A 57,671-nucleotide genomic window follows, 5' to 3' on the forward strand; every position below is an offset into this window, starting at 1 on the left:
CCGCTCCGCCAACTTAAAGAGAAAGCCTCATCGAAAGATGAGGCTTTTTTCGTTTGATTCTTTTCTGCAAATTTACTGGGAATCATCCCTGCGACCTGTAGAACCCAGGTCCTTGAGGTTGACTATAGAGAATGCATAAGCGCTATTGTTATATTCGCTTTGGCTGTAGGATTCGCTTGAGTCTGTGACTTGAGTACTTACCCGAAAATTTTTTGTCGTTATAATAGTCATATTCTATTACAGGTGATGATTGTGGATTGTCGTATCGGTTGCGGGGCCTGTTGCATTGCACCCTCCATCAGTAGTGCCATACCCGGGATGCCGGGAGGTAAACCCGCAGGGGTTCGCTGTGTGCAACTGGATGACAACAATCTATGTCGCCTCTTTGGTTCCTCTGAACGTCCCGATGTGTGCAGCGAATTCTCGGCATCGGTCGATGTATGTGGTAACAGCAACGAAGAGGCGCTCTGGCTGATAGGCTCTTTAGAGGTGGAAACCTCTTCCTGAAGGTGAAAGATGCAGTTAACGCGTTATACAGATTTTGGAATAAGAACTCTTATGTACCTGGCGATTCAACCGGAGCGTGAGACTTTGTTTCGAATCGCAGAGATCACAGAGGTTTTTGATCTTTCACCTAATCATGTCTCCAAGATAGTACATCACCTGGGTAAGCTGGGTTATCTGCAAACTATACGTGGAAAGAGTGGTGGTTTTCGTTTGGGGATGGCTCCAGAGAAGATCAATGTCGGCGAACTGGTGAGGGCACTGGAAAACTCACTGGCGCCTATTGATTGCAGCAAGCCTTATTGTCGATTGACTCCTGCTTGTCAGCTGAAAGGGGTTCTGGCTCAAGCTGTGAATGCCTATCTGGCTGTGCTCGACCGTTATACGCTGGCCGATATTGTCAGTAACCAACAGGAGTTGCGAGCCTTGCTGCCGGATCTGGATATCCCTGTACTGCAACTCTAGTCAGAGTTTTTCACCGCTTGTATTCTGCTTCTGAGCCCATGAGATTGGCAGTAAGTTGGAAGCCGGCACCAGAGTGACCCCTATCTTTGCCAGCTCTGGCAGTCTCTTCTTGAGGAACTGCATACTCTCTGGGTAAGGGTGAGCTATCATCAAGGCTTCACCCTCGCTTTGGGCCTTGGCTATTGCCAAGTCCAATTGTCTTTCGAAAGCCTGCTCGGTTAGCTGATTATCCAAGAACACCTGACGTCTCAGCAGCGGAACGCCGAGGGCATCGGCCTTATCTCCTGCCTTGGTGTAGCGTGTGGTAACACTGTCGATAAAGAAGTGCTCTTCCTGATGCAATACTTCCATTAACCAGCCCATAGGTTGCTCAAGTTGAGTCAACAGGCTCCCCATATGGTTGTTGCTTCCCTTGGCAAAGGGCACGCTCTGCAAAGCTCTCTTGAGGGTTGCTTTAAACTCGGTTTCTGACATCTGGTTGTTGAGCCCACCAGGCCCCATGGCCTTGCCGTTAAGCGCCTGCATGGGGAGGTGCACCATGATTTCGTGGCCTTTGCTGTGAGCCTGGCGAGCCAGTTGTTGCCCGAGAGGGGTATGTGGCAATACAGACAAGGTCACAGCTGAAGGCAAGGACAGGGCGGCCTCATCTGTATGGCGGTAACCTATATCATCGATAACGATTGCCAGTCTGGCTCCCCACGCGGGAGAGCAACTTACGACCAGCAGTAGTAAGTAGAAACAATAGCGCACGTTTTATATTAATTTTATTTATTTGATTGTATCCATGCCACCGCCGAGTTGATGGCTCTATCGCTGGCAGTATCTGCATGGGGAGATATGAGGTCGATTATAGGCACAGTTTTGTTATCGGAAACAGTATTGGGTGCGATTTTTATATCGGGTTCCACCCCTTTGGCATTGATATCCTGGCCCTTGGGTGTGGTATAGCGGGCTATCGTCAGCTTGATGGCATTACCATCGACAAGTGTTGGGATCAGGCTTTGTACTGTACCTTTACCGAAGCTGGTTTCACCTATCACCTTGGCACGGTTGTTCTCCTGCAGCGCCGCCGCCAGCACTTCGGATGCTGAAGCTGAACCGCGATTGATCAGCACTAATATGGGCACGCCGGCCAGCATGGTTTGCGGAGATGCATAGTAATCTGAGTTGGCATCGAAGAAGCGCCCTTCGGTGGCGACTATACGGCCCTTATCCAGAAACAGATCGGCAATTCGAATCGCTTGATCCAGCAAGCCTCCGGGATTGTTGCGCAAATCCAGAATCAAACCATTTAGTGGCTGCAGTTGCCACTCGCTCAACAGATGGACTATGTCGCGGGTCGAATCTTCCTGAAAACTTGCCAGGCGAATATAGCCAATGTCGTTGGTCAGCATTTTCCCAAGCACAGAGTGGACGCTGATAGTGGCCGGTTTAAGGCTGACTTCAAAGCTGACATCCGAGTGAGCATGATGGAGCTGCAGCGATAACTCACGGTTGCTGCTGCTGAAGTGTTTTATTTGGCTAAGCACTTCTTCCAGAGACTGCTTGGCAATACTCTCACCATTGACGGCAGTAACAATATCGCCGGCCATGATCCCGGCTTGTTCGGCCGGAGAGCCGGGGAAGGGCGCGATAATTCTGAGTTTTTCCCCTTCGGTGGACACTTCAAAGCCGTAGCCGAAGTATTCCCCTCGGTTGCTGTCCCTGAGGCTGTTCATCTGCTCGGGTTTCAGAAAACTGGAATAAGGGTCGAGACGTTGAAATATGCCTTCAATGGCGGCGTCGACAAGTTCCCTGCGGCTGATGTCCCTGACGTAGTAGGTTTCCACTGTATCCATCACATCCAGCAGCAATGAAAGCTCGTGAGTGTGGTTGGGTTTGGGAAAGTTTTCGTGGCTAGCCAGGCTGAGAGAGATTCCCATGACTATACCAAGACCGATATACAGCAGGTTGCGAATAGAGTTGCCCATGTTGCCCCCTTTGAAGTGCAGGGGGCTGATGATTAACGCCGACAGTAATTTGCCGGATCGACAGCTTGCCCCTTATGCCTTATTTCAAAGTATAGGCCAGGCTCGGTTTGTCCTCCGGAACGTCCTACCAGTGCTACAGCTTCGCCGGCCTTGACCGTATCTCCTGCATCTTTCAGCAATGCCTGGGCGTGGCCATAAAGGCTCATAAAGCCTTTGCCATGGTCGACAACCAACACCATACCAAAACCGCGCAGCCAGTCGGCATAGATCACCTTGCCGGCGGCTACGGCGCTGATAGACTGGCCCTCCGGGGCCGATAACATGACACCTTTCCAGCGCACATTGCCGGAGCGCTGACTGCCAAAGCTGTTTTTGATCCTGCCCTTGGTGGGCCAATTGAGTGAGCCGCGGGACTTGGCCAATCCATCCATGCTTGGGCTATCACGCATGGCAGCCAGGGCTTGCTCTACAACCCGTTTCAGCGAGGCTTCTTCTATCTGCAGTTGCTCCAGTTCTGAGGCCTTACTGCTGATGGTGCGTTGCAGTTCTTTCAATGTCTGTTGTCGCTGATCCTGTTCTTGATTGAGGCGCTTGGATTGAGCCTTTTGATCCAGTACCAGCTTGTTGAGTCGATTGCGTTCCTGCTGCTCGCTCTGCTGTACCGCCGACAATTCCTGGCGGGTTTGTTTCAGTTGTTCTATGGCCTGCATTCTGGCCTTGTTGAGAAAGTCATAGTAGGCCAGCATCCGTTCTATGGTGGCCGGGTCTTGCTGGTTGAGCAGCATCTTACTGTAATCATGATTCCCGGCGAGATAAGCACTGGTTAGCTGTTTGGCCAGGGTTTGCTGTTGGCTTTCTTTGAGCTTGTCCAGCTGTGCGGCTCTTAGCTTCAGCTCGGACAGACGCTTTTCGGCATCGCTGAGAGCATTTTCAGTTTGGTTGACCTTACGGGCGGCATCTGCGATAGCCTGCTCGTCTTTTTTCAGCAGTTGCAGCAGTTTTTCCCGCTGTTTGCCTGTGTCTCTCAGAGCGTTTTGCTGGGCGGTGATCTGGGATTGCAGTGCCTTTAACTCGGACTGACGCCGCTCCAGATCGGATGCCTGCAGCTGAGAGGAAAACACGAGAAAGCCAGCAAGTATGCTGGCTTTGGCTAAAATACGCTTCTGCACCGGGTCAGTGTTACTCTTTTGTATGGATTAACGGACGCCCTGTCATTTCGTCAGGAATGCTCTGTCCCATCAGTGTCAGCATGGTTGGTGCGATATCACTCAGGCGGCCACCTTCATCGATTGTGGCCTTGCGACCGACATAGATAAAGGGCACCAGCTCACTGGTGTGGGCGGTATGAGCCTGGCCTGTGGTTTCGTCCACCATCTGCTCGGCGTTGCCGTGGTCGGCAGTGATAATGCACTCACCATCTACCTTGGCCAGTGCGTCCACTACTCGGCCTATGCAGGCATCTACAGCTTCGCAAGCCTTGACCGCAGCATCAAACTTGCCGGTATGACCTACCATGTCACCGTTGGGGTAGTTACAGATAATGACATCATATTTAGTTGATTCAATAGCTTCAACCAACTTATCTGTCAGCTCTGTCGAACTCATCTCAGGTTGCAAGTCATAGGTAGCGACTTTGGGTGAATTGATCAGAATACGGTCTTCACCCTCGAATGGTTGTTCTTTACCGCCATTGAAGAAGAAGGTTACGTGGGCGTATTTCTCGGTTTCTGAAATACGCAGCTGGGTCAGGCCGCGATTCTGCAGTACTTCGCCCAGAGTGTTGACTAGGTCTTCCGATGGGAAGGCTACCGGGGCTTTGATATCGGCGGCATACTCGGTGAGCATGACAAAGTTAACCTTGGGCGTCACTGCGCGTTCAAAACCATCGAAATCCGGATTGACGAAGGCGCGGGTGATCTGTCTGGCGCGGTCGGCACGGAAGTTCATGAAAATCAGTGCATCGCCATCGTGCAGTGTTGTGGCCTTACCTTGATCCAGAATCGCAGTTGCGGCAACAAACTCATCGTTTTCATCGCGGTCATAGGCAGCTTCCAGCGCGGCTACGGCAGAGTCGGCACTGTATTTCCCCTGACCTTGAGTGATCAGATCGTAGGCTTGGGAGACTCGGTCCCAACGGTTGTCCCTGTCCATGGCATAGTAGCGGCCAACGATGGAGGCTATGCGACCTCGGCCCAATTCGGCAAACAGTTTGTCGAAGCGTTCCAAGCTGGCTTTGGCGCTGCGTGGTGGGGTGTCACGCCCATCGAGGAAGGCGTGCAGGTAAACCTGCTTGGCACCGCGCTTGACGGCCATGCGGCACATGGCTTCAAGATGATCTTCATGGCTGTGAACACCGCCGGGTGACAACAGTCCCATGATGTGTACTGCGCCGTCTGCCTTGATGGCAGCGTCGACCGCCTCGATAAGTGCTTGGGTTTGCTCAAATTCGCCATCTTCAATGGCCTTGCTGATGCGGGTCAGTTCCTGATAAACGATACGGCCGGAACCAATATTGATATGGCCCACTTCAGAGTTGCCCATCTGCCCGTCAGGCAAACCTACATCTTTACCTGAGCCGGAAATCAAACTGTGGGCGTATTCGGCGTTGAGTCTGTCGAGAACCGGCGTGTTGGCGTGATGGACGGCATTCATATGCGTGCCCTCACGATAACCCCAGCCGTCCAGAATAAGCAGTGCCAAAGGACGTTTGCTTGTCTTCATGTTGATACCTGTAAAGTTGAAAGAATCGGTCAAATCTGAAATTGGTTAAATATTACTACGTCTGTCCTGAGGGCAAAAGCCATTTGCCCCGATTGTGATAATAGGGCGGACCGCGCCTTAACGCCGACTCAAGGGGCAAAACTGCTGTGAAACAGCTGCAATCTGCCTGGCCTCTGGGTATACTCTGCGCTTGTCCTAAATGGCCCAATAGATAACAGGCAGTTAAAAATGCAGGAATATGTAGAGTTTCTTAAAGCCCACCCCATGCTGAGCCTGGCCTGGGTAGGTTTGTTTATAGCCGTGGTGGTAACCCTGTTCAAATCCGGCTTCTCCAAGGTTAAAACCGTTGATCATCAGCAGGCGATTTTCCTGATGAATAAAGAAGATGCCAAGGTGATAGATGTGCGTGCCAATGCCGACTTCCGTAAGGCGCATATTATCAATGCCCAGAATGTACCTATGGCCGACATCAAAAATAATCAAATCGCTAACCTTGAAAAGTACAAAACCACACCCATTATACTGGTATGCAACGCTGGCATGACCTCATCTCAAGCGGCTCAGATTTTGGTTAAGCAAGGCTTTGAAAAAGTCTTTAACCTCAAAGGTGGTATGGGTGATTGGCAGGCAGCAAATATGCCTGTGTCCAAAAGCAAAAGATAATGAGTGTCGGCGGTTGTCATTGCATCCTGCGTCCTTCTATTAGTAGAGTGGGCCATGCTGAAGTGGCAACCGGCATCCTGAGTTCTGTTCCGGCGCTGAACAGATGAATAACAGGGATGATGACTGGGAGTCGCAACCGACCCGAGTAACATACGCCCCAAACACCGGCTCATTGCAAGCCGAGACTAAATGGATAGGTAGGAATTATGGCTGAAGTAGCAAACAACGAACAACAAGCCCCACAGTTCAACATTCAACGTGTGTATATCAAGGACGTTTCTTTCGAAACCCCTAACAGCCCAGCGGTATTCCAGAAAGAGTGGAATCCTGAAGTTAAGCTGGATCTGGATACCCGCAGCGCCAAGTTGGCCGATGATGTATTTGAAGTGGTACTGTCACTGACTGTGACTGCCAAAAACGGTGAAGAAACTGCGTTCCTGTGTGAAGTACAACAAGCCGGTATCTTCTCTATCTCAGGTCTGAGTGATCCTCAACTGGCTCATTCTCTGGGTGCTTACTGCCCTAACATCCTGTTCCCTTATGCCCGTGAAACTGTGGCAAGCCTAGTATCCCGTGGTACTTTCCCACAGCTGAACCTGGCTCCTGTGAACTTCGACGCCCTGTTCGCTCAGTATGTGCAGCAGCGTCAAGCCGCCGCAGAGCAAGCTCCGGCCGAAGAAGCGAACGCGTAATCAGCCGATGAAAGACACTGCCGAAATAACGGTATTGGGGGCGGGCTCTTATGGCACCGCCCTTGCCATTTCTTTGGCCAGCAATGGACACAGCACCCTGTTGTGGGGGCATGAGCCCGAGCATGTGGCCAAACTCGCTGCCGAGCGCAGCAACCAAGCCTTTCTTCCCGGGATAGCCTTTCCCGACTCCCTGGTGATGGAAGCCGATCTGGCCAAAGCATTGGCGGCGTCGCGGAATATTCTGGTGGTGGTACCAAGTCACGTTTTTGCTGATGTGCTGGCTCAGGCCAAGCCTCTGCTGCGTGATGATGCCCGCATCATTTGGGCCACCAAGGGGCTGGAGCCGGAAAGTGGTCGCCTGTTGCAGGATGTTGCCCGCGATGTGCTGGGGGAGAAGTATCCGCTGGCGGTATTGTCCGGACCGACTTTTGCCAAAGAGCTGGCGGCAGGTTTACCAACCGCCATCTCAGTGGCCGGTACCGATGCCCAGTTTACCCAGGATCTGGTGGAGCTGTTGCACAGCCCCAAACGTCTGAGAGTCTATGCCAATGACGACTTTATCGGCCTGCAACTCGGTGGCGCGGTCAAGAATGTCATCGCCATAGGTGCCGGCATGTCCGACGGTATAGGCTTTGGTGCCAATGCCCGTACAGCCCTGATCACCCGAGGTCTGGTGGAGTTGAGCCGTCTGGGGGAAGCCTTGGGCGCCCATGCTTCTACCTTTATGGGAATGGCGGGTCTTGGGGACCTGGTGCTGACCTGTACCGATAACCAATCGCGCAACCGTCGCTTTGGTTTGGCATTGGGTAAGGGTTGTGATGTCGATACTGCCCAGGCTGAAATCGGTCAGGTGGTTGAAGGGTACCGTAACACCAAAGAGGTCTACACCTTGGCCAAGCGCTTGGGGGTAGAGATGCCGATCACCGAGCAGATCTATCAGGTGTTGTATCAGGGCAAATCGCCTATTGATGCGGCCAAAGAACTGCTGGCCAGAGAGAAGAAGTCGGAAACCTCGGCAGACTGAGCCATCTCCAATCCCGGAAAAGGATGCTAGAATAGCGTCCTTTTTTATTGCCCCCTGTTGGGCCCGAGAGTGAGCGTTATGTCAGTTAAACAGCATCAGGTGATCATTATCGGCGCTGGCGCCGCAGGGTTAATGTGTGCCCTCACTGCCGGATATCGGGGCCGGGATGTCCTCTTGCTGGATAACGCCAAACAACTGGGGCGCAAAATTCTGATCAGTGGCGGCGGTCGCTGCAACTTCACCAATCAGAACATTGAACCGGGCGCCTATCTCTGCAGTAACCCACACTTCGTCAAGTCGGCGCTGGCTCGTTTCAGCCAGTGGGACTTTATCGCCATGGTCGAGCGGCACGGCATCGATTATCACGAGAAGACTCTCGGACAGCTGTTTTGTGATGACTCGGCTAAAGACATTGTTGATATGCTGACCACAGAGTGCGATTGGGCCGGAGTCAAAATTCAGCTGCGGACCGAAATTCTGTCTGTGGCAGCCACAGATGGCGGTTACAGCCTGCAAACCAGTGAAGGGGAATACCGTTGTGAATCACTGGTGATAGCCACTGGTGGCTTGTCCATGCCCAAGCTCGGGGCTACGCCGTTTGGATTCCGCATCGCCGAGCAGTTTGCCATCAAGGTGCTGCCGACCACTGCCGGGCTGGTTCCCTTTACCTTACAGCCAGAAGACAAGGCCAGGTTTGAAGGCCTGTCCGGTATCAGCTTGCCGGTTATCGCCAAAGCCGAGTGCGGCAGGCAGTTTAGAGAAGCCATGTTATTCACCCACAGAGGTTTGTCCGGGCCGGCTGTGCTGCAGATCTCCTCCTACTGGCAGCCAGGCCAGAGTGTGCTTTTTGATTTACTACCGGACCTGGATTTTGTCGATTGGTGCAAAACAATTACTGCTGAATCACCAAAATTGTCGCTTAAAAATGGATTATCTCGGTTGTTACCTAAGCGCTTGGTTGAGAGGCTGCTGGAGCTGGGTGAATTACCCAACAAGAACCTTAACCAACTGTCCAAGACAGATGTGGCGGCGCTGGACAGTTATTTCCACTGCTGGCAGATCCAACCCGGCGGCACCGAGGGTTATCGCACCGCCGAGGTGACTCTGGGCGGTGTGGATACCGATGAGTTATCCTCCAAGACCATGGCGGCCAAGCGTCATCCCGGACTCTATTTTATCGGTGAAGTGGTGGATGTCAGTGGCTGGCTCGGCGGTTATAACTTCCAGTGGGCCTGGAGTTCCGGCTACGCCGCCGGTGAAGTGGTGTAACTCTGAGCTCAATCCAATAAAAACGGCTGCATTGGCAGCCGTTTTTGCGAGCATCTGTTTGCTTATTCAGCCTTAGCCTTGCTTAAATGACGACGGTAGATCAGCAGATAGAGCGCCGGAAGAACAAAGAGCGACAGCACGGGGGCGGTAACCATACCACCGACCATGGGCGCGGCAATTTTCTGCATCACATCGTTGCCCGAACCTGCGCCCCACATAATCGGGAGCAGACCGAAGAAGATGGTCGCCACTGTCATCGCCTTGGGGCGGATCCGCATTACCGCACCTTCAATCAGGGCGTCCTTGAGGTCCTCCACTCTGTGGTATTCGCCTCTGTCCTGCTTGTGCTTGATGGCATTGTTGAGATACACCAGCATGACCACACCAAACTCGGCGGCGACCCCGGCAAGGGCTATCATGCCCACCGCGACAGCGACCGACATGTTGTAGTCCAGCAGATACAGCAACCAGGTACTGCCCACCAAGGCAAACGGCAGCGACAGCATAATGATGCTGGCCTGCATGGATGAGCCGAAGGTCATCATCAGCAGTATGAAGATCACCGCCAGTGCCATGGGGATCACTTGCTGCAGTTTGGCATCGACCCGCTGCATATACTCATACTGGCCGGCAAAGCTGTAGCTGTACCTGGCCGGCAGCTTGAGCTCCTGCTCCAATACCGGCTTGACGGCTTCGATATACTCACCGATGGACGTGCCGCCGATATCGACAAATACCCAGGAGATCAAACGACCATTCTCACTCTTGAGCATAGGCGCGCCATCCGTGATTTCGATGTCGGCCAGATTGCGCAGCGGCAGATAGTGGCCACTCTTGGTGATCACCGGCAGCTCTCTGAGCTTTTCGATATTGTCTCGCAAGTCTCTTGGATAGCGCAGGTTGATGGGATAGCGCTCGGCACCTTGAACTGACTCACCGATATTCATGCCACCTATGGCGTAACGTACTACGTCCTGAATATCGCTCAGGGTCATGCCATATCTGGAGGTCACCTCGAGTTTCGGCGTGATGTCTATGTAGCGGCCGCCACCTACCCGCTCGGCATAGGCCGACTTGGTATGAGGCTGCGCCGATAGAATCGCTTCTATCTGGGCCCCTATCTCCTGCAGTTGATTAACATCGGCGCCGGTGATCTTAATCCCCACAGGCGTCTTGATACCGGTAGACAGCATGTCGATACGGGTCTTGATCGGCTGTACCCAGGCGTTGGTGAGACCGGGCACTTTTACCGTACTTTGCAGCTGGGCAATAATGCCGTCGAGATCCATGCCTTCGCGCCACTGCTCTTTGGGTTTGAGCATTATGGTGGTTTCCAGCATGGTCAATGGCGCAGGATCCGTGGCGGTTTCGGCGCGGCCAACCTTGCCAAACACCCGCGCCACTTCCGGAACGGTTTTGATCAGCCGGTCGGTTTGCTGCAGCACTTCGGCGGCCTTGCTGGCACTGATGCCAGGCAAGGCTGTTGGCATGTACAGGAGATCCCCTTCCTCGAGCTCGGGCATAAACTCGCTGCCCATATGACTCACCGGATACCAGGCACTGGCCAGCGCCACCAGAGCCGCCAGCAGGGTCAACTTGGGGAAGCGCAGCACGGCATTGAGCATAGGCTTGTAGATGGCTATCAACACCCGGCTCAGTGGGTTGCTGCTTTCCGAGGGGATCTTGCCACGGATAAAGAAGCCCATCAGGATAGGCACCAAGGTGATCGACAACACAGCTGCGGCGGCCATGGCAAAGGTTTTGGTATAGGCCAGAGGGCTGAACAGCCTGCCTTCCTGGGCTTCGAGGGCAAATACAGGCACAAAGCTCAGAGTAATGATTAGCAAGGAGAAGAAGAGTGCCGGGCCCACCTCAATGGAGGCTTCGGCGACAATTTTCCAATGCTCTTTGGCGTCGGGTTGGCGCTGGTGGTCCTGTTTGAAATGCTCGAGGTGCTTGTGCATATTCTCGATCATCACAATGGCGCCATCTACCACGGCCCCGATGGCGATGGCGATACCGCCAAGACTCATGATATTGGCGTTAACCCCCATCTTGTTCATCACAATAAAGGCGATCAGTATCGACAGTGGCAGGGTGATGACGGCCACCAGGGTCGAGCGGGCGTGCAGCAGAAACAGCAAGCAAACAATGCTCACAACCACCATCTCTTCCAGCACCTTGTGCAGCAAGTTGTCGACCGAATTTTCAATCAGTTGCGATCTGTCGTAGGTGGGAACTATCTCCACGCCTTCGGGAAGACCCGCCTTGAGTTCTTCCAGCTTGGTTTTCACCGCCTCGATAGTCGCCAGGGCGTTTTCCCCATAGCGCATGACTATGATGCCACCGACGACTTCGCCCTCACCATCGAGCTCGGCTATGCCACGGCGGGATGCCGGGCCCTTACGTACGGTGGCAACGTCTTTCAGCAGCAGTGGTGTGCCCGAGGGGCTGGTGATCCCCAGTGGGATTTCACGAAAGTCCGCCAGTGTTTGACGATAGCCCTTGGCGCGTACCATATACTCGGCTTCGGCCATCTCCACCACAGAGCCGCCGGCCTCGTTGTTGGCCTTGGTAATAGCCTGCTTGACCGAGGCGATGTCCAGCTTGTAAATCGCCAGCTTGTCCGGCTCCAGCACTATCTGATAGGTCTGTTCCATGCCACCGACTGTGGCGACTTCCGATACCCCGGCAACACTCTGCAATTCCAGCTTCAAATACCAGTCCTGCAAACTCTTGAGTTGCGAAAGGTCCAGATTACCGCTGCGGTCTACCAGGGCATATTCATAGATCCAACCGACCCCGGAGGCATCGGGCCCCAGTGAGGGTTGCACCCCTTCGGGTAGACGGCTGCTTATCTGGCTCAGGTATTCCAATACCCGGGAGCGGGCCCAATAGATGTCTGTACCATCTTCAAAGATCACATAGACATAGGAGTCACCGAACATGGAATAGCCGCGCACCGTCTTGGCCCCGGGCACGGCCAGCATGGCGGTGGACAAGGGATAGGTCACCTGTTCCTCTACCAGCTTAGGCGCCTGTCCCGGATAGGCGGTTTTGATGATGACCTGCACATCGGACAGATCCGGCAGGGCGTCGAGCGGCGTGGTACGCAGCGCCTGAATCCCCCAAACCGTCACCATCAGGGTGACAATCAGCACCATCACCCTTTGTTTGATGGAGGCTTCAATGATTTTTTTCAGCATGTTGCCTCCTAGTGCTGGTGGCCTGAGCTCAGGCGCATCAGGCTGCCCTTGAGACTGGCCTCTGAATCCAGCAGGAATTGTCCGGAAATCACCACGTTTTCGCCTTCATGCAGGCCTTCGAGGATCTCTGCCTTACCCTGACTCAGCATGCCGACAGTGACCTTTCTGGCGCTGAAACTGGCATCATCCTGTTTGACTATGACCCGGTTCTCCTTGCCTGTTTGGATCAAAGCTTCCTGGGGGATCACCAAAGTATCGCGTTTGGGGCCACCATAGAGGGAAACCTTGGCCAAGGTCTTGGGCCTTAGCTCCATCGCTTGATCATTGTTGAGTACCACTCTGACCCTCAGGCTACGGGTGATGGGATCCAGCTCGGGATAGATATAGTCAATCTTGCCTTCTATGCCCTTGAGTCCCATGGCGGGGATATTGACCTCGGCGGCCTGACCCACTTCCAGCCAGCTTTGCTCGTTTTCAAACACGTCGGCGATGACCCAGACCTTGGAGAGGTCGACCAGTGACATGACCTCGGTCTGAGGTTGTATATACATGCCGTCACGCACCGCGAGCTGTTTGACTATGCCGCTTTCGCGGGCGTAGAAAGGAACCCGGTATTGGGTCTTGCCAGTCTTGGCCAGCTGTTTGATCTGCTCTTGGTTCATGCCCAGCAGTTCAAGACGTAGCCCGGCCTTACGCAATAGCTCTTGGTAGTTGGCACTGTTGCCTGAGCGTTTCAGGGTATCTTGGGCCAACAGATAGTCGTCCTGGGCATTGACCAGATCCGGTGAATAGATCTCGTACAGCAGCTGGCCTTTCTCGACCCTGTCACCGACAGACTCTACTTTAAGCTTTTCAATCCAGCCATTGACCCTGGCATGGATATGACTGATCTGGCTCTCGTCATAGTCTATCTGGCCGACTGTTTTGACGAACTTCCACAACGTGTCCCTTTCTACCTTGGCCACTTTGAGGGCCAAGGCTTGTTGCATCTGGCCTGAGACATCTATTTCAACGGTTTCCGAGTGACTGCCCATCTCGACTTTTTCCAGATTCATGCCGCAGATGGGGCAGGTGCCCGGCACATCGCTGATGATATGAGAATGCATGGGGCAGACATATTTGATGTTCTTGCCCTGATCCAGAGGTGCAGGTTTAATCTCCAACGCGGGCTTTGTCTGCTGCATGGCGTGCTGGCTATGGTCATCAGCTTTGGTTTTTGTAACCTGGGTTTCTATAGTCTGGGCGTGACCGGCATGGGAACCGGGCTCCTCTTCTTCCTCTTCAACCAGGAACATGTTGCATTTGGGGCAGCGTCCCGGCTCGTGACTGGTCACTTCCGGATGCATGGGGCAAACATAGGTTTTTTGCAGGGCCTGTGTTGGTTCTGCCAAGGCTTCAGTAGTCTCATCTTTGACCAAAAACATGTTGCACTTGGGGCAACGTCCCGGCTTATGGCTGGTGACTTCCGGATGCATGGGGCAGTAATACTCCTGAGTTGCCGTCCCATGTTGATGATCTTTGTGTTGTTCCTGTCCTTGGGTCTGATTGCCCAAGGCCATTGCCTGCATACTCCATTGCGGGCCGACAGCCAACACCAGACTAAGCGCGCAGGCCAGTCGTTGGCGTTTACGGTTTGAATCGCTCATATGCCTCATCTCCAGCTACAGCTTGATTAGTGGTGGTGGTGTTTCTGGCCTGCTACAGGCTCAAGATTCATACCACATTTGGGGCAGGAGTCACCTTTCTTGCCTGTCACTTCAGGATGCATGGGACAGTGGTAGCCGGCTTGTTGCTGTTTTTCCAGGAACATACCGCACTTGGGGCAGGAATCCCCTTTGTTACCCGTCACTTCAGGGTGCATGGGGCAAGCATATTCCGCAGTTACGGCGGCTTGTTGCTGGCCGTGATGATGTTCACGTTCGTTTGCGAAGCTGGCACGGGCCAGGGTGACAGACAGTAAGGCAATAATCAGGACACTGATAAAGGTTTTCATTGATTCACTCCGTTTGGGATACGGCTTTGACCAGGCGCCGGCTGGCATTCCTAGGGCTTATCCCATAAAAAATTGTATTTATTGGCAGATTTTGGGCACAAGTGTGCCGTGGGCATCAAACTATGGGTGGTTTGATAGTCTGGCCAACAGAAACAGAGTGGAAATGAGGCATAGGCGTGGCCACGGCGGCTTCGGGCTGAGACATCACCGGCCAGGAACCGACGGCGATGAGGGTACCCGCTACGGATATCACCAGACAATGGTTACAGTCACTCTTGCAGAATCCTTTGCCTTCACAGCAATGACTCACAGTGTCGGGAAGCACTGTATCAACTTGCGGGTCATCGCAGCAGTGACTGCTCTGTGTCTGTTGAGGGTGACAATCCATGGTGGCAGCCATTGGGTGCGCCGTGGAGTGCATTTCCCCGGAATGCGCTTCAGCTGTGGGTACCATCCAGTGTCCATTGGTTAGCATACCCTGCCCGAGCAATGCGAGCATGGTAAACAGAACCAGGATGTGGCGGCGAACCGATAGCATCTTGAGCTTGAACTCCAGAGAGAATGAACCCCATTAGTCTACCATGCTTTAAAATGCTTGCCTTGATGTGATTCACATCTGAAGAAGTGCGAAAATATCTTCAGCTATTCTCGGGCAATCATTGGTTTGCAGGCTGACCTTCTGCCTCACTCCACTCTGAAAACTCAGCGGCGCAGCTGTGCCAACCAGTCGGCCATCAGGCCCCCATGGGTCATTACCTCGGCAGGAACAGCCTGGCCGGCTTCATCCACTACTTGCAACTGTGGGCTGCGAATAAAGGCGTTGGCTTCGACCTCGGTATCCAGAGTCGGTAACTGCAGTTGTAGGCTTTGTTGTCCAGCCACTGTCAGTGTCAGGTAAAGAGGGCCGGATTTGACCCAAGCGCCCGAGTCATCGGCATTGACGGCAAAAATATCCCGGTACTGGATCTCAACGACATGTTCACCGGCAGCCAGTTTGTGGCTGTCAAAGTTGGATACTGCCTGGCCATCGATAGCCTTGATCGCCAGATTATCCGGCAAGTTTAATTCAGCAGCAAAACTGCCAGGAGCCATAAACAGGCCGGTAATCACTAACAGGGCGGCGCTAAAACGAGATGCAGAAATTTTGTATGCAGACATAGTGGGAACTCCCAAAAATATTCAGATGTAAAAACATTAACTAAAGCTGTGCGGCCTGATGGCCAGAGTTACATCTGTACTGAGTTGGGAGGGGGTGTTTGCTGTGAGAGTATGGCGGTTTGCAGGCTCCAGCTTGGCAGGGTAATCTGCTGGCTTCCAGTCATCACCAAAGGGTGGCTGGTAGTAAGCAGGCTTACACCTGGTGTGCAGTGGCTGGCACAGTTGCCCATGGTGCCGCAATCCATACCCAGATCGCAGTCGGGGCAATGTTGCTGGCCTTGGCAGCAGTCCATATCCATGGTCATGGTAGCGGATGCAGATGGGTTCATGGTCGCCATCGGCTGATGCTCAGACACGGCTATAGACGCAGCAGCAGGCATCATGGCCTGTCCCAGCGTCATTATCAGTGTCAGTATCAGCAGCAAGCTTCTCATCATTATCCTTTGGGTCTGGCAAAGCACGCGATAGGTGCTTGCCTCAATAGACAGACATATTGGTTAAATAGTTTCCTCTTGTCCAAAATAAATTGTGCATTACCTCTTAGGTGTCGCTTGGATCACATTTATTGTTTCGAGAATTGGCTGTATGTTAATTATTCGATTGACTATGCTTGATTAAGCCTGTGCCATGCATTAGGTTTAGGAAAAGTGCATATATGGCGCCGACTTAAAATCCAGTCGTCAATAGGCCTTGAGAGTTAGAGCTAAGTCTCATTTTGCACTTTTCAGGTCAGATTAATGAAAGAAAACTGGTTTATAATCAAATTTCAGAACAACGAATAGCTCAATATAGATATAAGAATTTTATTTTGGAGAAGAGTGATGAACTGGCGTGCAATCTTTAAACCCAGCGCAAAGTATTCCATCCTGTCGCTGCTGGTTGTCGGCATAGTGATAGGTGTTGTGGGTTACTTCGCTACCCAGCAGACGCTGCATGCAACCAGTACAGATGCGTTCTGTATGACCTGCCACAGCAACCACTCACTGAAAGATGAAGTGCTGGCTTCTGCCCACGGCGGCGGTCGTGCCGGTGTAACTGTTCAGTGTCAAGACTGTCACCTGCCTCACGGCCCGGTTGACTATCTGGTGAAAAAGATCATCGTTTCCAAGGATCTTTACGGTTTCCTGACTATCGATGGCTTCAATACTCAGGAATGGTTGGATGCCAACCGTAAAGAGCAGGCTGACAAAGCACTGCACTACTTCCGTGATAATGACTCAGCCAACTGTCAGCATTGTCATACTCGCATCTATGAAAACCAGCCTGAAACCATGAAGAAAATGGCTGTTAGAATGCACAGCATGAACTTCAAGAAAGATCCTGAAAGCAGAAAGACCTGTGTGGACTGCCACAAGGGTGTAGCGCATCCTTATCCCAAGGGCTAATTTTCTTTGAGCTGGAAAAACCGCTGCTTGCAGCGGTTTTTTTATGCCCTGATTTCAATAAAGGTTGCAGCTTGTATAAGTGTCAGCTGCCAATTACTGTGTCAGCCACTCTCTACACAAGAGAGTGCTATTAGCACCTTCCTTAGGCTCTGTTGCCCAATCGAGCTGATGCCGCTGCTGACTGGGCTCGCGGATAAAGTCGCTTGAAATTATGTCTCGTGTAATAAAAAGGGCCGCCGATTGGCGACCCTCAATTTGTCATTAACAGGCTGGATTAGAAAGGCAAGCTGAAGCCTATGCTGACAGTACGGCCCATGCCCTTGAAGTAACGATTGTCGTTAGCCATAGTCTGTGAGTAGTAACTGTAGTAGTCCTTATTCAGCAGATTCTGTAGCCCCAATGTCAAAGTGCCTTGGTAAAGCGGCATAGAGAAGGAGGCATCAACTGTGACATAGCCGTCAAACTCGGCGTACTCTTCACCATTGGCCTTCTTGAAGCTACGGTCCATATAGTAGTTGGCCTGAATGCGCCCACTCATCTCGGCATTGAACCTGTGTTCCCAGAACAGGTTGAGACGATTGGGTGCTATGTTGGCGCCGTCGAGATCTGTGTCTGTGCTGCCATCTTTATTGGAGTCATAATCCCCTTGCTGCAGCGCCAGGTTCAGCCCCAGATCGTCGTCATTACCCAGGTAAGCCGTGACATTGGCTTCCAGCCCCTGGATCACGCTCTTTTCCCGTTTCACATTGTAGAAGCCGTCTTCATTCAGGGCCAAGCGGGCACCCAGTTTGGCCTCGGAGTGATACAGTGCCAGCTTGGCTGCCAACAACTCGCCTTGATAGTCCAAGCCCAGTTCATAGTTGTCTGTGACCACTGGCTCCAGCGTCAAGGAACCTTCCACGCTGGGGTTCTGGTCCGGGAAGCTGTTGCCGTCACGCAGAATTCGCCCTATGTCGGCCATACCAAAACCTTGGCTGTAACTGGTATAGAGGCGCAGCGCTGAGGTGAAGTTATAGCTGGCACCTATATTGAACAGGGTTTCATTGAAATCTGGTTCGCCACCGGCAACCTGTTTGTGGCCAGAGGCCCACAGGGTTTGGAAATCATCGACCTTGAGTTTGGCATATTCATAACGAACGCCGCCGGAAAGGGTCAGGGCATCCACAGGTGAGAAGCTCAACTGGGCATAGGGGGCGATATTGTCGTAACGGGTCTCGGGTACCCAGGAGCGTCCGGTCTGCACCAGATCCTGCTCTGTAGTATCGCTGAAAAGGTCTACACCATAGGCCAGATCCACGCCGCTGTCGGCCAGATTCTTGGCGATCATCGACGCCTTGAGGCCCCACTTGTTGGACTTGTTGCGTGACTGGTCATAGAAGTACTGCTCGCCATTGGCGCCGGTATCACAAGTCGTCAGATTCGCTGCACCTTCGAAGGCCGGATCATAGAAGCTGCCGAAACAGCCACCGCCATAGACACCCTTGAAGTTCTGGTTGAACAGTTGCAGCTCCAACTGCTGTCCGGCGATGTTGCGATGCTTATAGGTGAGGCTGCTGGTGGTGACCTTGTTGTTGGCTGCCTGCCAGGGTTGTTGTTGTTTTACCGCCGATGTTGGAGTATCTGTGGCGACATTGCCTTTGACCGGCATCCAATCACCATTGTTGTCCATATCGTAGTGGTTGACCATCAGCTCCAGTCGCGACTCGCTGAACTCATAGCCCAACTTGAGAAAGAAGTCCTTGCTCTGGCTGTCCATCGACTCGCCCTGGGTGGTGTCGACACCTATGACATCGTCGTTGGCATCATAGTAAACACCATTGCTGTGGTATCCCACTGAACCCAGCATATCCAGGTTGCCGCTTTGGCCGGAGAAGGCATAGTTGGCACCAAAACTCAGGCTATCGGACTCGAAGCTGGTGGGGGAGGACAGATCAAAACTTACCCGGCTTTCGTTGTCGCCGCTGGGTTTCTTGGTGATGTAGTTGATTATGCCCCCCTGAGCGCCAAGGCCGTGCATGGCATTGGCGCCATGGATGATTTCAATTCGTTCTATCATCATGGGATCTATGGTTTGACCCGAGCGACCACCACTGCGCAGAGGGTTTGACTGAGGCACGCCATCTATCATTATGAGGGGAGCTCGGCCGCGCAGGGTTTCACCGGTATTGGTCATTTTCTGGCGGCTGGGGGAGAAACTGGGGGCCAGGTTGCCCAAAATGGTCGATAAGTCCCGGGTGGTGGCCAACTGTTGTTTGAGTTGTTCCTGGTCTATGACTGTCACAGTATTGGGGATGGCACTGAGTGGTTTCTCCATCCGACTGGAAGTGATGACCATGGTTTCCATTTGGGGCTCTTTGGCGTAAGCCACCTGGGCTGCCAGTCCGGAAAGTACTGACAGAGCGACGAGGGAGCGAGTGAATTTCATCATTATTCCTATGTTTGCCACCTTGGAAGACGGCTTATTGGTTTGTGGTTTCCGGCGCTCCCTGCCAACTTTGTAAATACAAATAATTGTCATTTATATAACGATTGTGAAGTATAGGTAGGCAGGTTTTCCCTGTCCATAGCTGTGATGAATTTTTGTAAAGAGTGTCAAGGTGCTAAACCTGAGCGAGTCAAACGCTTAATCGGGAATGCGATTAGCCGACTAATGGCTGGAATCTCACTCTCCGGCTATGAAACTTTCAGGCAGCCTGTGGTATGGTTGGCGCAACTGAATTTTGTCAATCCAACAGATCCTTACTATGCATAATATTGCTCAGATTATTGCCCAGGAGCTGAACGTTCGTGAGCAGCAGGTTGCTGCAACTATCAGCTTGCTGGATGAAGGCGCTACAGTGCCTTTTGTGGCCCGTTACCGTAAAGAGGTGACGGGGGGGCTGGATGATACCCAGCTGCGTAACCTGCACACTCGTCTCGGTTATCTGCGGGAGCTCAACGATCGGCGTCAGGTGATCCTCTCCTCGATAGAGGCCCAGGGAAAACTGACCGCCGAGCTGAAGCACGCCATCAACGAAGCCGACAGCAAGACCCGGCTCGAAGATCTGTATCTGCCCTATAAACCAAAGCGCCGGACCAAGGGCCAAATTGCCATTGAAGCCGGTATCGAGCCCTTGGCCGATGCCCTCTATGCTGCTGTCGGCAGCGCCTCCATGGATCCTGAACAGGCTGCCGAGGCCTATCTTAATCCGGAAGCCGGTTTTGCCGACGCCAAGGCGGTGTTGGATGGTGCCCGTTATATCTTGATGGAACGGATCGCCGAAGATGCCGAATTGCTGGCCAAGGTGCGTAACCACCTGCAACAGTCGGCTGTCATTGAAAGCCGCTTGATTGCAGGCAAGGAGAAGGAAGGCGCCAAGTTCCGCGACTATTTTGAGCACACTGAAAAACTCAGCTCAGTGCCTTCTCACCGGGCGTTGGCTATGCTGCGCGGCCGTAATGAAGGCGTGTTGAGTCTATCTATGAATGCCGACCCTGAGGCAGAAGCCAAAGCCGGTAGCTATTGTGAGGTGCTCATCGCCGAGCACTTGCGTCTCAAGCTGAGTGACAGCGCTTTGGATAACTGGCTGAAGACGGTTATCACAGCCACTTGGCGGATCAAAATCGCCCTGCAGATGGAAACCGAGTTTATCGCCAGAATGCGTGAAGCGGCGGAAACCGAGGCGATTAAAGTTTTCGCCCGTAACCTGGGCGACTTGCTGATGGCACCTCCTGCCGGAGCCAAGGCCACCATGGGACTGGATCCCGGGCTGCGCACCGGGGTTAAGGTGGCTGTGGTCAACGACACAGGCAAGCTGGTGGGCCATACCACTATCTTCCCTCATGCGCCGCAAAACCAGTGGGACAAGTCGATACGCACCCTGGCCAATCTGGTCAATATGCACAAGGTGGAGCTGATCGCCATAGGTAACGGCACGGCTTCCCGTGAAACCGACAAGCTGGCAGCTGAAGTGATTGCCATGGTCAAAGACAGCAATCCCGGCATCACCAAGGTGATGGTCAGCGAAGCCGGAGCCTCTGTTTATTCGGCCTCTGAGCTGGCGGCCAATGAGTTTCCTGATCTCGATGTTTCACTGCGTGGCGCCGTATCCATCGCCAGACGTTTGCAGGATCCGCTGGCGGAGCTGGTTAAGATTGAACCTAAGTCTATCGGTGTGGGCCAATATCAACACGATGTCAGCCAGAGCCAGCTGTCGGCTTCTTTGGAAGCCGTCGTTGAAGACTGTGTAAACGGCGTCGGTGTTGACGTGAACATGGCTTCCATGCCACTGCTGAGTCAGGTGGCCGGTCTTAACCGCACCTTGGCCAAAAATCTGGTGGAATACCGCGATGAGCATGGCCGCTTTAACGACCGTAAAGAGCTGCTCAAAGTACCACGCCTGGGACCCAAGGCCTTCGAACAGGCCGCCGGCTTCCTGCGGATCCGTGAAGGCAGCAACCCGCTGGATGCATCAGCCGTTCACCCCGAGGCCTATTCACTGGTGGAAAATATTGCCAAGCTCAAGGGCCAACCGGTTGCCGAGCTGATAGGTAACAGTGAACTGTTGAGCAGTATCAATCCGGCCGAGTTCACCACGGATGAATTCGGCCTGCCGACAGTGACAGATATCCTCAAGGAGTTGGATAAGCCGGGTCGGGATCCAAGGGGTGAGTTCAAGACAGCCAAATTCAAAGATGGAGTTGAGGCGCTCAAGGACCTCAAGCCTGAGATGATCCTCGAAGGTGTGGTGACCAATGTCACCAACTTTGGCGCCTTTGTCGATATCGGCGTGCATCAGGATGGCCTGGTGCATATCTCTTCTCTGACCGACAAGTTTGTCAGCGATCCTCATACCGTGGTCAAGGCCGGTGATGTGGTCAAGGTGAAGGTCATGGAGGTGGATGTTGAGCGTAAGCGTATTGGGTTGTCGATGCGCCTGGACGAAAAGATTGAGCCCGGTAAGCCACAACAAAGAACCGGCAAGCCGCAGACCAAGGGCAATAAGCCTGGTCAGGGCAAACAACGTCCGGCCGCTAAGCCGCAGCCAGTGAATGCTGCCATGGGCAATGCCTTTGCCGATGCCTTTGCCAAGCTGAAGAAAAACTGATCGACAAGTTGTTGAATATCTATTAACGGTCCGACAGTAGATGAATCCCTCGATAATTATCGGGGGATTTTTTTACACTCCATTTTCTGCAACCAACACTCGAGCCAATGCTGCTCTTTTCTACGAATCTTGAGCTCTGCCGCTTTTCCCGGTCTTTTGCGAACTGTTTCACCCTCTGGCGTTATCGGCAATTACAAACAAATGTTAATGAAACTTTATCGTAGCCTTTCTGTCATAATGACGCGGCAAATCGGCTCGGGCAAAGAGTTGGCGTGCGGTTAAACCTCAATTTTTATATCAACCACCGAGATACAAGAGTGGCAAGGATTTTAGGGCATGAAGTTTTCCCATCTTAAGTTTACGGGGCCGTTTCGCGGTGTGCTGACTTTCAGTTTATTGGCTCTGTTATGCCTGATGTTGAGCCGAATTGGGCTGGGGCTTTGGCAATATGAACGGGTAACCGCCGTTGGTGGTTGGAGCCATATGTTGTTGCAGGGGCTGCGGGTCGATGTGGCCATGCTTTGTTGGCTCTGGGGCGTTGTGGCACTGGGTACTGCCTTGTTTGGCGGCGATCATTGGCTTGGGCGTTGCTGGTCTTGGATACAACGTCTATGGCTGACTCTCGGGCTTTGGTATTTGCTGTTTTTGGAGCTGTCCACACCCTCCTTTATTGAAGAGTACGGTGTCAGGCCTAACCGTCTTTACGTCGAATATCTTATCTACCCCAAAGAAGTGCTCTCCATGCTCTGGAGCGGCCGCAAACTGGAGCTGATCCTCTCTGTGGTCTTGTCCGGAGTCATCCTCTGGGGCGGCTGGAAACTCTCAGGTTACCTCGGTCGCAATTGTCGTTTCCCCAAGTGGTATTGGCGCCCTGTGCTCGGTGTGCTGATCATTGTCTTGTCACTGGCGGGGGCCAGATCCAGTCTCGGTCACAGGCCGTTGAACCCAGCCATGGTGGCCTTCGCCGATGATCCGCTCGTCAACTCGTTGGTGGTCAATTCCGGTTACTCTCTGGCCTTTGCCATCAGCCAAATGAATAACGAGGCCGACGCATCGCGGATCTATGGCGATATGGACAGAAAGGAGATCTATCAGATAATCCGCCAGGAGAGTGGCCGTGCGCCTGCTGACTTCATATCAAACAAATATCCCAGCCTGAGCCAAAATCAGGCCAGCTATCGCGGTAAACCCAAGAATATAGTCATCATATTGCAGGAGAGTCTGGGAGCTCGTTTCGTTGGCAGCCTGGGAGGCTTACCACTGACACCCAATCTGGATGCCCTGGCCGATGAGGGCTGGTATTTCGAGAGCCTGTATGCCACGGGTACACGTTCGGTCCGCGGTATAGAGGCGGTGACCACAGGCTTTACCCCCACGCCGGCGCGCTCTGTGGTGAAACTCGGCAAGAGCCAGAGCGGCTTCTTCAGCCTGGCGGAATTACTGCAGGCTAAAGGGTATTCCACCTCTTTTATCTACGGTGGTGAAAGCCACTTTGACAATATGCGCAGCTTCTTCCTCGGTAATGGTTTCAGCACTATCGTCGACCAGAAAGATTATCGTAAACCTGCCTTTGTCGGCTCCTGGGGCGCTTCGGATGAAGATTTAATGCGCAAGGCCGATTCAGAGTTCAAGCGGCTCCATGCCGAGGGCAAGCCTTTCTTTAGCCTGGTGTTCAGCTCCAGCAATCATGATCCCTTTGAATTCCCTGATGGCCGTATCGAGCTGTATGAACAACCGAAACAGACCCGCAACAATGCTGCCAAATATGCCGATTACGCCATAGGTGAATTTTTCCGCCTGGCCAAAGAGGCTGACTATTGGCGTGATACCCTGTTCCTGGTGGTGGCCGATCATGACAGCCGGGTTTCCGGGGCCTCCTTGGTGCCTGTGCCCAGATTCAGGATCCCGGGCTTGTTGCTGGGTGATGGAATAACGGCCAAACGGGACTTGCGGGTAGTGAGTCAGATAGATCTGCCGCCAACTCTGTTGTCTTTAGCCGGCATAGATGCCACTTACCCCATGTTGGGGCGGGACCTGTCAAAGGTGCCCGATAGCTGGCCGGGCAGGGCCTTGATGCAGTACGACAAGAACTTTGCCTATATGCAGGGCAATAAGGTCACCATATTACAGCCGGAGAAGGCGCCTGCGACCTTTGATTATGATCCAGTTAAGGAACAACTGCATACAGCACCGCTCGCAGAACCTATGGCTCGCAAGGCTCTTGGGCTAGCGCTTTGGGGTAGCATGGCGTATCAGGAAGGTTTATATAAGCTGCCGCCAAAGACGGATCAAACCAATGCTGAAATGCCGGCATCGGGCAGGGGCTCAGTACGCTGATGGTAGAAGGTGTCGATTCTCTGTCCCAGCTCACGATAAAACTGCGGTGCTTCATTCGGCATGGGATGGCGCTCGGTACTTGATTCGATGGCGGGCTTGGGAAAAGCCGCGGCTTCTAGCTGACGGTTACGGATATCGCGGCGATCCAGGGCCGGCTTGCTGACCAGATTCAGCTGCAGTGGCTTACTGCCTTGGCGCTGCTGTTGTTCCTGTTGCTGCTGTTGTTGACCGGATTGCTGTTGGCGCTCCTGGACTCTATCGGCCAGTCTGGCCTGTTGCTGTGCCGAGTCTGCAGTGCGTTCATGCTGCGGGTTGAAGGCCCTTTCTTCATGGCCTTTACTGGGTTGCTGCGGCGGAATGACTGGCGGTCGTTGCTGACTCTCTACCCGAGCGGCATCGGTCGCGGGATTACTGGTCGCGATCGGTACCTGTGGATAGTGTGAGACGAGCTGCATAGGGTCATTCCTTACATTGCTGTCCAAATAATAGTCAATCAGGGCAAGGAATTAAAGTCTTTCTCTGTTAGCCAGCTATTTAGCCCCTGAATAAACTCCTGAGGATGGGAAATAAAGGGGGCGTGTGATGCCTTGGCCAGCAGTAAATCTGTGGTTGATGCGTTACCCGGCAATAGGTTAGCGACTCTTCTGGGCACCAGCCCATCCAGCCTGCCCCAAACCCTGAGCCAGGGAAGGGCGAGCCGTTCCAGTCCGGGGCGCAGATCCACTTTGGCCAACATCTCCAAACCCTGCGCAAGAGCCTGTTCATTGGCTAGCGGCCGCGCCAGAACCAGCTCGCGAATGGTGCGAATATCGTCGCGGGCGCTATCACTGCCCATGGCCTGGATTGCCAGAAACCTTTCTATGGTTCGCTGCAGATCCTGTTGCAGTTGCTCGGCAAACTGAGTCAGCACATTAGGTGCTATTCCAGGCCATTGGTTATCGCTCCTGGCCATAAAGCAAGGAGAGGAGGCGACAGTGATAAGCCCGGCAACTCGTTCTGGAAAGCGCTGAGCTACTCGGGTGGCAACCAGGCCACCAAGCGACCAACCCAACCATACTGCCTGCTCTGGCAGAGCTGCCACCAGAGCGTCCACCCAGTCGTCAAGTTCCCCGTCAATGGCCTGGCTAAAACCAAATCCCGGCAGGTCGACACTGTGGACTCTATACTGAGACAAGCCAGGCAGCAGGGGATGAAAAACGGCACTGTTGACGCCCCAACCGTGGAGCAAGATCAGATCCCGTCCCTGTCCCTGGCTTTCGATATGCAGACTCACTGAAACACCTCATGGAAGACTTGTTATGTGGAGCCCTCTATTGGCAGGATGCCGGGCCCTATTGGCCGCCAGTTTACCCAACCGTTGCCTACTGTGTCACCAGCAGATCCCGTCAGCCAGTCAGGGTTTGTGTGCCTGCTGTCTTGCGGCCACCTGCTACCGACAACCTATTTGCCTCGGCTGTGGCCGGGAGTTGACCGTCATTGCACGCTTTTGTGGTTCCTGCATGAAACACAGTCCTATCCCTGTTGTGGCCCCGGCCAGCTATCACTCGGCATTGGGGCCGCTTGTCGGCCGAGTCAAATACCAGCAGGATTTCGCCCCTCTACCCGCACTGGTTAGGGCCTTGTCTTGCAGGGTAAAGGCATTGACGGCAGCCGGACTTATCTGTTGGCCACAGGCCTTGGTGCCTGTTCCTTTGCATCCGGCGAGGCTGCAACAGCGGGGCTTCAATCAGGCGTGGGTGATTGCATCTATGCTGAGCCAAGAGTTGGCGCTGCCGCTGGAGGATTCTTTGTTGCTGCGGATAGCGGATACTGCGCCACAGGCCGGCCTCAGTGGTAAGGCCCGCAGGCGTAATCTGGCCAAGGCGTTTGCCGTGAGCGGGGCACCAAAGTGGCAACGATTGGTGTTGGTGGATGACGTGGTGACGACAGGCACCACTATCCGGGAAGCCGCCAAGGCTTTGGCTCCCTGGTCGCCGGATGTTCAGGTTTGGTGTTTGGCCAGAGCCGAAGCGCCTGGGTTGAACCATAGCTCCTGAGCGGTTACAGGCGGTAAGTATGGTGCCAACTAAAGATCAAGAGCCGGCCTGGAATTGTGGAAGATAAAATCGAGATCCCGACAACAAAAAACTCAGCTCTATCGCTTTCGGGACTACAAAGCGCATGACAGTCGGAGTATGATAGCCCTAATTCTTACTAATTTACTCAGGTTTACCCTGACGGAGCAGGTTGTCATGATTACCATTTCCGAAGCAGCTCAGGCGCACTTTGTTAAACTCCTGGATGGTCAGCCGGAAGGCACTCATATTCGGGTCTTTGTTATCAGCCCTGGGACTCCTCAGGCTGAATGTGGCGTTTCATATTGCCCACCGGATGCGGTTGAAGCCGACGATATCGAGCTGGAATTTAATGGCTTTAAGGCCATGGTCGATGAAAAGAGCGCTCCTTTCCTGGAAGAAGCCAGCATTGATCTGGTGGCCGATCAGTTAGGTTCACAACTGACTCTGAAAGCGCCCAATGCCAAGATGCGTAAAGTGTCTGACGATGCTCCGCTGACCGAACGCTTGGAGTATATGATCCAGGCCGAGATCAACCCCCAGCTGGCTAGCCACGGCGGTCACATCATGCTGGTGGAGATCACAGATGACGGCGTGGCGGTACTGCAGTTCGGCGGTGGTTGTAACGGTTGCTCCATGGTCGATGTGACCCTGAAAGACGGCATCGAGACTCAGTTGCTGGAGCGTTTCCCCGGCGAATTGACCGGTGTTCGTGATGTAACAGATCACCAGCATGGCGACCATTCTTACCAGTAATACTGGTACAGGTTCCAAAGAAAAGGACAGTTCAACACTGTCCTTTTTTATTGCCATCAGGCAGGAATAAATTGCCGCCGACGCCAGAGGAAGTGCAGCCCCAGGCTCAGGCTACGCGCCAGCATAAAGGCGCTCATGGCGGCCCATAGAGCATGGTTACCCAAGGGTTGCAACATGAACCAGACCGGGAAAAATACTGCCAAACTGGCGAAAATCATGCTGTTACGCATCACTTTACCCTTGGTGGCACCAATATAGACACCGTCAAATAGATAGGAAGCAAATGCCAGCAGCGGCAGGGCGATAAGCCATGGCAGGTAGATCAATGCGACCTGACGCACCTCGGGAATATTGGTCAGCATGCCGATGAGCTGCTCACCGAAAATCCAGAAACAGCCGCTGAACCCCAGCGCTATGATGGCCGACCAACTAAAGGCCAGGGAAACCGCCTGTTTGAGCGCGTCCAGGTGTTTTTGACCCGTGGTGCGGCCCACTTCGGCCTCGGCATAGTAGGCGATGCCATCCAGGGCGTAGGAGATCAGCAGCAACATATTCAATAACACGGCATTGGCCGCGACAGTTTCATCGCCGAGCCCGGCACCCTTGAAGGTCATAAAGGCGAAGGTGGCCTGCAAACACAAGCTGCGGATAAAGATATCCAGGTTCAGGCTCAAGAGGCGACCAAAGTCGCGGGGATGTAACTGCCCGAGCAGCTCAGCAATAGGCGGCACATTGAACAGTTTTAACTGGCGCAACACCATGGTGCAGGCTACTGCGCAAGCGGTCATATCGGCGATGACGGATGCCAGGGCCGCGCCTTCTACGCCCCAACCCAAACCTATAACAAACAGCAGATCCAGAGCTATATTGGCACAGTTGGCGATGATCAACTGCCACATGGCGGCCTTGGGTTGCTGACGGCCCAGCAACCAGCCAAGTAGAGCCAGGTTCAGCAATGCAAACGGGGCCGACCAGATACGAATGGAAAAGTAGCTCGCGGCGTAGTGACTGACCTGCTCACTGGCATCGGATAAACTGGCAGCCAGGCTGAGTATCGGCCCTTGCAACAACAGAGCCATCAAGCCGAGGAAAAGTGCCAGCGCGCCGGCCTGCATCAACAGCTGCAGTTGCCGAGGCTTGTCATCGGCGCCATAGGCTTGGGCAACCATGCCCGTGGTGGCCATACGCAGAAACCCTAGCAACCAGAACAGCAGTGTTATAATGGTCGAACCAACGGCGACGCCCCCGAGATAATAGGCGTCACTCAAGTGCCCTATGACAGCCGTATCCACCAGACCCAGTAGCGGCACAGTTATGTTGGACAGTATCATTGGAAGCGCCAACGCAAACAGCTGGCGGTTTTTTTGCCTGTCGAACAGGCCAATGCTGGTGGTCATAATTTCTCAGAGGTTAATGATGTTGAAAAAGCTGTGCTTTTTGCTCTGCAGTTGTCTTGGGCTAATAAGTTCACCCGTCCTGGCGGCAGTCATTCTACAGTATCACCATGTTTCTGACAGCTCGCCGGCCAGTACCAGTGTGACTCCGGCCCAGTTTCGGGAGCAGATGCAGTATCTGGCGGATCATGATTTCAATGTGGTGCCGCTGACCCAAGTAATAGAGGCGATTCGTCAGTCCAAAACGCTGGCACCGAGAACGGTTGCCATCACCTTCGATGACGGTTACCTCAGCATTGCCGAGGCCGCTCACCCAATACTGAAAGAGTTTGGCTTTCCCTACACACTGTTTGTGGCGATAGAGCCGATAGAAAAGGGTTACCGTGAGATGATGAGCTGGGAGCAGCTCAGAACACTGGTGGCAGAAGGCGCCGAGATTGCCAACCACAGTTGGGGGCATGAGCATCTGATCCGCCGCAATGCCACCGAAACCGAGGAGCAGTGGCTGGCGCGAATCGAAGCCAACCTGCTTGAGACCGAGGCCCGAATTGCCAAAGAAACCGGCGACAACCTGAAGATACTCGCCTATCCCTACGGCGAATATAACAGCCAGTTGGAGGCCTTGTTGCAGCGTCTTGGGTTTGTTGGCTTGGGGCAGCAGTCCGGTGCGGCAGGCCCTCACTCTGCTTTGACCTCTTTGCCGCGTTTCCCCGTGGCTGGCGCCTATGCCGATATGAATGCTCTCAAGGTGAAACTGCATAGCCTGAATATGCCGGTGCAGGCCATCTCCCCCAGTAACCCTGAGTTACCTATGGGTCAGTGGCGGCCCGAACTTGAGGTGACTCTGGACATGAGCGATATCAATCAGTCGCAGCTCATGTGTTATGTACAGGGGCAGGGCGCCAAGAAACCTCAATGGTTGTCGGCGAATCGTTTCCGTATTCAGGCTGAACTGGACTTGCCTCCGGGGCGATCCAGATACAACTGTACCGCCCCCAGCAAACGTCACGGCAGCTATTATTGGTTTTCCCAGGCATGGGTTAGGCCAAAGGATGACGGCAGCTGGGTCAAGGAGTAGTCAGTAATTTCAACAGCCTGGCCGGGATATTCGCCAGTGGCAACTGCTCGTTGCAGGCATTGAGTGCCACTGCCGAGCCAGGCATTCCCCAAACCACGGAACTGGACTCATCCTGGGCTATGGTGTGGGCTCCCGCTTGATGCATTTTCAGCAGGCCGGCCGCACCGTCTTTACCCATGCCCGTGAGTATCACCCCTATCGCCGACTTAGCGGCAATCTCGGCAATGCTGTTGAACAGCACATCCACCGAGGGCTTATGGCGGTTGACGGTTTCTGTGTCCAGCAGTCTGGTGTAGATATGGGCCCCACGGCGCTCGAGTACCAAGTGGGCATGGCCCGGTGCCAGATAGGCAACGCCCTGACTCAATCTTTCCCCACCCTGAGCCTCTATCACTTCCATTCTGGCGTGTTGGTTGAGGCGGCGGGCAAATGAAGCGCTGAAGGCCGCGGGAATATGCTGGGCTATGACTATGGGGGGGGTATTGGCCGGCAGCGGTGCCACTACCCGTTGAATGGCCTCAGTACCGCCGGTGGAAGCGCCTATGGCTATGATGCGGTTCTTGAGTTTGGCATCACCATTCAGTGGCGCAGTGCTGCCTTGTTGAGGGGGGACATGGCTGGCGGCAGCCAGATGCACCTTATCGATCAGCTCTTGCTGATAGTCCAGAAGCCTGTTGGTCAAGTCCTGTTTAGGCTTGGCGATAAAGTCGACCGCCCCGAGGGACAAGGCTTCCAGGGTCACGTCGGCGCCGCGCTCGGTCAAGGACGACACCATCACTACAGGCATGGGTCTTAGGCGCATCAAGTTGCGCAGAAAGGCCAGGCCATCCATCTTGGGCATTTCCACATCCAGGGTCAGTACATCCGGCTGCAGCGCTTTAATCATCTCTCTGGCTTCGTAGGGGTCCTCGGCGCAGCCGACGACATCAATGTCTTGGGCTTGGCTGAGCATATGACTCAGCAACTGGCGTACCAGTGCCGAGTCGTCAACAATCAGAACTTTTACCATGATCAGTATGGCTCCTTGCTTCCTGAGACATGGGACAGTCGCGGCAGAGTCGAATCCTGATGCCGCAGGCGATAAGTGGTTTGAGCGACGGTTTCAAACTCACGGGAGATATTGGTCAGGCTTTCTGAGTGACCGATAAATAACACACCATCATCGGCCAGGAGTTTTCTGAAACCGGCCACTATCTTCTGCTTGGTGCTCTGGTCGAAATAGATCAGCACATTACGGCAGAAGATGGCATCGAATGGGCCCTGCATCGGCCAGGGCTCCAGTAAGTTGAGCTGCTTGAAGAAGAGTAACTTTTTGATATGGTTGCTAATACTAAACTCTTCCGCTGCGCCTTGCAGATAGTGGTGCCATCGTTCAGGGATGGCCTCCATTCCGGCCAGGGGATAAACTCCGGCTTCGGCTCTGGCCAACACATTGGTATCGAGATCGGTTGCCAATATTTTCAGGTCCCAACCCGAGGCGGCTGGAAAGTGCTCTGCCAAGGTCATGGCTATGCTGTAGGGCTCTTCACCGCTGGAACAGGCTGCCGACCAAACTCTCAGCCTGCGTTGCTTGCGCTGCTGCCAATAGGGCACCAGCTCGGTTTCCAGAAAGTTGAAGTGGTGCCGCTCACGGAAAAAGGAGGTCAGATTGGTGGTCAACGCGTTGATAAATGGCGCCAGTTCCAGAGGGTCGCTTTGCAGCTTGAGGCAGTATTCCCCGAAGTTGGCCAGCCGCAACAATCGCAGCCGGCGGCTGAGCCTGGAATACACCATATGGCGCTTGCGCTCGGGTAACACTATCCCTGTGTGTTGGTAGGCCAGCTCGCGGATGATGCCGAAATCCGCGGCTGTCATCGGGAATGCCTTCTCTTCATTGAAGCTCAATCAGTATCTCCTAGAACTCGCTCCACTCTTCTGAACTGACACGGATCTTGGGGGACTTATCCCCGGCGATCAGGGTCAGGGGCTTGCCGGCGCCCTTTTCCAGATTGGCGGTATTGAAGAAGCCCAATTGACGCTTCATGCTTCTGGCCTGTTCGGCCATGGCATCTCCTGCTGCCGAGACCTGTTCCACCAGGGCGGCATTTTGCTGAGTCATTTCATCCATCTGTGATACAGCCTTATTGACCTCCTGGATCCCAACCGACTGCTGCTCTGCGGCTATGCTGATCTGGTTGATCATGCCGGCTACCTTGGACACGGCTTGCACTATCTCCTGCAGGGTTTCACCGGATTGATTGACCAACTGAGTGCCATCTGTGACCTTGTTGACGCTGTCGCGGATCAGCTCCTTGATCTCTTTGGCGGCACCGGCGCTGCGCTGTGCCAGGTTACGTACCTCTCCGGCCACTACGGCAAAACCACGGCCCTGTTCTCCGGCTCTGGCAGCCTCGACCGCAGCATTCAGCGCCAGCAGGTTGGTCTGAAAGGCGATTTCATCTATCACGCTGATGATGTCGGCAATGCGTTTGCTCGAGGTGTTGATCTCCTCCATGGCGCTGACTGCCTGTTTGACTACCTTGCCACCTTCGCCTGCCTTCTCGCTGGCCTCCTGAGCTAAGTTGTTGGCCAGAGTGGCATTTTCGGCGCTTTGCTTCACAGTGGCTGTCATCTCTTCCATGCTGGAGGCGGTTTGCTCCAGGGAGGCGGCCTGCTCTTCGGTACGCTGGCTAAGATCGGCGTTGCCCTGAGCTATCTCTTCGGCTCCTGAGGTGACGGTATTGGCCGAGTCATTGATGCCCCCAATCACTTCGGTCAACTTACTGATGGTGGCATTGGCATCTTGCTGCAGCTTGGCAAACTGACCCTGATATTCGCCGTCAAGTTTTCGATCCAGTTGCCCCTTGGCCAGGCCATCGAAGATATCGGCGATTTTGGAGATGACATTGTCGGCGATGCCTACCAAGCGGTTGAGGCCGTTGGATAGATTAAGGAAGAAGCCTTCCTTGTTGTGAATATCCAGGCGGCGGCTCAGGTCGCCGTCGTTGGCCGCCGTGATAATGGCGTCAATCTCCTGCTCTATGGCCACTTCATTGGTACGGTCGGCCCACTCAACCACAGTGCCAATTCGTCCCTGTTCCGGGTCCAGTATCGGGTTGGCTATGATTCTGAAGGTACGGCCGCCAACTTGCAGCTGGCTGTCGTAGGTCTCGGTCAATCCGGCGAGAATACTGCGCTGGTGGCTGGGGACCTTGTGGAAACCATCGATATTTTGTCCCAGCAGTTTGCTGGCATTGAACTTGGGCAGGTCGCGGAGAATATCTTTCTCGGCTGCCTGAAACATCTGCTGTACAGCTTGGTTGAGGTAGATGATATTGCCGTCGTTATCCGCCACCATGGTATTTGAACTGACATTATCCAATGCCTGACGAATGCGGGCATTTTCGGCCGCCAGTTGTTTTTCCTGCTGCTCTCTGGCCAGGCTGGCGGTGATATCCTGCCACTCCACTACTGTGCCGGTACGCTTGCCCTGCTCAAATACCGGGGTGGCAATCAGGTTGAATGTCAGCCCGGCTACCTTGATGCGGGTGTTATAGCTGTCGGTGAGCTGGTCCAGCAATTGTCGCTGATGCTCAGGATGGCGATGGAAGATATCGATATTGCTGCCAATCAGCTTGCTCATGTTGAAGGCCTGCAACTCCTGTTGCAGCTTTTGCTCATTGCCGGCCAGCATTTCATTCAATGAGTCGTTCAAGTAGATGATGTTGTAGTCGGTATCGGCGACCATCACATTGGCCTGGCAGACATTGAGAGCCTGCTTGATGCGGGTGTTCTCTGTAGCGCTTTGCAGCTCCAATTGTTGTTTGCTAAGGGCTTCGGTGAGATCCTGCCATTCGACCACAGTGGCAATACGCTGCTTGTTTTCGTCGAATACCGGCGAAGCTATCAGGCTGAAGGTGCGGCGACCTACCTTGATCTGAGTCGAGTAAACCTGCTCCAAGCCGGCGATCAATTTCCTTTGATGCTCAGGGTTGCGGTGGAAAACATCCATATTGGCGCCCTGCAGCTTGTCGGCCTGGAATTTGGGCAATACCTCTTGAATGTCGGCCTCGGCGTCCTGCATGGTTTGTTGCAGCGAGTGGTTGAAGTAGAGAATGTCACCGGCCGGATTGGCCACCATCACATTGGCCTGGCAGATATCCAGCGCCTTGAGAATGGCTTGCTGCTGTTGCTGGCTCTGACGCCAACGGTTGAGCTCGTCCAGCAGTGGCTTCCAGCCCGGCAGATCAAGCTCGGCAAACTGCTGCGTGCCGTCTTTCAGCAACCTCTGCAGTTGGTTGATGGCGCTATCCAGGGTGCCTTTGTGCTTGAGTGAGTGCAATAGCCCAAGCAGTATGCAAACCAGGGTGACGCCCTGCAGAATAATAATGATATTGGGATCCTGGCCTAGCAGCATGAGCGCCATTACGGCGATGCCCGTGATTAAGCCAAGCAGATTCCAGGGATTACTGTTGATTATGTTGGCATTAGCGGCATCCATTCTTCTTTCCTTGATGTCTTAAAGGTTGGCAGCCTGAGGCTGTTCCAAGTCCAGTTGCTGCAGCAAACTGGAAAGTTGTGATGCATCCGGCAGCACTTCATTACCGAGTAACATATTGATATTCAATAGTATGACCATCTTATCGGCCACACAGGTGAGCCCATGGATGAAACGCATGTCCGTGTCCTGGCCAAAATCGGGCGCACTGCGGATCTCGCTCTGGGTGATACTGAAAACATCGGAAACGGCATCCACCACTATGCCCATCACCTTGTGCTGTTTATCCAGGCGCACTTTCAGCACTATCACTACTGTGGTTGGGCCATATGCCAGGGTCTTGATACCGAACCTTTGACGCAGATCTATGATGGGGACTATGGTGCCGCGCAGATTGATCACCCCTTTGACATGGGGCGGCGCATTGGGAATAACCGTGGTTGCTTCCCAGCCACGGATCTCCTGCACCGAGAGAATATCGACGCCATATTCCTCATCAGCCATCATAAAGGTGAGGTATTGCTGTGATTGATCTTCCGCAGCTGCCGATGTTGCAGGGTTGGATTCTGTCATTGCGCTTCCCTTCTAGGCTGCATGTTCCTGAGTTTGATTGAGGCCAGACATGGTCACGAGTCCGGGAATATCCACTATCAGCGCCACCCGGCCGTCACCGAGAATGGTGGCACCGGACACCCCGGGCACTTTGGCGTAGTTGTCTTCCAGACTCTTGATCACCACTTGTTGCTGCGCCAGCAACTCATCGACCAGCAGGCCGACTTTTTGGTTGTTGTTGTCCACCACCATCACCAGCCCCTCTTTGACCTCTTTGGCCTGAGCCTGGTGATTGAACTCCTGATAAACGCGGATGACCGGCAGGTACTCGTCTCGCAGGCGGATCACTTCGTGCTCTTCAGACAGCTTGTTGACCTTGCTGCTTTCCACTTGCAGCGACTCATAGATGGAGACCAACGGCACCACATAAGTATGCTCGCCAACCCTCACCAACTGGCCGTCGAGAATGGCCAGGGTCAAAGGCAAGCGAATGGTAAAACGGCTACCCTTGCCGGGCACCGAGGCCAGCTCTACACTGCCGCTGAGTGCTTGAATGTTGCGTCTGACCACATCCATACCCACGCCCCGGCCAGAGAGGTCGGAGACGCTGTCGGCGGTAGAAAAGCCGGGTTTAAAGATGAGTTGCTGAATCGCCTCTGTGCTGAGTTCCTCTTCAGCGCCGACCAAGCCTTTATCTCTGGCCTTGGCGAGAATTCTGCCGGTATCCAATCCGGCGCCGTCGTCGGTTATTTCTATGACGATATTGCCGCCTTGATGGAAGGCGTTGAGGGTGATCCTGCCGGTTTCCGGTTTACCCTTGGCACTGCGCACGGCAGGGGATTCAATGCCGTGATCCAAGGAGTTACGTACCAGATGCACCATGGGGTCGACAATTTTCTCCATCACTGTCTTGTCCAGCTCTGTCTCCTCGCCTTTGAGGATCAGCTCGACCTTCTTGCCCAGCTGCTGACCTATATCGCGTACCAAGCGGGGAAAACGGTTGAAGGCGAAGCTGATAGGCAGCATGCGGATCTGCATCACGCTTTCCTGCAGATCCCGGGTGTGATTGGCCAATTGCTCCAACCCCTGTTGCAGTGACAGCAGAGCGTTATCGTCGATGCGTTCCTGTTGGCCTATCTGCCCCAGCATAGCCTGGGTGATCACCAGCTCACCCACCATATTGATCAGCATGTCTATCTTGTCGGTGCTGACCCGGATAGAACTGGTTTCCGCCGTTTTGGCAACAGCCTTGCCGGACTCCACTTTGGCTGTGGTGGCTGCGACCTGTGTTTCTTGGGAGGCTGGGGCAGAAGTCGAGATAGGGGCTTGTTCCTGCGGTGAGACACCTTCGACAAGCTGTGCCTTGGCGGGTAACTGCTGATAATGGATTTCACAGTCGTCCTCGACCCACTCAAACACCTCTTTTATCCGCTCAAGTGGCGCCTCTGTGTCGAGTTGCAGCTGCCAATACAGACGGCAGGATTCGGGGTCCAGGTCTTCAAACTCAGGCAGTTCCTGCGCTGGCAGGCTGACCTTTAGCTCACCCAGCTCGGCGAGTTCGTTGAACATCAAAATGGGGTCGTTGCCGCATCTGAGAATGTCGGCGCCGGCATGGAAATCTATCTGCCAGCTGAGCCCAATATCTTTGGTTTCAGACTCTTTGGTTTCAGAATCTTTGGTTTCTGATACTTTGGCTGCTGACTTTTCATTGCTTTGGCTGGCGTTATCCGGCGCATCTTCGACCCCGGCAACTGCGGACAGCTCCTGATTGAAGCGGTTTTCCAGCTCTTGTTGCTGGGGTGATTCAAAGCTTTGACCTGCCATCAAGGCCTGCAGCATGTTGCGCAGCAGATCCACCGACAAGAGCAACATATCCTGATGATTGGCGGTCATTTCCCGGCGGCCATCACGGATTTCATCCAACAGGGTTTCCAGCAAGTGGGTGAATCCGGCGACCTGGTTGAAACCAAAAGTGGCGCTGCCTCCCTTAATCGAATGGGCGGCACGAAAAATGGTATTTATGGTTTCCGGATCCGGTTGCTGCACGTTCAGTTTCAGCAGCTCAGATTCCATGACCTCCAGGCCTTCGAGGCTTTCTTCAAAGAACACCTGGGTGAATTGGCTCAGATCTATGTCCATATATCCGCTCCTTGCCGGAGGCTAACCCAATACTTTGCGAACCGTGGCCAACAGCTGATCCGGGTTGAAGGGTTTGACTATCCAACCGGTGGCTCCGGCGGCTCGTCCCTGTTGCTTCTTGTCTGTGGTCGACTCTGTGGTCAGCATCAACATGGGCACAAACTTGTAGTTGGGCAGCTCGCGCAAGTTACGTATCAGCTCGATACCATCCATAATTGGCATGTTGACGTCCGATATCACCAGGTCAAACTCTCTGCCTTGGGCTACTTTCAACGCTTCCTCGCCATTGTTGGCTTCGGTCACGTCGAAACCTGCTGTCTTGAGAGTAAAGCTCACCATTTGCCGCATGGAGGCTGAATCATCAACTGCGAGGATTGTCTTCATTGAGCGTTTCCTTTTCAAAATCCGAATCGAGTGTCGGGATCCTGATACCCAGGCGCGTCAGTTGAGCGATAAAGGCGGGTTGAGCCTGTTGCCATGACAGTTTCAACCCTCGCTTGTCGCAACTCAGAGCAAACAGGTACAGCAACTGGGCGCCGGCAGTATCCACCTTGTGCAACTCACCGGCATCCAGGATCAATTCATCGACCCGATGCAAGAGCTCCAATAGTTTTTGGTAGAGTGGCTGAATATTGCGAATGCTTATTTCTGAACCCAGTGCCAGTGTGTCGATGGACATAGTGCTTCCCTGTTTTCCCAACACACAAAAGATAGTCGGCAAATTTCACTTCTGCCTCTTTTCAAAAGAAAAAATGGTATATGAATGACTAGGCTCTTTAGGGGGTTAGTGAGGCCCTTGATACTGAGTAACCAGAGTGCGAAAGTCGGCCAGCAGTTCATCGTTGCGGATTTGCGGCAGTTGTCCGGGTGTCTGTGAACTGGGCTTGATGGTGGCGTAGCGGCGGCCGTCGGGCGAGATCAGGATTAAAGAGGCGCTGTGATCCACTTGGTAGTCAGGGCCATCGCCGACCAGTGAATACACCAGGCCCAGATCGCGGCTGAAGGGCAGTAATGCCGGGTGCTCGGCCCGCAAACCTATGAACTCGGGATTAAAGAAGGCCAGGTAATCCTTGAGTTTGCTTTGGCTGTCTCGCTCAGGGTCGACACTGAGCAGTATCACCTGTATTGGTGCCACTTGTGCCAGTTTCGGGTAGACGGCACTGAGTTTGCCAAGGGTGGTGGGACATACGTCCGGGCAGGAGGTGTAACCGGCGAAAATCAGACTCCATTTCTGTTTTAGCTTGTCATTATCGAATTGATGACCGTTTTGGTCCTGCAACTCAAAAGGTTGCAGAGGCCTTGGGGTTTCATATTGAAAGCTGGTTTGTAGTGCCTGCGGCGGCTGAGACGAAGGTCGGTGAAACAGCTGCACACTGGCCAAACCGCCAAGACCTATGAGCAAAATACCCGCCACCAAGATGCGTTTCTTCATGATTCAACTCCAGAGGTAATGATCCACAAGCAGGGCAATAAACAGCAGCATTAGCTGATAGATGGAGAAACGGAACACGGCCATCGCCAGCCCGGGGCGGTCGGCAAACTTGAGTTGCCAGGCCTTGTAGATAAACAGGCAACTGAGAATGGTGGAAGCCAGCAGATAGACGGGGCCACTCAAGCCAACCAAAACCGGCAATAAGCAGGCGATGGCCAGCAGTAGGGTGTAGAGCAGAATACAGGTCTTGGTAAATTCCACCCCGTGAGTCACAGGCAGCATGGGGATATCCACCTTGGCATACTCTTTTTGACGGTGAATGGCCAAGGCCCAGAAATGAGGTGGAGTCCAGGTGAAAATAATGATCACCAACAGCCAGGCGTGGCCGTGAAAGTCATTGGTTACCGCCGTCCAACCCAGCAGTGGCGGCATGGCACCGGCAAGGCCACCTATCACGATATTTTGGGGGGTTGCCCGCTTTAAATAGGCGGTATAGATAAGGGCGTAGCCAATCAGGCTGGCACAGGTCAACCAGGCGGTGAGTGGATTCACCAGCCAATAGAGTAGGGTAAAGCCCGCCAATCCAAGCAAGACGGCAAAGCTCAAGGCTCGGCTCACGCTCACTCGTCCCTTGGGTAAGGGGCGGTTATAAGTGCGGGCCATCAGGCCATCAATGCGTCGATCGATAAGGTGATTCAAGGCGGCCGCCGAGCCCGCCATCATGGCAATTCCCATTAGCCCGGCAAGCAAGGGCTGTAGGGGGACGGCACCGGGCAACGCCAGGCACATGCCCACCAGGACGGTGAGCAGCATCAGCGCCACCACCTTGGGCTTGGTCATTTCCAGGTAATCGCGCCAGGAGATCTCTGTGCGGGTCGCATCCTGGGCTATGGAGAGTAGTTTGGCCATAAACAGTCCCTCTTCAGGCTTTACGCCAAAGCGCATAGTTGATGAATACCAAAGTCAGCAGCAGCAGGGCTGCGCCGCCGTTATGGGCAACCGCCACCGGCAGCGGCAGATGCAGCAATACGTTGGCCAGGCCCAATGACAGCTGTAATCCCAGCACTAAGGTGAGTCCCAGAGCCGAGCGTTTCAGCATGCTCGAGTCGGCTCTGCGCCAGAGCATGAATGCCAGGGTAAGTACCACTATCGCGGTCAGCAGGGCACCTATTCGGTGGGCAATATGTATGGTCATCCGGGTGTGATAATCCAATACGCCGAACTCAAAGCTGGGATGCTGACCCTGAAAAGGAGAGAAGGCATCTGCCAGACGTAGGTTGCTGCTCCAGTCACCTTCGCAGATAGGCAACTCTGTGCAGGCCAGGGCGGCGTAGTTGGAGGAGGTCCAGCCGCCAAGCATAATTTGCAGTACCACAATGGCCAGCGCCACCATGGCCAAAGGCGCCAAGGTGCGGGCTTTGGGATCGCCATCCGGGATTTGCAGCGGCCGGAGCCTGAGATACAGCAGCAGCAACAGCGAAAACAGGGTGAATCCCCCGAGCAGGTGAGACATGACCACGACGGGCATCAGTTTCATGGTCACAGTCCACATTCCCAGCAGCGCTTGAAATACGATCAGGGCAGCGATCAGTCCCGGCAGCTTCTTCGGGGTTGTGTTGCCACGCCAACTCTGGATCAAAATAAGTAATACCAGAATCCCCAGCGAGCCGGCCACATATCTGTGGATCATCTCCAGCCAGGCTTTCTTGGGTTCTATTTCTTGTCCCGGAAAGTGGCGTTCGACATGAGCCAATTCATGGGCCTGAGAAGGCACCTTGATATGGCCATAGCAACCGGGCCAGTCGGGGCAGCCAAGGCCGGCATCCGACAGCCGGGTGTAGGCGCCCAACAGGATTACCGTCAGAGTGCAGATGAGGGTCATCTTCAGTAGCAAGTTCAGTTTCATCAGCCCACCCTCGAGAGTTTCAACAGCTTGCGCAGGTCGCTGACCAAGGCCTTGCCCTGTAGGAGTTGGCTCTGGTGATCCACTACCCCCGGATAGGCCAACACCCAAGCGCCCAGAGGGTCGACTATCACCAACATCTGCTGCTGTAATGGATTCTCGGCGGTCAGAGGTTTATCCAGAGTGACTCGATGAAAGTCGTTGTTTAGCGGAGCTTCCGTGTCGCTTTCCCGGTTAACGAAAATCAGGGTGTCGACCCTGTCCATCTCGGCGCCCAGCGCCGTATGGCTCTGCTGCAATATGTAGAGTCGTTCCTGGCATAGTTCATCGCAGTTGGACGGTATCAGGTATAGGACTTGCCAACGGCCGGGAAGCGGGTTGTCGAGTCCAAGTTGCTGATAACCCAGATTAGTCGGCAGCAACTGGCCCTTATTGGTGGCCCCACCTTGATATAGCTCGAAGCTCAGTACCAGTTTTGCCAGTATCACAGGCAGGGCAAAGGCCAGCAGTAGTATCAAGAGTGGTCTTTGGGTTCGGGAGTTCATCCTGGCTCCTCTTGCTGTAATTGGGCGTTCTGAATTCAGCTCGCCCTATGGTTAGTGTCGATTCAGTTTCCAGCGCCACCAGACAAGCAGTAACAACAGGGCGGCAGCCATGGAAAACCACTGCAGGGCATAACCCAAGTGTTTTTCAGCCGGCATGGGCAATGGCTGCCAGGGTCTTGGCAAGTCCACACCTTCCAGCTGAACCGGCTGCAACACGGCCGGAATCAGTTTGTGCCCAAGCAAGTGTTCGAGCTGCGGCCAGTTGAGATTCTGTATTCGCTTGGGCCAACCGGCTTCGGCCAAGAGCTCCTGGCTCAGTGGGTTACTGCCCTTTTGCCACAATCGGCCTTCGAGGGTGAGGTGTGGCGGTAATGGCAATATCTCTGGCAGTTCACTGCGTTTTTCTGGAGCTGGGATAAACCCCAGCTCCAGCAATAACCAGGGTTGCTCCGGCTCAACTTGCAGAGGTTGCAGCAACAGGTAGCCCACTCGTCCTTGGTACACCTGGTTGTCCAGCAGCAATTGCTTACCGCTCAATACATTGGCACTCAGCTGCAGTTTCTGCCCTGTGAGCCGGCTGCCAGGGTCTTGCCTCAGCAGAGCTGAAAAACTGCTTGGCCCCGCATCTGCTTTGGCAGCAATCTCCTGAGCCAATAGTTGCTTTTCTTCAGCGCGCTGCAGTTGCCAGAATCCCAGCTTGACCATGAGTAGAAACAGCCCCAAAGTAAATAACAGTGCAAGGTAACGCCCCCAAGGGATGGGAGAGTGAATGTCAGTCAGTTTTTTCTTTAAAGTCATATTGGTACTGCTACTGCTGTTCATCATTTTCAACCTTGGTCGAGCCCTGTGGATCATGGTGCGCGGCGATTCATCTGTTCCCATGAGCCGTTTTCTTGGCCGCCGGGTGCTTTTTTCGGCGCTGGTGGTTATTTTGTTGCTGCTGGCATTGGCGCTGGGGATTATTTCCCCCAATCCCCGGCCTTACTAAAGCACGTACACAAAAACAAACAGGCATAGCCACACCACGTCGACAAAGTGCCAATACCAGCTGCCGGCCTGAAAGGCAAAGTGACGCTCAGCGCTGAAGTGCCCCTTTAAAACCCTGAAAAACAGCACCAACAGGAATAGCGTGCCCAGAGTCACATGCATACCGTGGAAACCTGTCAACAGGAAGAAGGTGTTGCCATAGACACCGGACTGCAGCGTCAGCCCCAGCTCAGTGTAGGCATGGACATATTCCTCTCCCTGCAAGATTAGAAAGGCCAGTCCCAGCAAGATGGTGAGTCCAAGCCAGAGGGTTAAGGCGGTGCGTTTGCCTTTCTCTAACCCCAGGTGGGCAAAGTGCAGGGTAATAGAGGAGGTGAGCAGAATAATGGTATTGAAAAGAGGTAAACCATTCCAACCCATGGCTTGGGTTTCAGTGCCGTTCGGGGTTTTCAGTAAGGGCCAGCCTGCGCTGAATCCAGGCCAGAGCACTTCGTTGGTCATGGCATTGTTGGATGCGCCACCCAACCAAGGCACGGCCACCATACGGGCATAGAAGAGGGCGCCGAAAAAGGCCGCAAAGAACATCACCTCAGAGAAGATGAACCAACTCATTCCCTGACGAAATGACCTGTCCATCTGTGGCGAATAGAGACCACTCATGGATTCATGGATCACGTTTCTGAACCAGCCAATCAGCATGAACAGAATGACGGCAATCCCTGCCAGCAGTACATAACTGCCATGGCCACCGTCAGACTTGAGCTGGGATACATAAGTACCGGCACCATAGGCGATAAGGAAAAGCCCCAATGCGCCGACAATCGGCCAGGCGCTTTGAGCCGGAACATAATAGTGTTCATGTTTACTGGTCATTTCGCTGCTCCTTGCTCCAGGGCATCGGATATCTGTCTATCCGTGATGTCATAGAGGGTGTAAGAGAGGGTCAGAGTGCTGATGGAGTCCGGCAGGTCCGGATCCACGTAAAACACCAGCGGCAGCTCGGCACTGGCATCGGCAGCCAGCGGCTGCTGATTGAAACAGAAGCACTCGGTTTTATTGAAGTAGGCGGCGCCTTGTCCCGGTGAAACGGAAGGGATCGCCTGACCTATCTTGTATTGGTGTGACAGGTTGCGGGCCAGAAAGCGGGTATGGGTCAACTGGCCGGGATGCACCTTGATACGGGTCACTTCCGGCTTGAATTCCCACGGCATTCCCTTGGCCACCTGAGAGATAAACTCCACAGTGACCAAGCGGCTGTTATCCACTTGGGCACTATAAGTGGCGGCGCTGGTGTTGGTCTTGCCATTGATCCCCAACTGCTGACAAAGCACATCATAGAGCGGCACCAGGGCAAAGCCGAAGCCGAACATGGCTACGGCGCCAAGTAGCAGCAGGTGTACCAGTTTACGGTTGTCGGGGCGGGAGTCTGTCATATCACTTAATCTCCGGCGGAGTGCTGAAGGTGTGATAAGGCGCCGGACTTGGGAGTGTCCACTCAAGCCCCTGGGCTCCTTCCCAAGGTTTGGCCGGAGCCTGGGCGCCACCACGAATACACTTGATCACCAGTACCAGAAATATCAGCTGTGACAGGCCAAAGGCAAAACCGCCAATGGAGACAATCTGATTGACATCGGCAAACTGCACCGAGTAGTCGGGGATGCGTCTGGGCATACCGGCCAGCCCGAGGAAATGCATCGGGAAGAACAACACATTGACCGAAATGACCGAGCACCAGAAATGCCACTTGGCCAAGGTCTCGCTGTACATATGCCCGGTCCACTTGGGTAGCCAGTAATAGGCGGCGGCCATGATGGAGAAGATGGCGCCGGTGACCAGCACATAATGAAAATGGGCAACCACAAAGTAAGTGTCATGGTATTGGAAGTCGGCTGGGGTGATTGCCAACATCAGGCCGGAGAAGCCGCCTATGGTGAAGAGAATAATAAAGGCACAGGCGAACATCATAGGGGCTTCAAAGCTGATGGATCCCCGCCACATGGTGGCAACCCAGTTGAATACCTTGACCCCGGTTGGCACGGCAATCAGCATGGTGCAGTACATAAAGAAGAGTTCGGCAAAGACAGGCATACCTGTGGTGAACATGTGGTGTGCCCACACCAGGAAGGAGAGGATTGCGATGCTGGCGGTGGCGTAGACCATTGAGGCGTAGCCAAACAAAGGTTTGCGACTGAATGCCGGAATGATGGCCGAGATGATGCCGAATGACGGCAAGATCATTATGTACACCTCGGGGTGGCCGAAGAACCAGAAAATATGCTGGAACATCACAGGATCTCCGCCGCCGGCGGCATCGAAGAAGCTGGTGCCGAAGAATTTGTCTGTGAGTACCATGGTCACGGCACCAGCCAATACCGGCATAACGGCTATCAGAAGGAATGCGGTGATAAGCCAGGTCCAGACGAACAGGGGCAGCTTCATCCAGTTCATGCCAGGTGCGCGCAGATTCACTATGGTGACTATCACGTTGATCGCTCCCATGATTGAGCTTATCCCCATGATATGTATTGAAAAAACAAACAAGGCTGTGCTGTCGGCACTATAAGTGGTCGACAATGGGGCATAGAAGGTCCAGCCAAAATTGGGGCCGCCACCTTCCATAAACAATGAGCTAAGCAGGATTAAGAAGGCGAAGGGCAAAATCCAGAAGCTCCAGTTGTTCATCCGCGGCAGCGCCATATCCGGCGCACCTATCATCATGGGGATCAACCAGTTGGCCAGACCGGTAAAGGCCGGCATCACGGCGCCAAAAACCATGATAAGGCCATGAACTGTGGTCATTTGGTTAAAGAAGTTGGGCTCGACCAGTTGCAATCCGGGCTGGAATAATTCAGCACGGATCACCATGGCCATGGCGCCCCCTATCAGGAACATGATGAAGCTGAACCAGAGATAGAGTGTGCCTATGTCTTTATGGTTGGTGGTCAGCAACCAGCGCATGATCCCCTTGGGGGCGTGATGATGCTGGTGTTCCTGTTCAGCGATTTCCTGAACGCCGGCTTCGGCATCTTGACTGAATGAGTTCATCTTCTCCCCCTACTGCCCGTGGTTATTGACGTCGGCGGCTTGCACAGTGTCGCCTGTATTATTGCCCCAGGCATTACGCTCATAGGTCACCACAGCAGCCAGTTCCTTGGCGGTTATCTGTTTGCCGAAGGCCTGCATGGCGGTGCCTGTCTTGCCATGGATCACTATGTCCAGATGGGCAGCGATTGGGCCTATGGCAATAGCACTGCCCTTGAGCGCCGGGAACACCCCTTGAAGTCCGGCGCCGTTGGGCTGATGACAGGCGGCGCAACGCGCCATATAGATCTGTTCGCCAAGCGCCATGGCCTCATCATGGCTCATGGTCTCACTGAGGGCCGCCTGAGCTTCTTCGGCGGCCGTAGCCGCGGCTTGTTTCTGTTCCGCCATCCAGGCGTCAAACTCATCTTCTGCCAGTACCTTCACCACAATCGGCATAAAGCCGTGGTCTTTACCGCAAAGCTCGGCACATTGGCCGCGGTAGATCCCCGGTTTGTCCACCCGGGTCCAGGCTTCGTTAATAAAACCGGGATTGGCGTCTTTTTTGACGGCAAAGGCGGGCACCCACCAGGAGTGGATCACATCATCTGAGGTCATCAGGAATCGGACTTTGCGATTGATGGGCAATACCAAAGGCTTGTCGACTTCAAGTAAGTAGTGCTCGCCCTTGGCTTCCTGGCCTTCTATCTGGGATCTCGGCGTTGCCAATATGCTGAAGAAGTCGATGTCTTCGCCGAAATAGCTGTAGTGCCATTTCCATTGCGAGCCGGTGATCTTGACCGTCAGGTCGGCATCACTGGGATCTTCCATGGCAATCAGCGTTTTGGTTGCGGGGATTGCCATCAGGATCAGGATTAAAAAGGGGATAAGCGTCCAGGCAATTTCTACCTTGGTACTTTCATGGAATTGGGACGCGACTGCCCCTTTGGACTTCCTATGGTTGATCATGGCGTAGATCATCACGCCGAATACGACCAAACCTATGGCGCAACAGATATAAAGAATGATCATGTGCAGGTGATACACCTTGCCACTGATCTCAGTTACCCCTTGAGTCATATTCAAGGGCATATCTGCCTGAGCGCCTGGAGACAACAAGCTGACGCACAACAAGGTCAGCAAAACACACAGCCATTGCTTCACAAGACATCTCCTCTGTCAATTGCATTCGCAACTACAAAGAAGAGTCACACAGTAAGTCTTTGCTCTATGCAAACTCTTCAGTTCCCAAAAAAGCAACGATGACTTCAAAGTGCGGCGGCGGTTTCACTTAGCTCTAGGTATACAGGTGGTGACCACTGTTGCACTTACCGCTGAATATACTCAGCATTTCCGGCGACGGCACCACTCGTTATGAACCGAAATGGGGCGGTCAACCTACGACGAATTGCATGGAGATAACACAATCGTTGTTCTTACATTACTTGTAGATTAAATATTGATCAAGATCACGATGTTTTCTAACTATATGAAAAAAAAGCGTCTGTTAATCCAGAGGTGAATTCTGTGTGAGTAGCAGAGCTGCGCGGTTTGCCGCCGATTGACAGGGGAAGGCATTGCACCAAAAAGGCACAGAAAAAAGGCCATCCCAGGGATGGCCTTTAAACACAATCAATGGATGGAGTGGGTAAGTTCGTTGAGGTGGTTATCCACCTCTTTCGCCTGCTGTCCCGTTTCCAACACTATGCCCATGGCTCTGGCGTTACGGGCGACCAGCTGCAATCGGCGGTTATCACGGGCATCCAGGCTGTCTATCCAACTGATCACTGCACTGGAGGTGCCGTTGGTCAGGGCTCTTTCCGTTGCCCACAAGGCTTCTACTTCATCCTTGGTGCGCACCAAGAGTACTCTATCCATTCTGACACCGGCCCTTGCTAAGGTTTCTTTGTAACCTATGCTGGCCGGGGCGTTAATCAAGACTATCCAGCGTCCCTGTTGACTCAATTGCGCCAATTGAGGGCAGAGGCGCAATAATTCCTGACGTCCCTGGCTATGGCTGGCCAAGCTGGAGATACCGGTATGTTGCCAAGGCTGATTGCCGGCAATACCGGTGTCTGTCCACAGGCCTGGGTGTCTTGGGGCGTTGCCAGTCATTATGCTCATAGCCAGTCTCCATTGCGTATTATCCCTACCGCCAGTCCTTCAATGGTCAATGGCTGGAAAGTCAGGTCGACTTTGATTGGGGAGTAAGCCTCGTTCTCGGCATGTAGATAAACCACATTACCTTTCTTTTCAAAGCGTTTCACAGTTACATCGTCTTCAACCCTGGCCACCACGACTTGACCGTTACGGGCTTCCTGTACCTTGTGAACCGCCAGGAGATCACCTTCGAGAATACCTATGTTCTTCATGCTGTCGCCGCGTACCCGCAGCAGAAAGTCGGCATTGGGGTGGAACATGCCAGGGTCGACCTGGTAATACTGCTCAACGTGTTCCTGTGCCAGTATGGGTTCACCGGCGGCAACCTGACCAATCAAGGGCAAGCCTGTTTCTGACTCCGCTTGTTCATCATGAGGCAGGCGAATACCACGAGAGGTGCCTGGCATGATCTCAATACAGCCTTTCTTGGCCAATGCCTTGAGGTGTTCCTCGGCGGCATTGGCGCTCTTGAAGCCCAGCCGGGTAGCAATTTCGGCCCGGGTTGGCGGCATGCCGGTGTCGGCTATATTGCGTTTAATCAGTTCCAGAATCTGTGCCTGGCGCGGTGTCAGTGGTCTCATGGTAATTCCTGTTTTTTCATACAGTACCTGTCAGTATATACAGTATTTTTATCAGTGCAAGTATTAACCAAAATTGAAACTTTTAGGGAGTGGCTAAGTAAGCCATTCGGTGCTTTGGTTTTAACGGCTTGGCCCATGCAGCATGGGGAGTTCAAGGCATTGGCCAGAGAAGCTGCCGGGGCCGGTTCGCACCTTCCCTAGCTAAGGTTCAGGAAATTCTGGTATTCTATTGGGCTATTGATTGTGGCTCAGACACTGAAAAAAATGTCCAAACAAGATTCATTCTGGTTTAAATCTCTTCGCTGGCTCCAAAGCAAGCTGGTGCATACCACTGTGGTGCCTCAGGATCCTTTCGCCGATTTGAACCTGGATCCGGCCAAGCCGATGGCCTATGTAATGAAGACGGAATCTGTCAGTGATATTGCGGCATTGGCGGAAGTCACCCGTAAGTTTGGTTTGCCTTGTCCTTATGAGGCACTCAAGGTTGATGATATTACCGTTCCCCGAGTCGTCTGCCTGGAAGGAGCCAAGCCCCTATTCGGCAAGCGCAAGAGCAACAAGCCATTTCTCAGCTGTTTCACTTCTCTGCTGAACCTGCATCAGGCCAATCCACAACTGGATATTCAATTGGTGCCAGTGAGCCTCTATTGGGGCCGCACTCCTGGTAAGGAAGATGACAGCATGCGTGCCGCCGTATTTGAGCGGGAAAATCCCACTTGGCTGCGCAAGTTTCTGATGATCCTGTTTCTGGGGCGCGACAACTTTGTGCAGTTTTCCAATGCCGTGTCGTTGCGGCTGATGGCCGATGAACATGGGACCGACAAGGCTATTGCCCATAAGTTGTCACGGGTGGCCAGGGTACATTTCCGCCGGCAACGCAAGGTGATGACAGGACCCGTGCTGCCCAACCGTCAGGCTCTGTTCAATGAGTTGCTGCGCTCGGAAACGCTGAAAAAGGCGATTAAAGAAGAGGCCGCTGCCAAGAAGATCCCCGAGGCCAGAGCCCGGGAGATGGCGGAAGAATATCTCGATGAGATTGCCGCCCACTATTCAGACAGCCTGGTGCGTATTGCCGAGCGGATCCTCACCTGGTTGTGGAACAAGCTCTACAAGGGGATCAACATCAAGGGCGCCGAGCAGATACGCCAGCTGCACCACGATGGCCATGAGATAGTTTATGTGCCTTGCCACCGCAGTCATATGGATTACCTGCTGCTCTCCTATATTCTCTATTTTCAGGGTATGGTTCCGCCCCACATAGCCGCCGGTATCAACTTGAACTTCTGGCCCGCCGGGCCCATGTTCCGCCGTGGTGGTGCTTTCTTCATCCGCCGCAGCTTCAACGGTAACAAGCTCTATACCGCTGTGTTCCGCGAGTATCTGGATCAGCTGTTTGCCAAAGGCTATTCGGTTGAATACTTCACCGAAGGTGGCCGCTCCCGTACCGGGCGGCTGTTGTCACCCAAGACAGGAATGCTGGCGATGACAGTCAACTCTGTGCTGCGAGGCATTGAACGGCCGGTGACTCTGGTGCCCGTGTACCTGGGCTACGACCATGTCATGGAAGTGGCCACTTACCACAAAGAACTCAGCGGCAAGAAGAAGCAGAAAGAATCTGTTTGGCAGGTGGTTGGCGCCTTGCGTAAGCTGGGCAATTTCGGTCAGGGTTATGTGAACTTTGGTGAGCCTGTGACGCTGCAGAATTTCCTCAGTGAAGCGGCGCCCAACTGGCGCGAAGAAGTGGCGGCCGATCCCGAGCAGAAACCCAGCTGGCTGACCCCGGCGGTTAATACTCTGGCCAATAGGGTGATGACTCATATCAACGATGCCGCAGCAGCCAGCGCCGTGACTCTTACCAGCCTGGTACTCTTGTCATCAGAGCAGAATGCGCTGGAGCGAAGCCAGTTGGAACGTCAGTTGGACTTGTATCTGGATCTGCTCAAGGAAGTGCCATATACCCAGTATACTTCTGTCGCTGAGGGCGACGGTAAGCAGTTGCTGCAACAAGGTCTGGAGCTGAATAAGTTCACGGTTCAGGAAGATGAACTGGGCGATATCATCTCAATCGACGAGTCGATCGCGGTAACCATGACTTACTATCGCAACAACATCATTCACCTGTTTATGGTGCCTTCTTTGCTGGCCAGCTGCCTGGTGCGCCTGGAGCAGTGCAGCCGAGCTCAGATGCAGGCGGTGCTTGAGGATTTCTACCCTCTGCTGCAGGCCGAGCTGTTTATGGGTAAGGCCGATGTCAGTGCTTATGCCGATCAGCTGCTGGATCGTTTCATTGCCAAAGGTTTGGTCGCCGAAGAAGCCGATGGTTTCCGGGTGCTGGAAGCCGGGATAAATCCGCTGGCGCTGCTGGCTGAAACCATGAGCGAAACCCTGCAGCGCTACGCCATCATCCTTAACTTGCTGGCCGCTCACCCAGGTATTGAGCGTGGCGATTTGGAGCGCGAAAGCCATAAATTGGCCAGTCGTCTGGGCGCGCTGCATGGGATTACAGCCCCCGAGTTTTACGACAAGAAACTCTACGGCATCTTGAGTATCAAGCTCAAAGAGCTGGGGTATCTCACCAAGGAAGATACCCGCCATGATATAGAGCGAACCCGGGATTATGCCAACCAGCTGCTGCGTCCACAGGTCAAGCAAACCATAGTCGACAGCGTCGCCGCCGAACAGGAGGCCTGATGGCCAATCATATGAATGCGGCGCCTGCCAAGGCGTCTTTGCTGGGCGGCGCCATGATCATCGCCGGGACCACAGTCGGTGCCGGGATGTTTTCCCTGCCGGTAGAAGGCGCCGGCATGTGGTTTGGCTACTCTGTGCTTATGCTGCTGGGGGTGTGGTTCTGCATGTTCATGTCCGGGCTGCTGCTGCTGGAAACCAACCTGCATTTTGAGCCTGGCGCCAGCTTTGACACCCTCACCAAGGAGACCCTGGGGCAGTTTTGGCGGGTGCTTAACGGCGCTTCGATAACCTTCGTGCTCTATATTCTCACTTACGCCTATATCAGTGGCGGCGGCTCCATAGTCAATCATAGCCTGGAAGGTATGGATATCAGCCTGCCGCAGAGTTTTGCCGCCTTGGTGTTTGCCCTGGTGCTGGCGCTGGTGGTGCTTATCAGCACCAAGGCCGTGGATCGGATCACCACCATAATGTTGGGAGGGATGATCATCAGCTTCTTTCTGGCGATAGGCAATCTGTTGATCGGCGTTGATACCAGTAAGCTACTGCTACCTAATGGCGAGAGCAGCTATGGCTCATATCTGTGGGCGGCCATTCCTTTCGGCCTGGCCAGTTTTGGTTACCACGGCAATGTGCCGTCTTTGGTGAAATATTACGGCAAACAGCCGGGCACCATAATCAAGGCGATTTTTGTTGGTACCTTTATCGCCTTGGCTATCTACCTGTGTTGGCTGGTGGCAACCATGGGTAATATTTCCCGCGGTGAATTCGGCGCCATTATTGCCCAGGGCGGCAATATGGGGGTATTGGTCGGCGCCTTGTCCAAGGTGATGGATAACTCGCTGCTCAACACCATGCTCACCCTGTTTGCCAATCTGGCCGTGGCGTCTTCATTCCTTGGGGTAACCTTGGGTTTGTTTGACTATCTGGCAGATCTGTTTGGTTTTGACGACAGTCGCAGCGGCAGGGTCAAGACCGCCCTGGTGACTTTTCTGCCTCCGACTCTGCTAGGTATGCTGTTTCCAGATGGCTTCCTGGTAGCCATTGGCTTCGCTGCCTTGGCGGCCACGGTTTGGGCTGTAATAGTGCCGGCCTTGATGGCTTGGCGCTCGAGGCAACGGTTTGCCGATAACCCGGGTTTTCGCGTACCGGGTGGTACGCCTTTGATAGCCATAGTAGTGCTGTTTGGGGTGCTGACGGCCGCCTGTCATCTGTTGGCCATGGCCGGCATGTTACCCAAGTATTCCTGAAGTGAGGAGCGGCTCTCTTTTTCAAGGGAATGAGAGAGCCCCACCTTGACAAGACTATAAAAGTCAGTAATTTATACCGTCCACGCCGAGTATTTCGTGCGGGTGTAGTTCAATGGTAGAACGGCAGCTTCCCAAGCTGCATACGTGGGTTCGATTCCCATCACCCGCTCCAAAATCGCCCATCCTTCTTGTGATTACCTTTGTTACTTTTTGTATCTTTGTGAGCCTTTTGGCGACTTTACACTTAACTGACGTTTGTCTCATTAAAGTTAACGCAAATCGTTATCATTGGTGTTAGTATCGTGCGCTGATTCATTCAACCAAGGAAATCTCAATCCATGTCCAGATCCAGCTTACCGATACTCTCGGGGCTGACTGTGGCACTGATGTCGGCAAGTGCAGTGAGTGCAGAGGAAGCCGCCGATACCAGTATCGAAAGGATTATCGTGACCACAAAGGCCACCTCCCCATCCACTACCAAGGGTGATTTCAATCTGCTCAAGGCACCGCAGAATATTCAGATATTGTCGAAGAATTTCCTCGACGAGCAGGGCGCCGTGTTACTGCAGGATTCGCTTAAGAACGTTGCCGGGGTGCAACCTGGTGGTTATTACAAGGGATATGACTATTTCCGGATCCGCGGCTTCGATGCTTCGAAAGAGATCTATCTGGATGGTCTCAGGCTGAATGATAACGGCTTGGGGGCCAACGTCGAGCAATCCAACCTGGAAACTCTGGAAGTGATGAAGGGCCCGTCGTCCACCCTCTATGGTTCTGGAGCCATAGCCGGTATGGTGAACCTGGTCACCAAGAGGCCAACCGGTAGCGACTTTGGCAATCTGGATTTACGCCTTGGCAGCAACGACTATCGTGAAGTGAATGCCGATCTCAACCAAGTGCTGAATGAAGAAGGCAATATCTATGGTCGTTTGGGGCTGACCTACCGGGAAGGTGCCAATGAGACGGATTATGTCGATGGCCAGGATAGAGTCTTTATTGCACCATCCGTCACTTTCGAGCTGAGTGACAAAGCCATGTTGACCCTGTTGACCAGCTACACCAAGGACAGCAATCAACCCGGAATGCCACTACCTGCCCAGGGGACAGTGTTGCCATCCGAGCTTGGGCAACTGCCTTCAGAACTCTTCTACGGTAATATCAAGGATCCCGGCACCATAGAGGATGAAACCTACCGAATAGGCTATGAGTTTCGCTATCAACTGACGGATAACATCAGTTTTCGTCAGAACCTCAGGTATCAGGATGCCTCCAGCGACTGGAATAACCTCTATTATCCCAGCAGCTATGATGCAACCAGCGGTGACATGACACTGTACAAGTTCAGCTATCAAACCCAGTGGCAGACATGGGCAATAGACAGTGGCTTTAATGGCAGTTTCTATCTCGGGGATACAGAGCATACCTTTACCACAGGGTTGGATATTTTCCTGTCGGATCTCAAGACCCGCAGCGCCCTCGGCAGCCAGTACCCGGTGATCAATCTCTATAATCCGGATTACAGCGTATTCCCGGATCAGGAACTCAATAACTTTGGCCCTGAATCAGAAGTGGAAAACCGTATCTTCGGCTTCTATTTCCAGGATCAAATCGACTGGGGTGACCACTGGAGCATGACGCTGGGGGCCAGGGTCGACAGATACAAGCAAGCATCTGTGGATGAATATGAGAATAAGCTCAGTCCACGAGCTGGACTGAGTTACGCCTTCAACGACGATTGGGTTGCCTTCGCCAGCTACTCGGAAGCCTTCACGCCTCAGTCCTATGTCGATACCAATGGCAAAGTGCTGGATCCGGAAGAGGGCAGTCAGTGGGAAGTTGGCCTCAAGGCCAAGGCGCTCGATGGCGATCTCAATGCTACCTTGTCACTCTATGATCTGACCAAGAAAAATATCGCCATCGCCAATGTGGACGTAGGTGGTAACTTTACCTATCTAGCTTCCGGAGAACTCAACAGTAAAGGGGCTGAACTGGACATGCAGTGGTTGGTCAGCGACTCGCTGCAGTTTATCGGTCATGCGGCTTATACCCATGCGGTGGACGCCGAATACGACAACTGGGTTGCCAATGTGCCCCGTTATGCCTTGGGCGGCTGGCTCAAATACAACATAGATGAGGGTGTGCTTTCCGGCATGAGTATGGCGGCCGGGGTGAATCACTACGGTAAGCAGCAGGGCAACGCCCAGTCGGTATTGAACAGTGGTGATGATTTCTTCCTGCCGGCTTACACTCTGGTGGATCTCAATCTGGGCTACAGCTGGGATGATTATGATCTCAAGTTCATCGTCACCAATCTGCTGGACGAAGATTACTATTCCGGCTCTGACAGCTTATTGCGGGTTATGCCTGGCGAGGGGCGTCAGTTCAAGCTCAGTCTGAGTGTTCACTGGTAAGGAAGTCCTGCTGTTATGCGTAGATTCCTGTGGAAATGGCATGGGCTGCTGGGGCTGATTGTCGCTGTGCCGCTGTTTATCATAGCGCTCAGTGGCAGCCTATTGGTGTTCAAGGCCGAATTGGATGCCTGGCTTAGCCCTGAACAGGTGCTGGCCAGCGCCGATTCCCGGCTGGGCTTCGGACAACTGCTGAAGCATGCGGATCAGGCTCTGCCTGAGCATGAAATACTCGGTTGGGAGTTTGCCGCCAATGGGGAAGCCGATAGTCTCTATGTTGCCAAGATGGGCAGCTATGAGTGGCAAAAGCTGTGGTTGGATCCCGCCACGGGGCAACTGCTCAGCCCGCCCATGTCCATGACACATATGCTGACCGACTGGCTGCTTGAACTGCACTATACCTTGCTGCTGGATCATGCGGGATTACTCTTGTCGGCACTGGTGTCGGTGCTGCTGATCCTGCTTGGGCTCAGCGGCATAGTTCTGCATCGCCATTTTTGGCGCACTCTGTTTACCCTGAGGTTTGGCCGCGGCTTACGCCTGCTGCTCAGTGATGGCCACAAAATGTTGGGAATTCTCGGTGTGCCGGTTTTCCTTATTCTGGGGTTTACCGGAGCCTGGTGGAACATAGATCACTTCATTGATGAAGAGTTCGGAGGCCACGACGACAGCCAGTTTGTGCTGACCAAGCGCTACTACAATGCAGAGTTGGATTTTGATGCCATGCTGGCCGCCACCCAAGAAGCGTTGCCCGGGTTTGTCGCTACCTATGTACGCTTACCCGACCCCAGTTATCCGGGAGTGCACTTCTTTGGTCATCAAAATAACAAGGGGCCACTGCGCAGCCGTTTTGGTTCCATCATCAGTTTCGACGATCAGACCGGCAAGCTCAGCAGCAGTTTTGATGTCCGTACTGCCGGGACGCTATACCAGTTTGTCGATAGTTTCAGACCATTGCACTACGGCACTTTTGGTGGCCTGACAACCCGAATTCTTTGGTGTCTGTTGGGTTTCTTGCCCTGCTTGATGGCGCTGTCCGGTTTTTGGATGTGGCGCAGCCGGGTGCGGGGCCGTAAGCGAACAGCCCGCCGATAAGGCGTGACACCAAAAAGTCTCCCTTCGTTGGGAATAAATCCAAGCCCCCTTGGGATTTGTCTGATAGGCCCCCTAGGGGGCTTTCTTTAGTATCGAGTCTGCAAAGTGGGCTTGGTCCATTCCCCTTTTGCATCCTTTTTACGCACGAGATATCGAGTCTCATTGTTCCGCCGTAGTCTGTTAGTTGGCACACTGCGTCGCTCAGGGAGGAGTGACAGGGAGAAGCTTATGCCAACTAACAGACTACGGCTTTTTTTACATCTTTACGGCTTAACCCTTTCCTCTCGCCGAACACTTTCTATACAGCTTGGTATAATTTCTGTTAGCGTTTACCTTAAACGGAACCGACCTTGGTCAGCCTCCACAGCTTCACATTGAAAGGGAATCGGTAATGAAGATTACAGCATACAGACATGGTGAACCCTGCTGGGTCGAGTTGGGGACGCAGGACTGGAATAGTGCCAAGCACTTTTATTGTCGACTCTTTGGTTGGCAGGCCGAAGATATCCCCATGCCGGAAGGCGCCTATACCATGTTGCAGCAGGCCCATGAGGATATAGGTGCCATGTATCAATTGCCCGCCGAATTGCAGCAGCAGGGTGTTCCCAGCCACTGGGCGGTTTATTTCGCGGTGGAGGATATTAATGCGTGTATCGAAGCTGTCAGCTCCGCCGGAGGCCAGCTTCTGATGGGCCCTCATGAAGTTGGCAGCGCAGGTAAAATGGCCCTGTTTACTGACCCGGAAGGGGCCCATTTTTCGGTTTGGCAAGGTGTCGAACATCCTGGTGCCGGACGTAAATGGGAAGCCAATACTCTGTGCTGGGTAGAGCTCGCCTGTCGGCAATCCGAACTGGCCAAAACTTTTTATCCCAAGGTGTTCAACTGGCAGATGCGCCGCAGTGAGAACGCTGCCGACTTTGAATACACAGAATGGTTACTCAATGGCGAGAGTTGTGATGAAGGCATTGGCGGCATGCTGGAAATGACAGAGCAGTGGGGCGATGTGCCGCCCCACTGGATGATCTATTTCAGTGTTGATGATTGTGATGTGATGGCCAGTCGGGCGGCCGAACTGGGCGGCAAGGTTTGTGTGCCGCCAACAGATATTCCCAATGTGGGGCGCTTTGCGGTGATCAACGACCCACAGGGAGCTGTATTCAGCATTATTCGCCTGACAATGGCACTCTAATCTCTCAGTTGGCGGCATCGATGAGCATATAGTTGCCACAGTTGCCTGGGGCAATTCTGGGCGCCTGCTCCAGCAGCGCCTTCAGGTTGCTGTTATCTATCTTGGCTGGAAGGCTGAGTTGAATTTCGGTCAGCATGCCCTGGTGGCATTTAAGACTCAGCTTGTGGCCGCTCTCTGGGCCGAAGCTCTGCTGAAACGCTTGTCTCAAAGCAGCGGTCGCTATTTTTGTGCCGATATTTTGCTGCAGCAGATTAAGCAAGGGCGTTGCCTGATTCACCTCTGCCGTTAGCCTGAGTGCCAATGAGAAATAAGCTTCGGCACTTTCATCCCGGCAGCTGCCGTGTTTCCACCATTCGTGCCGCTCCAGGCAGCTGCCATAGGCGTGACTGGGCATCACGCGCCCCAGGCGTTGGGATAAGGCTTCACTCAACTCAATGGCGGGATAATCGCAGAAGTTATCGGGCTTGTGTTTGACCTTGCCGCAATAGCCATAGCTGATACCGCAGGAACGCTTATTGGGCCATAAGCCGTGCAAGCTGAAATGATTGGCATCGAAGCGATCGGCGCTCTGGCTGCGACATTCGGCCTTACTTGAACCTCTTGACTCGCAAAAGGCGTTTTGCCACGACAGAGCCAGCAGATGGCTATCGTATTTGTCGGCCAGGTTGCAGGCGTTTTTGGTTTGAGGTTCAGTAGGCAATGCGCCTGCTTGCAGTTGGCCACAATCGGCGGCAATCCAGCGCAGTGGTGATTGCACCGCCGAGGTCTTGACCCTGAACCAAGAGGGAGAGTCTTGGCCGAGGCGCTCAACTATCACCAGTCTCTGCCCTGGGCTGCTGTAAAGCTGCCCGGGGTTAGTGCCCTTGTTCTTCGATTGAAACAGCGGACAAGCCTTGTCTATCAGCAACTCACCGGAAAATGGTGCAGCCATTATGCCTACAGGCAACAGCCACAGCAGTAGTATCAGTAAGCGGGTCATAAGATTCCTCTTGGGTGAAACTGTCATCATGCGGATTTTAGTTTTGCCATGTGACACTTTGTATCCATGCCGGTTTGACGCGCAACTTATGTTAAGAAATGGATCTTTGGTTTTGGGGCCAAGATTCAGATAAAACGCGCCATAGCCGAAATAGTCGATGCTTTGGCAACGAATAAGCCGCGCCAATTTGTATCTTTGTCATTGTTGGTCAAATGAAACGTAATTGTTGCTTGTCGATTAATTGTGTAGTTTGGCAATGACAGCAGAATTTTACAGGAAAAAGTTAATGAAAGGATGTATTCCCGCGGCGGTTATGGTGCTTTGTCTGGGTGCTTGCAGCAGTACTAATGAAACGCAGCAGGCTCAAGCAGATGTGGAGCGCAGTGACGGTTATCGCTGTGAAAAAGTCACAGTGACGGGTTCAAGAATGCCGATCAGAAGATGTACCACCCAGGCACAAAGGGAGCAAGAACGCCAGGAAGCGGAAGAGATGCTAAGTAAGGGAAGAG

The 57,671-nt window shown here is 53.6% G+C and carries 51 protein-coding genes, 1 tRNA gene and 1 pseudogene (1 of these 53 running past the window's edge); 20 read left to right on the plus strand and 33 right to left on the minus strand.

Translation table 11 applies throughout. The annotated features are described in order from the left end of the window. Positions 1 to 252: 252 nt before the first annotated feature. Positions 253 to 507 (plus strand): YkgJ family cysteine cluster protein, encoded by a 255-nt coding sequence (locus ON072_RS13555; protein WP_025010846.1) that lies wholly within the window; start codon positions 253 to 255, stop codon positions 505 to 507. A gap of 9 nt (positions 508 to 516) precedes the next feature. Further along, positions 517 to 969 carry an Rrf2 family transcriptional regulator gene (locus tag ON072_RS13560; protein WP_025010845.1) on the plus strand — a complete coding sequence of 151 codons (453 nt, stop codon included), beginning with the start codon at positions 517 to 519 and terminating at the stop codon, positions 967 to 969. Here ON072_RS13560 and ON072_RS13565 read toward each other — a convergent pair whose 3' ends face one another. The 4 genes from ON072_RS13565 to gpmM are packed head-to-tail and all read right to left on the minus strand — an operon-like array spanning position 970 to position 5,660. After that, positions 970 to 1,719 (minus strand): divergent polysaccharide deacetylase family protein, encoded by a 750-nt coding sequence (locus tag ON072_RS13565; protein ID WP_093981665.1) that lies wholly within the window; start codon positions 1,717 to 1,719, stop codon positions 970 to 972. It abuts the gene before it with no gap. 14 nt (positions 1,720 to 1,733) lie between these two features. Further along, positions 1,734 to 2,939: a S41 family peptidase gene (locus ON072_RS13570; RefSeq protein WP_144224310.1), complete on the minus strand. Its 1,206-nt coding sequence runs from the start codon at positions 2,937 to 2,939 to the stop codon at positions 1,734 to 1,736. Positions 2,940 to 2,971: 32 nt separating this feature from the next. Further along, entirely contained in the window at positions 2,972 to 4,108 is a 1,137-nt protein-coding gene (locus ON072_RS13575; RefSeq protein WP_101058650.1) for a murein hydrolase activator EnvC family protein, read from the minus strand. Between the two features lie 10 nt (positions 4,109 to 4,118). After that, positions 4,119 to 5,660 (minus strand): 2,3-bisphosphoglycerate-independent phosphoglycerate mutase, encoded by a 1,542-nt coding sequence (gene gpmM / locus ON072_RS13580; RefSeq protein WP_101058651.1) that lies wholly within the window; start codon positions 5,658 to 5,660, stop codon positions 4,119 to 4,121. Between the two features lie 228 nt (positions 5,661 to 5,888). On the opposite strand from gpmM, the gene ON072_RS13585 reads away from it, so the two are divergent. From ON072_RS13585 to ON072_RS13600, 4 genes are all read left to right on the plus strand, one after another. Further along, on the plus strand, positions 5,889 to 6,323 hold the full coding sequence (locus ON072_RS13585; RefSeq protein WP_025888165.1) for a rhodanese-like domain-containing protein: 435 nt from the start codon (positions 5,889 to 5,891) through the stop codon (positions 6,321 to 6,323). Between the two features lie 206 nt (positions 6,324 to 6,529). Then, positions 6,530 to 7,015: a protein-export chaperone SecB gene (gene secB, locus ON072_RS13590; RefSeq protein ID WP_025010842.1), complete on the plus strand. Its 486-nt coding sequence runs from the start codon at positions 6,530 to 6,532 to the stop codon at positions 7,013 to 7,015. 7 nt (positions 7,016 to 7,022) lie between these two features. Continuing rightward, positions 7,023 to 8,039 (plus strand): NAD(P)H-dependent glycerol-3-phosphate dehydrogenase, encoded by a 1,017-nt coding sequence (gene gpsA / locus ON072_RS13595; protein WP_025888167.1) that lies wholly within the window; start codon positions 7,023 to 7,025, stop codon positions 8,037 to 8,039. A 78-nt stretch (positions 8,040 to 8,117) separates the two neighbouring features. Continuing rightward, positions 8,118 to 9,308, plus strand: a complete 1,191-nt coding sequence (locus tag ON072_RS13600; protein ID WP_144224312.1) for an NAD(P)/FAD-dependent oxidoreductase — start codon at positions 8,118 to 8,120, stop codon at positions 9,306 to 9,308. 62 nt (positions 9,309 to 9,370) lie between these two features. On the opposite strand, the gene ON072_RS13605 is transcribed toward ON072_RS13600, so the two are convergent. The 6 genes from ON072_RS13605 to ON072_RS13630 all read right to left on the minus strand — a co-directional run bounded on the left by ON072_RS13605 (position 9,371) and on the right by ON072_RS13630 (position 16,102). Next, entirely contained in the window at positions 9,371 to 12,514 is a 3,144-nt protein-coding gene (locus tag ON072_RS13605; protein WP_107352983.1) for an efflux RND transporter permease subunit, read from the minus strand. Between the two features lie 8 nt (positions 12,515 to 12,522). Continuing rightward, positions 12,523 to 14,160: an efflux RND transporter periplasmic adaptor subunit gene (locus ON072_RS13610; protein ID WP_144224314.1), complete on the minus strand. Its 1,638-nt coding sequence runs from the start codon at positions 14,158 to 14,160 to the stop codon at positions 12,523 to 12,525. 26 nt (positions 14,161 to 14,186) lie between these two features. Next, on the minus strand, positions 14,187 to 14,507 hold the full coding sequence (locus ON072_RS13615; RefSeq protein WP_025010837.1) for a heavy metal-binding domain-containing protein: 321 nt from the start codon (positions 14,505 to 14,507) through the stop codon (positions 14,187 to 14,189). 115 nt (positions 14,508 to 14,622) lie between these two features. Next, positions 14,623 to 14,961 carry a hypothetical protein gene (locus tag ON072_RS13620; RefSeq protein ID WP_313955046.1) on the minus strand — a complete coding sequence of 113 codons (339 nt, stop codon included), beginning with the start codon at positions 14,959 to 14,961 and terminating at the stop codon, positions 14,623 to 14,625. A gap of 248 nt (positions 14,962 to 15,209) precedes the next feature. Further along, the gene (locus ON072_RS13625) at positions 15,210 to 15,665 is read right to left on the minus strand and encodes a DUF2057 family protein (protein WP_144224318.1); all 456 of its coding nucleotides are present in this window, start codon (positions 15,663 to 15,665) and stop codon (positions 15,210 to 15,212) included. 68 nt (positions 15,666 to 15,733) lie between these two features. Continuing rightward, the gene (locus ON072_RS13630; RefSeq protein ID WP_141250920.1) at positions 15,734 to 16,102 is read right to left on the minus strand and encodes a hypothetical protein; all 369 of its coding nucleotides are present in this window, start codon (positions 16,100 to 16,102) and stop codon (positions 15,734 to 15,736) included. A gap of 384 nt (positions 16,103 to 16,486) precedes the next feature. On the opposite strand from ON072_RS13630, the gene ON072_RS13635 reads away from it, so the two are divergent. Further along, a complete protein-coding gene (locus ON072_RS13635) occupies positions 16,487 to 17,050 on the plus strand; it encodes a NapC/NirT family cytochrome c (protein ID WP_025010834.1) in 564 nt (187 codons plus the stop codon). Between the two features lie 274 nt (positions 17,051 to 17,324). Here the strand turns inward: ON072_RS13635 and ON072_RS13640 are convergent, their stop codons facing one another. Then, positions 17,325 to 19,475 (minus strand): TonB-dependent receptor, encoded by a 2,151-nt coding sequence (locus tag ON072_RS13640; protein ID WP_144224375.1) that lies wholly within the window; start codon positions 19,473 to 19,475, stop codon positions 17,325 to 17,327. Between the two features lie 319 nt (positions 19,476 to 19,794). Here ON072_RS13640 and ON072_RS13645 point away from each other — a divergent pair, with 319 nt between their 5' ends. Both ON072_RS13645 and ON072_RS13650 read left to right on the plus strand, forming a co-directional pair. Continuing rightward, entirely contained in the window at positions 19,795 to 22,137 is a 2,343-nt protein-coding gene (locus ON072_RS13645) for a Tex family protein (protein WP_028780830.1), read from the plus strand. A 336-nt stretch (positions 22,138 to 22,473) separates the two neighbouring features. Further along, positions 22,474 to 24,474: an LTA synthase family protein gene (locus tag ON072_RS13650; RefSeq protein WP_144224320.1), complete on the plus strand. Its 2,001-nt coding sequence runs from the start codon at positions 22,474 to 22,476 to the stop codon at positions 24,472 to 24,474. Here ON072_RS13650 and ON072_RS13655 read toward each other — a convergent pair. Together ON072_RS13655 and bioH are read right to left on the minus strand one after the other, a co-directional pair. Then, the gene (locus ON072_RS13655; RefSeq protein WP_044733444.1) at positions 24,426 to 24,929 is read right to left on the minus strand and encodes a hypothetical protein; all 504 of its coding nucleotides are present in this window, start codon (positions 24,927 to 24,929) and stop codon (positions 24,426 to 24,428) included. The genes ON072_RS13650 and ON072_RS13655 overlap by 49 nt on opposite strands. A 38-nt stretch (positions 24,930 to 24,967) precedes the next feature. After that, a complete protein-coding gene (bioH, locus tag ON072_RS13660) occupies positions 24,968 to 25,747 on the minus strand; it encodes a pimeloyl-ACP methyl ester esterase BioH (RefSeq protein ID WP_093981653.1) in 780 nt (259 codons plus the stop codon). A 226-nt stretch (positions 25,748 to 25,973) separates the two neighbouring features. Here bioH and ON072_RS13665 point away from each other — a divergent pair, with 226 nt between their 5' ends. Together ON072_RS13665 and nfuA are read left to right on the plus strand one after the other, a co-directional pair. Then, complete coding sequence (locus ON072_RS13665; RefSeq protein ID WP_232785987.1) at positions 25,974 to 26,510, plus strand: ComF family protein; 537 nt, start codon at positions 25,974 to 25,976, stop codon at positions 26,508 to 26,510. A gap of 195 nt (positions 26,511 to 26,705) precedes the next feature. Then, complete coding sequence (gene nfuA / locus ON072_RS13670) at positions 26,706 to 27,284, plus strand: Fe-S biogenesis protein NfuA (protein ID WP_028780834.1); 579 nt, start codon at positions 26,706 to 26,708, stop codon at positions 27,282 to 27,284. A gap of 56 nt (positions 27,285 to 27,340) precedes the next feature. Here the strand turns inward: nfuA and ON072_RS13675 are convergent, their stop codons facing one another. Further along, positions 27,341 to 28,681, minus strand: coding sequence for an MATE family efflux transporter (locus ON072_RS13675; RefSeq protein WP_144224322.1), 1,341 nt, complete (start codon positions 28,679 to 28,681; stop codon positions 27,341 to 27,343). A gap of 19 nt (positions 28,682 to 28,700) precedes the next feature. Here ON072_RS13675 and ON072_RS13680 point away from each other — a divergent pair, with 19 nt between their 5' ends. Next, positions 28,701 to 29,756: a polysaccharide deacetylase family protein gene (locus tag ON072_RS13680; protein WP_028780836.1), complete on the plus strand. Its 1,056-nt coding sequence runs from the start codon at positions 28,701 to 28,703 to the stop codon at positions 29,754 to 29,756. Here ON072_RS13680 and ON072_RS13685 read toward each other — a convergent pair. The 12 genes from ON072_RS13685 to ON072_RS13740 form a co-directional block, all read right to left on the minus strand. Further along, positions 29,746 to 30,765, minus strand: a complete 1,020-nt coding sequence (locus ON072_RS13685; protein ID WP_274626071.1) for a protein-glutamate methylesterase/protein-glutamine glutaminase — start codon at positions 30,763 to 30,765, stop codon at positions 29,746 to 29,748. The genes ON072_RS13680 and ON072_RS13685 overlap by 11 nt on opposite strands. Positions 30,766 to 30,767: 2 nt before the next feature. Then, positions 30,768 to 31,640, minus strand: a complete 873-nt coding sequence (locus ON072_RS13690; protein ID WP_315903439.1) for a CheR family methyltransferase — start codon at positions 31,638 to 31,640, stop codon at positions 30,768 to 30,770. A 10-nt stretch (positions 31,641 to 31,650) separates the two neighbouring features. Next, positions 31,651 to 34,236 carry a methyl-accepting chemotaxis protein gene (locus ON072_RS13695; protein ID WP_261753255.1) on the minus strand — a complete coding sequence of 862 codons (2,586 nt, stop codon included), beginning with the start codon at positions 34,234 to 34,236 and terminating at the stop codon, positions 31,651 to 31,653. Positions 34,237 to 34,254: 18 nt separating this feature from the next. Further along, positions 34,255 to 34,806 (minus strand): chemotaxis protein CheW, encoded by a 552-nt coding sequence (locus ON072_RS13700; RefSeq protein WP_025888185.1) that lies wholly within the window; start codon positions 34,804 to 34,806, stop codon positions 34,255 to 34,257. Positions 34,807 to 34,818: 12 nt separating this feature from the next. Further along, the gene (locus tag ON072_RS13705) at positions 34,819 to 36,924 is read right to left on the minus strand and encodes a chemotaxis protein CheA (RefSeq protein WP_261753257.1); all 2,106 of its coding nucleotides are present in this window, start codon (positions 36,922 to 36,924) and stop codon (positions 34,819 to 34,821) included. Positions 36,925 to 36,945: 21 nt separating this feature from the next. Continuing rightward, the gene (locus ON072_RS13710) at positions 36,946 to 37,308 is read right to left on the minus strand and encodes a response regulator (RefSeq protein ID WP_025010825.1); all 363 of its coding nucleotides are present in this window, start codon (positions 37,306 to 37,308) and stop codon (positions 36,946 to 36,948) included. Beyond that, complete coding sequence (locus ON072_RS13715) at positions 37,286 to 37,603, minus strand: STAS domain-containing protein (RefSeq protein ID WP_025010824.1); 318 nt, start codon at positions 37,601 to 37,603, stop codon at positions 37,286 to 37,288. Before ON072_RS13715 ends, ON072_RS13710 begins: the two co-directional genes overlap by 23 nt. Before the next feature lie 105 nt (positions 37,604 to 37,708). Beyond that, complete coding sequence (locus ON072_RS13720) at positions 37,709 to 38,356, minus strand: SCO family protein (protein ID WP_028780841.1); 648 nt, start codon at positions 38,354 to 38,356, stop codon at positions 37,709 to 37,711. Between the two features lie 3 nt (positions 38,357 to 38,359). Further along, entirely contained in the window at positions 38,360 to 39,265 is a 906-nt protein-coding gene (gene cyoE / locus ON072_RS13725; RefSeq protein WP_028780842.1) for a heme o synthase, read from the minus strand. 13 nt (positions 39,266 to 39,278) lie between these two features. After that, entirely contained in the window at positions 39,279 to 40,262 is a 984-nt protein-coding gene (locus tag ON072_RS13730) for a COX15/CtaA family protein (RefSeq protein WP_144133261.1), read from the minus strand. Next, the gene (locus tag ON072_RS13735) at positions 40,262 to 40,804 is read right to left on the minus strand and encodes a hypothetical protein (RefSeq protein WP_054745309.1); all 543 of its coding nucleotides are present in this window, start codon (positions 40,802 to 40,804) and stop codon (positions 40,262 to 40,264) included. Before ON072_RS13735 ends, ON072_RS13730 begins: the two co-directional genes overlap by 1 nt. Positions 40,805 to 40,855: 51 nt before the next feature. Next, on the minus strand, positions 40,856 to 41,602 hold the full coding sequence (locus ON072_RS13740; RefSeq protein WP_144133262.1) for an SURF1 family protein: 747 nt from the start codon (positions 41,600 to 41,602) through the stop codon (positions 40,856 to 40,858). Here ON072_RS13740 and ON072_RS13745 point away from each other — a divergent pair. Next, complete coding sequence (locus tag ON072_RS13745) at positions 41,574 to 41,792, plus strand: DUF2909 family protein (RefSeq protein ID WP_025888192.1); 219 nt, start codon at positions 41,574 to 41,576, stop codon at positions 41,790 to 41,792. The two genes, ON072_RS13740 and ON072_RS13745, sit on opposite strands and share 29 nt — an antisense overlap. Here ON072_RS13745 and ON072_RS13750 read toward each other — a convergent pair. The 6 genes and pseudogenes from ON072_RS13750 to lexA all read right to left on the minus strand — a co-directional run bounded on the left by ON072_RS13750 (position 41,789) and on the right by lexA (position 47,553). Then, a complete protein-coding gene (locus tag ON072_RS13750; RefSeq protein ID WP_025010818.1) occupies positions 41,789 to 42,664 on the minus strand; it encodes a cytochrome c oxidase subunit 3 in 876 nt (291 codons plus the stop codon). The genes ON072_RS13745 and ON072_RS13750 overlap by 4 nt on opposite strands. Then, positions 42,661 to 43,224, minus strand: a complete 564-nt coding sequence (locus ON072_RS13755) for a cytochrome c oxidase assembly protein (protein ID WP_101058667.1) — start codon at positions 43,222 to 43,224, stop codon at positions 42,661 to 42,663. Before ON072_RS13755 ends, ON072_RS13750 begins: the two co-directional genes overlap by 4 nt. A 1-nt stretch (position 43,225) precedes the next feature. After that, a complete protein-coding gene (gene ctaD / locus ON072_RS13760) occupies positions 43,226 to 44,836 on the minus strand; it encodes a cytochrome c oxidase subunit I (RefSeq protein WP_025010816.1) in 1,611 nt (536 codons plus the stop codon). An 18-nt stretch (positions 44,837 to 44,854) separates the two neighbouring features. Further along, positions 44,855 to 45,976, minus strand: a pseudogene (gene coxB, locus ON072_RS13765) (cytochrome c oxidase subunit II); the annotation flags it as partial. A 468-nt stretch (positions 45,977 to 46,444) separates the two neighbouring features. Further along, a complete protein-coding gene (locus ON072_RS13770) occupies positions 46,445 to 46,936 on the minus strand; it encodes a cell division inhibitor SulA (RefSeq protein WP_037475197.1) in 492 nt (163 codons plus the stop codon). After that, positions 46,933 to 47,553, minus strand: coding sequence for a transcriptional repressor LexA (gene lexA, locus ON072_RS13775; RefSeq protein ID WP_025010814.1), 621 nt, complete (start codon positions 47,551 to 47,553; stop codon positions 46,933 to 46,935). Before lexA ends, ON072_RS13770 begins: the two co-directional genes overlap by 4 nt. A gap of 264 nt (positions 47,554 to 47,817) precedes the next feature. On the opposite strand from lexA, the gene plsB reads away from it, so the two are divergent. The 6 genes from plsB (at position 47,818) to ON072_RS13805 (ending at position 56,183) form a co-directional block, all read left to right on the plus strand. Beyond that, positions 47,818 to 50,244 carry a glycerol-3-phosphate 1-O-acyltransferase PlsB gene (gene plsB, locus ON072_RS13780; protein WP_062793573.1) on the plus strand — a complete coding sequence of 809 codons (2,427 nt, stop codon included), beginning with the start codon at positions 47,818 to 47,820 and terminating at the stop codon, positions 50,242 to 50,244. Beyond that, positions 50,244 to 51,491, plus strand: coding sequence for a tryptophan permease (mtr, locus tag ON072_RS13785; RefSeq protein ID WP_044733430.1), 1,248 nt, complete (start codon positions 50,244 to 50,246; stop codon positions 51,489 to 51,491). The genes plsB and mtr overlap by 1 nt, the downstream gene beginning before the upstream one ends. Positions 51,492 to 51,589: 98 nt before the next feature. Beyond that, positions 51,590 to 51,663: transfer RNA gene (locus tag ON072_RS13790), tRNA-Gly, on the plus strand. A 166-nt stretch (positions 51,664 to 51,829) separates the two neighbouring features. After that, complete coding sequence (locus tag ON072_RS13795) at positions 51,830 to 53,902, plus strand: TonB-dependent siderophore receptor (RefSeq protein WP_025888198.1); 2,073 nt, start codon at positions 51,830 to 51,832, stop codon at positions 53,900 to 53,902. Positions 53,903 to 53,917: 15 nt separating this feature from the next. Continuing rightward, complete coding sequence (locus ON072_RS13800; RefSeq protein WP_101058671.1) at positions 53,918 to 54,994, plus strand: PepSY-associated TM helix domain-containing protein; 1,077 nt, start codon at positions 53,918 to 53,920, stop codon at positions 54,992 to 54,994. Positions 54,995 to 55,385: 391 nt separating this feature from the next. Next, positions 55,386 to 56,183, plus strand: a complete 798-nt coding sequence (locus tag ON072_RS13805) for a VOC family protein (protein ID WP_054745303.1) — start codon at positions 55,386 to 55,388, stop codon at positions 56,181 to 56,183. A 4-nt stretch (positions 56,184 to 56,187) separates the two neighbouring features. Here ON072_RS13805 and ON072_RS13810 read toward each other — a convergent pair whose 3' ends face one another. After that, a complete protein-coding gene (locus ON072_RS13810; RefSeq protein ID WP_167716668.1) occupies positions 56,188 to 57,162 on the minus strand; it encodes a ribonuclease T2 family protein in 975 nt (324 codons plus the stop codon). 286 nt (positions 57,163 to 57,448) lie between these two features. Here ON072_RS13810 and ON072_RS13815 point away from each other — a divergent pair, with 286 nt between their 5' ends. Continuing rightward, positions 57,449 to 57,671 carry the 5' portion of a hypothetical protein gene (locus tag ON072_RS13815; protein WP_093981636.1) on the plus strand. 17 nt of this gene lie beyond the right edge of the window, so only the first 223 of its 240 coding nucleotides appear in the window; its start codon is at positions 57,449 to 57,451; its stop codon lies off the right edge, out of view.

The sequence above is a fragment of the Shewanella sp. K8 genome (assembly GCF_028823715.1).
Taxonomy (GTDB): Bacteria; Pseudomonadota; Gammaproteobacteria; order Enterobacterales; family Shewanellaceae; genus Shewanella; species Shewanella algae.

Coding starts and splice junctions, on each gene's coding strand:
- ON072_RS13560 (WP_025010845.1), top strand. CDS start 517: ATGCAGTTAACGCGTTATACAGATTTTGGAATAAGAACTCTTATGTAC.
- ON072_RS13570 (WP_144224310.1), bottom strand. CDS start 2,939: ATGGGCAACTCTATTCGCAACCTGCTGTATATCGGTCTTGGTATAGTC.
- gpmM (WP_101058651.1), bottom strand. CDS start 5,660: ATGAAGACAAGCAAACGTCCTTTGGCACTGCTTATTCTGGACGGCTGG.
- ON072_RS13585 (WP_025888165.1), top strand. CDS start 5,889: ATGCAGGAATATGTAGAGTTTCTTAAAGCCCACCCCATGCTGAGCCTG.
- secB (WP_025010842.1), top strand. CDS start 6,530: ATGGCTGAAGTAGCAAACAACGAACAACAAGCCCCACAGTTCAACATT.
- gpsA (WP_025888167.1), top strand. CDS start 7,023: ATGAAAGACACTGCCGAAATAACGGTATTGGGGGCGGGCTCTTATGGC.
- ON072_RS13600 (WP_144224312.1), top strand. CDS start 8,118: ATGTCAGTTAAACAGCATCAGGTGATCATTATCGGCGCTGGCGCCGCA.
- ON072_RS13605 (WP_107352983.1), bottom strand. CDS start 12,514: ATGCTGAAAAAAATCATTGAAGCCTCCATCAAACAAAGGGTGATGGTG.
- ON072_RS13610 (WP_144224314.1), bottom strand. CDS start 14,160: ATGAGCGATTCAAACCGTAAACGCCAACGACTGGCCTGCGCGCTTAGT.
- ON072_RS13615 (WP_025010837.1), bottom strand. CDS start 14,507: ATGAAAACCTTTATCAGTGTCCTGATTATTGCCTTACTGTCTGTCACC.
- ON072_RS13620 (WP_313955046.1), bottom strand. CDS start 14,961: ATGGTACCCACAGCTGAAGCGCATTCCGGGGAAATGCACTCCACGGCG.
- ON072_RS13625 (WP_144224318.1), bottom strand. CDS start 15,665: ATGTCTGCATACAAAATTTCTGCATCTCGTTTTAGCGCCGCCCTGTTA.
- ON072_RS13630 (WP_141250920.1), bottom strand. CDS start 16,102: ATGATGAGAAGCTTGCTGCTGATACTGACACTGATAATGACGCTGGGA.
- ON072_RS13635 (WP_025010834.1), top strand. CDS start 16,487: ATGAACTGGCGTGCAATCTTTAAACCCAGCGCAAAGTATTCCATCCTG.
- ON072_RS13640 (WP_144224375.1), bottom strand. CDS start 19,475: ATGAAATTCACTCGCTCCCTCGTCGCTCTGTCAGTACTTTCCGGACTG.
- ON072_RS13645 (WP_028780830.1), top strand. CDS start 19,795: ATGCATAATATTGCTCAGATTATTGCCCAGGAGCTGAACGTTCGTGAG.
- ON072_RS13650 (WP_144224320.1), top strand. CDS start 22,474: ATGAAGTTTTCCCATCTTAAGTTTACGGGGCCGTTTCGCGGTGTGCTG.
- ON072_RS13655 (WP_044733444.1), bottom strand. CDS start 24,929: ATGCAGCTCGTCTCACACTATCCACAGGTACCGATCGCGACCAGTAAT.
- ON072_RS13665 (WP_232785987.1), top strand. CDS start 25,974: ATGAAACACAGTCCTATCCCTGTTGTGGCCCCGGCCAGCTATCACTCG.
- nfuA (WP_028780834.1), top strand. CDS start 26,706: ATGATTACCATTTCCGAAGCAGCTCAGGCGCACTTTGTTAAACTCCTG.
- ON072_RS13675 (WP_144224322.1), bottom strand. CDS start 28,681: ATGACCACCAGCATTGGCCTGTTCGACAGGCAAAAAAACCGCCAGCTG.
- ON072_RS13680 (WP_028780836.1), top strand. CDS start 28,701: ATGTTGAAAAAGCTGTGCTTTTTGCTCTGCAGTTGTCTTGGGCTAATA.
- ON072_RS13685 (WP_274626071.1), bottom strand. CDS start 30,765: ATGGTAAAAGTTCTGATTGTTGACGACTCGGCACTGGTACGCCAGTTG.
- ON072_RS13695 (WP_261753255.1), bottom strand. CDS start 34,236: ATGGATGCCGCTAATGCCAACATAATCAACAGTAATCCCTGGAATCTG.
- ON072_RS13700 (WP_025888185.1), bottom strand. CDS start 34,806: ATGACAGAATCCAACCCTGCAACATCGGCAGCTGCGGAAGATCAATCA.
- ON072_RS13705 (WP_261753257.1), bottom strand. CDS start 36,924: ATGGACATAGATCTGAGCCAATTCACCCAGGTGTTCTTTGAAGAAAGC.
- ON072_RS13710 (WP_025010825.1), bottom strand. CDS start 37,308: ATGAAGACAATCCTCGCAGTTGATGATTCAGCCTCCATGCGGCAAATG.
- ON072_RS13715 (WP_025010824.1), bottom strand. CDS start 37,603: ATGTCCATCGACACACTGGCACTGGGTTCAGAAATAAGCATTCGCAAT.
- ON072_RS13720 (WP_028780841.1), bottom strand. CDS start 38,356: ATGAAGAAACGCATCTTGGTGGCGGGTATTTTGCTCATAGGTCTTGGC.
- cyoE (WP_028780842.1), bottom strand. CDS start 39,265: ATGGCCAAACTACTCTCCATAGCCCAGGATGCGACCCGCACAGAGATC.
- ON072_RS13730 (WP_144133261.1), bottom strand. CDS start 40,262: ATGAAACTGAACTTGCTACTGAAGATGACCCTCATCTGCACTCTGACG.
- ON072_RS13735 (WP_054745309.1), bottom strand. CDS start 40,804: ATGAACTCCCGAACCCAAAGACCACTCTTGATACTACTGCTGGCCTTT.
- ON072_RS13745 (WP_025888192.1), top strand. CDS start 41,574: ATGTCAGTCAGTTTTTTCTTTAAAGTCATATTGGTACTGCTACTGCTG.
- ON072_RS13740 (WP_144133262.1), bottom strand. CDS start 41,602: ATGACTTTAAAGAAAAAACTGACTGACATTCACTCTCCCATCCCTTGG.
- ON072_RS13750 (WP_025010818.1), bottom strand. CDS start 42,664: ATGACCAGTAAACATGAACACTATTATGTTCCGGCTCAAAGCGCCTGG.
- ON072_RS13755 (WP_101058667.1), bottom strand. CDS start 43,224: ATGACAGACTCCCGCCCCGACAACCGTAAACTGGTACACCTGCTGCTA.
- ctaD (WP_025010816.1), bottom strand. CDS start 44,836: ATGAACTCATTCAGTCAAGATGCCGAAGCCGGCGTTCAGGAAATCGCT.
- ON072_RS13770 (WP_037475197.1), bottom strand. CDS start 46,936: ATGAGCATAATGACTGGCAACGCCCCAAGACACCCAGGCCTGTGGACA.
- lexA (WP_025010814.1), bottom strand. CDS start 47,553: ATGAGACCACTGACACCGCGCCAGGCACAGATTCTGGAACTGATTAAA.
- plsB (WP_062793573.1), top strand. CDS start 47,818: ATGTCCAAACAAGATTCATTCTGGTTTAAATCTCTTCGCTGGCTCCAA.
- mtr (WP_044733430.1), top strand. CDS start 50,244: ATGGCCAATCATATGAATGCGGCGCCTGCCAAGGCGTCTTTGCTGGGC.
- ON072_RS13795 (WP_025888198.1), top strand. CDS start 51,830: ATGTCCAGATCCAGCTTACCGATACTCTCGGGGCTGACTGTGGCACTG.
- ON072_RS13800 (WP_101058671.1), top strand. CDS start 53,918: ATGCGTAGATTCCTGTGGAAATGGCATGGGCTGCTGGGGCTGATTGTC.
- ON072_RS13805 (WP_054745303.1), top strand. CDS start 55,386: ATGAAGATTACAGCATACAGACATGGTGAACCCTGCTGGGTCGAGTTG.
- ON072_RS13810 (WP_167716668.1), bottom strand. CDS start 57,162: ATGACCCGCTTACTGATACTACTGCTGTGGCTGTTGCCTGTAGGCATA.